The organism is Ramlibacter sp. GCM10027632, from assembly GCF_042675325.1.
In the GTDB taxonomy this organism is placed as follows: Bacteria; Pseudomonadota; Gammaproteobacteria; order Burkholderiales; family Burkholderiaceae_C; genus Ramlibacter.
Genome location: NZ_JBHTGW010000009.1, coordinates 114,031 through 168,803 on the forward strand (window position 1 = coordinate 114,031; position 54,773 = coordinate 168,803).

Below are 54,773 nucleotides of genomic sequence, written 5' to 3' on the forward strand. Positions count from 1 at the left end.
GGGCGGGAACATGCTCCCGATTCTGTCCTACAGCCGCGTCCGGTCGCGCTGCCTAGGATCCACGGGCTCCCTGAAGAATCACCATGTCGACCCGCGCCGCCCGGGGCCTGCGCCCCCTGTTCTGGACCACCGCCACCACCCTCATCGTCGCCGAGGGCCTGGCCTTCTGGGTCCTGTGCAGCCACCAGGTGGACCGCGCCGCGGCGCGGCGGCTCGAGCTGCAGGTGACGCAGGTCGCCTTCAACGACTGCCTGGCCTACGTCCCCAAGTCGACCATCGCCTCCTGCCGGCGGCAGGTGTCGGCCCGGCCCTAGAACTCCGCGCCCTCGACGAGGAAGCGCACCTTCCGCTGCCCCTGCCATTCGTCCGCGTCGAGCCGGAAGGCCAGCTTCACGCGCGGCGGCAGCGGCTCGGTGTGGCTGAACCAGATGCCGTCCACCGGCTGGCCCTGGTGCCGCAGCTTCAGCGCCAGGTGCTTTTCGCCCACCAGCCGCTGCGACAGCACCTCCACTTCCTCGCTGAACACCGGCGGCGCGAAGCCCTGGCCCCACACCTCCTGGTGCAGCGTGTCCACCAGGTCGGTGCGGCGGTACTCGGGCGCGAGCGGGCCGTCGGTCTCCAGCCGGCGCTGCAGCGTGGCGGCATCCAGCCACTCGGCGGCCACCTGGTTCAGGGCCTGCTCGAAGGTGTCGAAATGTTCCTCGGCCACGGTGCAGCCGGCTGCCATCGCATGGCCGCCGAACTTCACCAGCACGCCGGGGTGGCGCTTGGCCACCAGGTCCAGTGCGTCGCGCAGGTGGAAGCCGGGGATGGAGCGGCCCGAGCCCTTGAGCTCGTGCTCCTTGCCCGGCGCCGCGCTGGCGGCGAAGACGAAGGTCGGCCGGTGCATGCGGTCCTTCAGGCGCGAGGCCACGATGCCCACCACGCCCTCGTGGAAGTCGGGGTCGAAGACGCAGATCGCCGGCGGCGGCTCCTCGCCCTCGTCGAACAGGGACATCGCCACCTCCATCGCCTGCTCGCGCATGCCGCCCTCGATCTCGCGGCGCTCGCGGTTGATGCCGTCCAGCGTGCGCGCGAGTTCGTCGGCGCGGGTGGCATCGTCCGTGAGCAGGCACTCGATGCCCAGGGTCATGTCGGCCAGGCGGCCCGCGGCATTGATGCGCGGGCCCAGGGCGAAGCCGAAATCGAAGGTGGTGGCCACCGGCGCCTTGCGGCCCGCCGCATTGAACAGGGCGGCGATGCCGGCGGGCATCTGCCCGGCGCGGATGCGGCGCAGCCCCTGGGCGACGAGGCGGCGGTTGTTGGCGTCCAGCCTGACCACGTCGGCGACCGTGCCCAGCGCCACGATCGGCAGCAGCGCGTCCAGCTTCGGCTGGCTGGCCGCGTCGAACACGCCGCGCGCGCGCAGCTCCGCGCGCAGCGCCAGCAGCACGTAGAACATCACGCCCACGCCGGCCATGGACTTGCTCTCGAAGTCGTCGCCCGGCTGGTTGGGGTTCACGATCACGGCCGCGTCGGGCAGGGTCGGGCCGGGCAGGTGGTGGTCGGTCACCAGCACCTGCAGGCCCAGCGCGTTGGCCGTGGCCACGCCCTCGACGCTGGCGATGCCGTTGTCCACGGTGATCAGGAGGTCGGCGCCGCGCTCGGCCACCCGCCTGGCGATGGGGGGCGTCAGGCCGTAGCCGTCGACCACGCGGTCGGGGACCAGGTACTCGACCTGCTTCGCGCCGAGCAGGCGCAGCCCGCGCACGGCCGTGGCGCAGGCGGTGGCGCCGTCGCAGTCGTAGTCGGCCACCACGCACAGGCGCTTGCCGGCGGCGATCGCGTCGGCCAGCAGGCGGGCGGCCTCCTGCGCGCCCTTGAGGCCCGCGGGCGGCAGCAGACGGGCCAGCCCGTCGTCCAGTTCGTCCTTGTGGGTCACGCCGCGGGCGGCGAACAGGCGGGCCAGCAGCGGGTGCACGCCGGCCTGCTCCAGCGCCCAGGCGGCGCGCGGGGGAATGTCTCTCTCGATGATCTTCATAGCTTGTCGAGCGCCGCCGCCAGGGACGGGGCGCGCAGGCCGGCGGTGGCGCGGTGCCACAGGCGCTGGCCGTGTCGTTGGATCCAGGTGCGCGAGCCGCGTTCGCCGCACAGCGTGAGGGTGACCGGGCGGCCGTGGTCGAGGGCGGCCGCCAGACGGGGCAGTTCGTGCGTGTCGATCTCGCGCCAGACCGCGGTCCAGGCCGTCCAGTCGCCGTCCAGCGCGGCGTCGCGCAGGCGCGTTTCCATCTTCAGGCCGGCCGGCATGTGCGCCGGCGCGTCCTCGGGCAGCGAGCCCGCGCCGCTGACCCAGAACGAGTTCACGGTGGGCAGGCGCGCCGCCTCGCGCGCCTCGTTGGCCGGGTGCGTGTACAGGAACATCTGCATCTCCTGCTGCAGCCGGCGCAGCGGGCGCGCCTCGCGCTGGCGCGGCAGCCAGTCGTCCACCACAGCGCCCACCACGCGCTCCAGGCTGGCGCAGGCCAGCTCGTGGAGCATCTCGCCCTGGGCGAGCCAGCGGTCCGGCGCATCCCAGGTGAGGGCCATGCCGTCCTCCTCGAAGTAGGGCTGCATCGCCTCCATCAGCGTGCGCGACTCCGCCTCGCCCAGTTGCAGGTGCTGCGGCGCGCGCATGGTGATGCGGTCGGCGCCCACCTCCCAGTGGCAGGGGGTCAGCCAGGCCCAGGGCGCGGTGCCGGGGTCCCGGCCCTCGCTGCGAAGCTGCCAGGCGGCCCAGGGGATGCGGCCGTCGGTGGCGGGCAGGCCGATGGCCCGGGCCAGGGCGCGCTCGTGCGGCATGGACAGGTCGCCCAGGGTGCCGAGGTCCTCGCGGTCCACCGCCAGGCGCCCCAGCAGCCGCCGCAACGCGGGCAAGGCCAGGCCCTCCAGGGCCTGCGCGCAGCCCGGCGAGGCGGTCACGGCGAAGGGAATCAGCAGGTGGATGGCGTCCGACATGGCCCTATTGTCCCGGATGCCACAATCCGGCCCAGCGAAAAGAACCTGCGCCGGACTCCCGCCGCATCCCACCACGCGCCACACGCCCCACGCCGCCCCACCGCCGCATGCGAACCCCTTACGAACTCCTCCTCGGCTGGCGCTACACCCGCGCGGGCCGGGCCACCCGGCGCAACGGCTTCATCTCCTTCATCTCCGGCGTCTCCATGCTCGGCATCGCGCTGGGCGTGGCGGCCCTGATCATCGTGCTGTCGGTCATGAACGGCTTCCAGAAGGAGGTGCGTGACCGCATGCTGGGCGTGGTCTCGCACATCGAGGTCTACGGCCCCGGCGGCGGCGTGATCCCCGACCTCGCGCGCACGCAGGCCGAGGCCCGGCGCCATCCCGAGGTGGTGGCCGCCGCGCCCTTCGTGGCGGCCCAGGCGCTGCTGGCGCGCGGCGAGGACATGCGCGGCACGCTGGTGCGCGGCGTCGACCCGGCGCTGGAGCCGCAGATCACCGAGCTGGCCCGCACGCTGCAGGATACCGCCCTGCGCCGGCTGGTGCCGGGCGAGTTCGGCGTGGTGGTGGGCAGCGAGCTGGCGCGCCAGCTCGGGCTGCGCGAGGGCGACGCGGTCACCGTGATCGCCCCGGGCGGCCAGGTCACGCCGGCCGGCGTGGTGCCGCGCCTCAAGCAGATGACGGTGGTGGGTACCTTCGACTCCGGCCACTACGAGTACGACAGCGGCCTGGTGCTGATGCACCTCGACGACGCCCAGCGCCTGTTCCGCCTGGAGGGCCCGACCGGCCTGCGCCTGCGCCTGCGGGACCTGCACCAGGCCCGCGAGGTCGCCGCGCAGCTGGCCGCGGGCTTCACCGACCCGGTGGTGGTGCGGGACTGGACCCGCCAGAACCGCACCTGGTTCGCCGCGGTGCAGCTGGAGAAACGCATGATGTTCATCATCCTCACGCTGATCGTCGCGGTGGCCGCCTTCAACCTCGTGAGCACGCTGGTGATGACCGTCACCGACAAGCGCGCCGACATCGCCATCCTGCGCACGCTGGGCGCGAGCCCGGCCAGCATCATGGGCATCTTCGTGGTGCAGGGCGCCACGGTGGGCGTGGTGGGCACGCTCGCCGGCCTGCTCCTGGGGCTGGGCGTGGCGCTGAACATCGACGTGCTGGTGCCCGCGCTGGAGCGCGCCCTGGGCGCCAGCTTCCTGCCGCGTGACGTGTACCTGATCTCCCGCATGCCCAGCGACCCGCAGTCCGCCGACATCGTCCCGATCGCGGTGATCTCCTTGGTCCTGGCCTTCGCGGCCACGCTGTACCCGAGCTGGCGCGCCAGCCGCGTCAACCCCGCGGAGGCGCTGCGCTATGAGTGACTTCATCCCCGACGGCGCGGTGCTGCAGGCGCGCGGCCTGTCCAAGCGTTTCACCGAGGGCGGGCTCGATGTCGAGGTCCTGCGCGGGGTCGACCTGTCGGTGCAGGCCGGCGAGACGGTGGCCATCGTCGGCGCCTCCGGCTCGGGCAAGAGCACGCTGCTGCACCTGCTCGGGGGGCTGGATGCGCCCACCGCGGGCGAGGTGCACCTCCTGGGCCGGCCGCTGCGGGGGCTGGGCCCCGCGCAGCAGGGGCGGCTTCGCAACCGGCACCTGGGTTTCGTCTACCAGTTCCACCACCTGCTGCCGGAATTCAGCGCGCTGGACAACGTGGCCATGCCGCTTCGCATCCGCCGCGAGCCGGTGGCGGTGTGCCACGCCCGCGCCCGCGAGGCGCTGGAGGCGGTGGGCCTGGGGCAGCGCGTGCGGCACCGGCCGGCCGAACTCTCCGGCGGCGAGCGCCAGCGCGTGGCCATCGCCCGCGCGCTGGTCACGCGCCCGGACTGCGTGCTGGCCGACGAGCCCACCGGCAACCTCGACCGCGCCACCGCCGACGCGGTGTTCGACCTGATGCTGCAGCTCGCCCACGAGCACGGTACCGCCTTCGTGCTGGTCTCGCATGACGAGGCGCTGGCCGCGCGCTGCGGCCGCCAGCTGCGGCTCGCGGCGGGGCGGCTGGCGTAGGGGCGGCGGCTCGGGGCGGCCCGCTGGAAGGGCCGCTGCGGCGAAGGCGGCGGCAGGACTGCGCCTTCAGGTCCCGGCGCGTCAGCAGGGCCCGCCGCTCAGAGGATCCGGTTGAACCACAGCACCGACAGGCCCGCCGACAGCACGGCGAGCAGGGCCGCGGCCAGCGCCAGCAGCGCCGAGACCTCGGTCTCCTTCTTTTCCACCGTGAGGCGGGTGCTGAGGGTCTCGTAGACCTTCTTCAGGTCCTGCGCGGTGCCGGCGTAGTAGTACTCGGCGGCGGTCTTGTTGGCGATGGCCTTGAGCGTCTCCTCGTCGAGCCGCACCCGCATGGACCAGCCCTCGAAGCCGATGGTCTCGCCGTCCACCGTGCCGATGCCGACGGTGTAGACCCGCACGCCGCGCTCGGCGGCGAGCTTGGCCGCGTCCAGCGGGTCGACACCGGTAGTGCGCTGGCCGTCGGTGAGCATGATCACCGCGGCCGAGCCGTAGGAGCCGGGCGGCACCGGGGTGAATTCCTTCTTCTCCTTCTTCTCGGTATCGAGCGACTGCGCGCGCCAGCGGTCGCGGCCGCCCTGCATCGCCTGGATGTCGAGCGCGCCGTCGTCGGGGAAGATCGTCGCCAGCGAGACCACGATCGCGTTGCCGGTGGCGGTGGCGCGCTGCATCTGGAAGCGGTCGATCGCGGTGACCAGGTCCTCCCGGTTCACGGTGGGCAGCTGCGCCACCTGGGCCGAGCCGGCGAAGGCGACGATGCCCACCTTCACGTCCCGCGGCAGCTCGGTGAGGAAGGCCTTGGCGGCGTTCTGCGCCGCCACCAGGCGATTGGGCTGTACGTCGGTGGCGCGCATGCTGCCGGAGACGTCCATGGCCAGGATGATGGTCTGCTGCGTCGAGGGCAGGGTCACCACGGCCACCGGACGCGCCGCGGCCAGCAGCATGGCGGCCAGCGCCAGCAGGAACAGCGCCGGCGGCACGTGCCGGCGCCAGCCCGGGCCGGCGCCCAGGGCTTCCTTCACGATGGCCAGCGAGGCGAAGCGCACGGCCATCTTGCGGCGCCGCCGCAGGAGCCAGGCGTACAGCAGCACCAGCAGCGGCAGCAGCAGCAGGAGCCAGAGGTGGTGGGGCCAGAGGAAGTTCATGGCGGCTCTCTCGGGGCGTTCTGTCGGGTCTAGGCGGCGCGCCGCAGGTGGGTGGGCAGCGAGCCGCCGGACAGGCGCGCGCGCTGCCGGCGCAGCTCGACGAAGCGCACCAGGGCGTCGGCCAGGTCGTCGTCGGTGGACAGCTCCAGGGTGTCCACCCCGGCGGCGGCCAGGCCCGCGCGCAGTTCGGCCTCGCGCTGCGCCGCGATGCGGGCGAAGCGCTTGCGGAAGGCGGGGTCGTGGGTGTCCACCAGCAGCTGCTCGCCAGTCTCGGCGTCGCGCAGCGTGAGCAGGCCCAGGTCGGGGATCTCCAGCTCCAGCGGGTCGAGCACGCGCACGGCCACCACCTCGTGGCGGCGCGCCAGCAGGCCCAGCGCGCGCTCCCAGCCCGGCTCGCTGATGAAGTCGGAGACGACGAACACCGTGGAACGCCGGCGCAGCAGGGCGGCACCCGCCTCCAGCAGCTCGCGCAGGTGGGTGGGGCCGGCTTCATCGTGCGCGGGCGGGCGCGCGTCGAGGCTGTGGAGCAGGTGCAGCACGTGGCGGCGGCCGCTGCCGGTGGGGATCATGGTGTCGACGCCGCGGCCATAGAGCAGGGCGCCGACGCGGTTGCCGTGGCGCGTGAGCAGGCGGGCCAGGACGGCGGTGAAGTCGCGCGCCACGTCGCGCTTGCGCTGCGTGCCGGAGCCGAAGTCGACCGAGGGGCTCAGGTCCAGCAGGAACCAGGCGGCCATCTCGCGGTCCTCGGTGAACACGCGCACATGCGGCACCTGGGTGCGGGCGGTCACGTTCCAGTCGATGTGGCGCACGTCGTCGGCGTGCTGGTACTCGCGCAGGTCGGCCAGGTCCAGGCCGGTGCCTCGCATCAGGGTGCGGTAGTCGCCCTGGAGCAGGCCGTCGAGCCGGCGGATCACCGTCCACTCGAGCCGGCGCAGCAGCTGCTCGGCGCGGGCGGCGGCGCGCGGCGCGGCCGGCGGTTCAGGCGGCGAGCTTGTCGTCATGTTCGAGCGGGCGCGCGGGCACCGGGATCTTGGCCATGACCTGGGCGATCAGCGCGTCGGAGTCCATGCCCTCGGACAGCGCCTCGTACGACAGCACGATGCGGTGGCGCAGGGTGTCGGGCACCAGGTCCACCATGTCCTCGGGCAGGGCGTACGAGCGGCCCCGCAGCAGGGCCAGGGCGCGCGCGCCCTCGGTGAGGTTGATGGTGGCGCGCGGGCTGGCGCCGAAGGTGATGAAGCGGGCCAGGTCCTTGAGCCCGTGCCGGCCTGGGTCGCGGGTGGCCGAGACCAGCTTCACCGCGTACTGGATCAGGGAGGGATCGACATAGACCTTGCGGCACTCGGCCTGCAGCGCGGCGAGCTGCTCGGTGGTGGCCACCGGCGAGACATGCACCGCCGGCCCGGTGACGCGCTCGACGATCACGTACTCCTCCTCGTCGCTCGGGTAGTCCACCAGCACCTTCATCATGAAGCGGTCCACCTGCGCCTCGGGCAGCGGGTAGGTGCCCTCGGTCTCGATGGGGTTCTGCGTGGCCATCACCAGGAAGGGCGAGGGCACGCGGTGGGTGTCGCCGGCGATGGTGACCTGCCGCTCCTGCATGACTTCCAGCAGCGCGCTCTGCACCTTGGCCGGGGCGCGGTTGATCTCGTCGGCCAGCAGCAGGTTGGTGAAGACCGGGCCCAGTGCGGTGCTGAACTCGCCGGTTCGCTGGTTGTAGATGCGCGTGCCCACCAGGTCCGAAGGCACCAGGTCGGGCGTGAACTGGATGCGCCGGAAATGGCCGCGGATGGTGCTGGCCAGGGTCTTCACCGTCAGCGTCTTGGCCAGGCCCGGCACGCCCTCGACCAGCAGGTGCCCCTGCGCCAGGATGGCGACCATCACCCGCTCGAGGAAGCGGTCCTGGCCGACGACGACGCGCTTGACCTCATAGAGGATCTGTTCCATCAGCTTGGCGGTGGCCTCGTTGGCGGGGGCGTGGTGCATGGGGTCTCCTGGAGGGGCGGGGGACGGGATCTAGAAGGGCGGCAGGCCGACGGCGCTGGCGGCGTTCTCGATCGGCACCGCGAAGCCGATGCCGATGAAGGTGCGCGCCGGGGTGGGGTTGAGGATGGCGGTGACGATGCCCACGACCTCGCCGTCCATGGTGACCAGGGGGCCGCCCGAATTGCCCGGATTGGCCGCGGCGTCGAACTGGATCAGGTTGCGCATGTCGTGCTGCCCCTCGGGCGAGCGGAACACGCGCTGCAGGCCCGAGACGACGCCGGCCGACGCGGAGGGGCCGATGCCGAAGGGAAAGCCCACCGCCATCACCTTGTCGCCGGGCTGCAGGTCGGCGGTGGAGCGCAGGGTGGCGGCGAAGAGGTCGTCGGGCAGCTTGTTGGCCTGCAGCACGGCGAGATCGTTCTCGGGCTGCACATTGCGAACGTAGGCGCTGGCCTGCAGGCCGTCGGCGAAGGTGACCTCGATGCGGTCGGCGCCGGAGACCACATGCAGGTTGGTGAGGATCAGGCCCTTGTCGACGATGACCACGCCGGTGCCGACGCCGAACTCGACCTCGTCGCCGGCGGCGGCCGACGCCGCGCTGGCCACGGCCTGGGGCGGCTTGAGCTTGCCCGACTTGACCGCGGGGTGGTCCGGCTTGAGCCGGTCGCGGCGGATGTAGCCCACCACCCGGACCACCGAGGGCCGGATCGCCTCGTACGCCTTGGCGTACTCGGAGGGCAGGGGCTGGCTGGAGAGGGTCTTGAGGACGGCGGCGTCGATGTCCTGCTGCGTGAGGCGCCGCTGCGGCACGGCGGGCCCGAGCGTGAAGGCCCACACCAGCAGGGTGGTGAGGACCAGCACCAGCAGCCAGAGCCATTCGAGGGAGGTGGGGCGCCTCAGGCGCACGCGCCAGCGGGGCGGCGGCGGGGCGACGGGCGCCCCGGCCTCGGGCGTCATGGCGGCGGCTGCCGCGGCGGCCGCCGTGGGGTCGGCGGGCGGTGCGGCCTCGGCCCGTGCCGGACGGCCTGGGCGGCTGGAGCTGTAGAGGGCTGGCCTTCGCATCCTTCACCTCGTCGACAACCTGCGAAGCGGGGGGAACCGGGTGGCACGGTATCACGGAACGCCAGGGCCTGCACCCGTTTGCGGCATCATCCGCCGATGCCGGCCTGGATCGACACCCACTGCCACCTCGACGCGCCGGAGTTCGCGCCGGACGCCGCGCTCGTGCGGGCCCGCGCCGCCCGCGCCGGCGTGGTGCACTGCGTGCTGCCGGCGGTGGCGGCGGCGCATTTCGATGCGGTGCGCGCGCTGGCCAGTCGCACCGGCGACAGCTACGCGCTGGGGATCCACCCCCTGTTCACGCCCCAGGCCGGCGAGGCCGACCTCGAGGCCCTGGACCGCGCCCTCGCCGAGCACCGGGACGACCCGCGCCTGGTGGCCGTGGGCGAGATCGGCCTGGACCATTTCGTCCCTGGCCTGGACCCGGCGCGCCAGCAGTTCTTCTACCGCGAGCAGCTGCGGCTGGCGCGCCGCCACGGGCTGCCGGTGATCCTGCACGTGCGCCGGTCGGCCGACGCCCTGCTGCGCGAGTTGCGGCGCGAGGGCGTGACGGGCATCGCCCATGCCTTCAACGGCAGCGGGCAGCAGGCCCGCGCCTTCGTGGACCTGGGGTTCCGCCTGGGATTCGGCGGCACGCTGACCTACGAGCGCGCGCTGCAGGTGCGGCGGCTGGCGACCGCGCTGCCGCTGTCGGCCCTGGTGCTGGAGACCGACGCGCCCGACATCCCGCCGCACTGGCTTTACCGCACCGCGCAGGAGCGCGCCGCCGGCCAGCCCCAGGGCCGCAACGAGCCGGGCGAGCTGCCCGCTATCGGCGCGGTGCTGGCGGGCCTGCGCGGGATGGCGGTCGACGAACTGGCCGCCGCCACCACGGCCAACGCGCTGCAGGCCTTGCCGCGCCTGCAGGCCCTCCTGGGGCCGGCCGGCGGCGCCGCGATAATCCCGGCACCTTGAAACCCGCCAAACGCAAGCCCGCCGCCTCGCTGCCCGAGGTGAGCTTCTCCGACATCGGCGACATCCGCTACCTGCACCTGGGCGCCACCGACTGGGTGCAGGGCTCGATGCGGCTGGACGCGCCGTTCGACATCGACCTCGAGTACGTGCAGCGCATGATGGCCTGGCTGCTGTTCGTCGAGCCGGCCTCGGCCGCGAAGCGCCATGCCATGCAGCTCGGGCTGGGCGCCGCCTCGCTGACCAAGTTCTGCCGCAAGAAGGTGCGCATGGCCACCACCGCCATCGAGCTCAATCCGCAGGTGGTCGCGGCCTGCCGGCTGTGGTTCAAGCTGCCGGCCGACGATGCCCGGCTCTCGGTGGTCCTGGGCGACGCCGCCGAGGTCGCGGCCTCGGACCACTGGGCCGGCCGGGTCGACGCCCTCCAGGTGGACCTGTACGACCACGAGGCCGCCGCACCGGTGCTCGACGACGAAAGTTTCTATGCCGACTGCCGCCACCTCCTGACCGAGGACGGCTGCATGACCGTGAACCTGTTCGGGCGCGCCTCGAGCTACGAGCGCAGCCTGGCGCGCATCTGCGCGGCGTTCGGCGAGGAGGCGGTCTGGGCCTTCAAGCCCACCCGCGAGGGCAACACCGTGGTGCTGGCGCAGCGCACCCCTGCCCGCCCCACGCGCGCGCAGATCGTCGAGCGCGCCGATGCGATCCAGTCACGTTGGGGACTGCCCGCGCCCAAGTGGCTGCGGGTCTTCAAGCCCCTGGTGCGCTGACCCCGGCAGGCTCCTGCGGGTTTCCCCGGGTGGGGCGGTAGGTGGAACCCACAACGGTAGCGGATGGGATTGCCACCAGAATCCCCCGGTTGCATTCCGCATCGAGGAGTTGTTTCGTGAAAATCAAGAGCCAGAAGGATTTCTTCTCCGGCCTCATGTTCATGGTGGTCGGAGGGGCGTTCGCTTGGGGCGCCACCAAGTACACCATCGGCGAAGGCGCCCGCATGGGCCCCGGCTACTTCCCCCTGCTGCTGGGGATCGTGCTGGGCCTGCTGGGTGCGTTCATCCTGTTCGAGTCCCTGGTGGTCGACACCGAGGACGGCGAGAAGATCGGTTCGATCGCCTGGAAGCCCCTGGGCTTCATCATCGGCGCGAACCTGGCGTTCGGCGTGCTGCTCGGCGGCCTGCCCTCGCTGGGCGTGCCGGCCATGGGCCTGATCGTCGCGATCTTTGCGCTGGTGTTCATCGCCAGCCTGGCCGGTGACCACTTCCGCCCGAAGGAAATCACCATCCTCGCCACCATCCTGGCGATCCTGAGCTACCTGGCCTTCATCAAGCTGCTGAAGCTGCAATTCCAGGTGTGGCCTTCCTTCATCGCCGGCTGAAAGCATCACTGACATGGAACTGTTTACCAACCTCGCGATCGGGTTCGGCGCGGCGTTCACGCTGCAGAACCTGGCCTATGCCTTCGTGGGCTGCCTGCTGGGCACCCTGATCGGCGTGCTGCCCGGCGTCGGCCCCGTGGCCACCATCGCCATGCTGCTGCCCGCCACCTACGCGCTGCCCCCGCTGGCCGCGCTGATCATGCTGGCCGGCATCTACTACGGCGCCCAGTACGGCGGCTCCACCACCGCCATCCTGGTGAACCTGCCCGGTGAGTCGTCCTCGGTGGTGACCACACTGGACGGCTACCAGATGGCCCGGCAGGGCCGCGCGGGTCCCGCGCTGGCTGCCGCCGGCCTGGGCTCCTTCTTCGCCGGCTGCGTCGGCACCCTGATCCTGGCCGCGTTCGCCGCGCCCCTGACCGAGGTCGCCTTCAAGTTCGGCCCCGCCGAGTACTTCTCGCTGATGATCCTGGGCCTGATCGGCGCCGTGGTGCTGGCTTCCGGCTCCCTGATCAAGGCCATCGCCATGATCGTGCTGGGCCTGCTGATGGGCCTGGTCGGCACCGACGTGAACTCCGGCGTCGCCCGCTTCTCGTTCGACGTCCCCGAACTCACCGACGGCATCGGCTTCATCACCATCGCCATGGGCGTGTTCGGCTACGGCGAGATCATCATGAACCTGTCCAAGTCGGAGGAAGACCGCGAAGTCTTCACCGCCAAGGTGCAGGGCCTGTTCCCCACCGGCCATGACTTCAAGATGATGCTGCCCGCCGTGCTGCGCGGCACCACCCTGGGCTCCGTCCTGGGCATCCTGCCGGGCGGCGGCGCGCTGCTGGCGGCCTTCGCGGCCTACACGATCGAGAAGAAGATCAAGCTCAAGGAAGGCGAAGTCGTCCTGGGCAAGGGCAACATCCGCGGCGTGGCCGGCCCCGAGTCCGCCAACAACGCGGGCGCCCAGACCTCCTTCATCCCGCTGCTGACGCTGGGCATCCCGCCCAACGCCGTGATGGCGCTGATGGTGGGCGCGATGACCATCCACAACATCCAGCCGGGCCCGCAGGTGATGACCAGCAACCCGCAGCTGTTCTGGGGCCTGATCGCCTCCATGTGGATCGGCAACCTGATGCTGATCATCCTGAACCTGCCCCTGATCGGCATGTGGATCAAGCTGCTGACGATCCCGTATCGCTGGCTGTTCCCCGCCATCGTGCTGTTCTGCGCGATCGGCGTGTACTCCACGAACAACAACACCTTCGACATCTGGATGGTGGCTGCGTTCGGCGTGATCGGCTACACCTTCCTCAAGCTCGGTTGCGAACCCGCGCCGCTGCTCCTGGGCTTCATCCTGGGCCCGATGATGGAGGAGAACCTGCGCCGCGCCATGCTGCTGTCCCGCGGTGACTGGAGCGTGTTCGTGACCCGTCCCCTGTCGGCCTCGCTGCTGGCGGTGGCTGCCATCCTGATCATCATCGTGCTGCTGCCCTCCGTGAAGAGCAAGCGCGAGAACGTCTTCGTCGAAGAAGACTGATCGCTCCCCCGGGCCCTCGCGGCCCGTGCGTGAAACGGCACCCTCGGGTGCCGTTTCGCTTTGTGGCTGTCACAATCGCCGCAGTGACTACGACGACTGCCTCGCCCCGGCTGCCCGCGCCGCATCCCCAGCGGGTCGCCCTCCACAACGAGATCCATGCCCGCCCGCCCGAGGCGATGGCGGCGCCGCTGGCCATGAGCCACGTGGTCATGCACTGCGACGCCGCGCAGCGCGAGGCGAGCCGGGCCCATGTCGCGGCCCTGCTGCGTGACCACCACCTGCCGCCGCCCGACGAGGGCTGCAGCCACCTGCGGGTGGACGTGGCCGGCCTGCGCCTGCGCTGGGAGATGCACACCGAGTTCGTGACCTGGACCTTCTCGCGCGCCGGCTTCGATGCGCAGGACTTCGGCGACCGCGAGCCCGAGGCCGCCATCGGCGCCGTGCCCCAGGCCTGGCTCTCGCAGCTGCCCGGGCGCTGGCTGGCCGGCCTGCACCTGTGGGTGCTGCCGGCCGATGCCCTCGACCACCGGCCCCTGACCCGCCATGTGCTGAACGAGGAGACCCTGGTGGGCTCCACCGTCGCCGATGGCCACGGCGAGGTCTACACCGACTTCGCCCTGCATGCCGACGGCTTCTCGCGCATGGTGCTGCTGGCCGGCGGCCTCTCGCCGCGCCGCCTGGGCCGCCTGGTGCAGCAGCTGGTGGAGATCGACAGCTACCGCATGATGGCCCTGCTGGCGCTGCCGGTGGCGCGCCAGGCCTTCGCCGCGCTGGGCCGCGCGGAGACCGAGCTGGCCGACCTGGCCGGCGCCATCCGCGTCGCCCGCCGCAACGAGGAGCCGCAGCTGCTCGATCGCCTGACCACGCTGGCCGGCGAGGTGGAGGGCCAGTACGCCGCCACCCACTCGCGCTTTTCCGCCAGCACCGCCTACTTCGAGCTGGTGGACCGGCGCATCGCCGACCTGGGCGAGTCCCGCCTGCCGGGCCTGCAGACCCTGGGCGAGTTCGTGCAGCGGCGCCTGTCGCCCGCGCGCAGCACCTGCGAGTGGGCCGCGCGCCGGCAGGACGCGCTGTCGCAGCGCGTCTCCCGCATCAGCAACCTGCTGCGCACCCGCGTGGAGATCGAGCAGCAGGAAAGCAGCCAGGCCCTGCTGGTCGCGATGAACCGGCGCCAGGCGCTGCAGCTGAAGCTTCAGTCGACGGTGGAGGGCCTGTCGGTCGCCGCCATCACCTACTACATCGTCGGCCTCGTGAGCTACCTGGCCAAGGGCGGCAAGGGCCTGGGCTGGCCCTGGTCGGCCGAGACCACGGCGGCGGTGGCCATCCCGGTCGTGGCGCTGTCGGTGTGGGCCTCGCTGCGGCGCCTGCACGCGCGGCTGCATGGGGAGTGAGCCGGTGACGCAAGCCCCCTCCCGGCCGGGCGTCGGCCTGGCCCTCGCGGCGCTCGGCGCCGTGGCCTTCAGCGGCAAGGCCATCATCATCAAGCTGGCCTACCGGCATGGCACCGACCCGACCACGCTGATCATGCTGCGCATGCTGTTCGCGCTGCCCCTGTTCGCTGCCATGGCCTGGTGGGCGAGCCGCGGCAAGCAGGCGCTCTCCCTGCGGGACTGGGCGGGCGTGGCCTACCTGGGGATCACGGGCTACTACCTGTCCAGCTACCTCGATTTCCTCGGGCTCCAGTACGTCACTGCCTCGCTCGAACGCCTGATCCTGTACCTCAACCCGACCCTGGTCGTGGCCATGGGCTGGTTCATGACCCGCAAGCCGCTGCGGCGCACGCAGCTCCTGGGCATGGCCACCAGCTATGGCGGCGTGCTGCTGGTCTTCGGCCACGAGGTGGGCCTGCAGGGCGCCGAGGCCGCCAAGGGCTCGGCCCTGGTGCTGGCCAGCGCGGTGATGTATGCGCTCTACATGGTCTACAGCGGCCAGATGGTGAAGCGCGTGGGCTCGCTGCGCCTGGTGGGCCTGGCGACCTCGGTGGCCTGCCTGTGCGTGCTGGCCCACTTTGCGGCCACGCGCCCGATCGCCGCGGCGCTGGACACGCCGATGCCGGTGGTGTGGCTGTCACTGCTCAATGCCACCGTCTGCACCGCGATCCCGGTGCTGCTGGTCATGATGGCCATCGAGCGCGTGGGCCCGGGCGTGACGGCGCAGACCGGCATGGTCGGCCCGCTGTCCACGATCTTCATGGGGGTGGCGCTGCTCGGCGAGCCCTTCACCGCCTGGGTCGCGGCCGGCACGGTGCTGGTGATTGCGGGCATCTACCTGTTCACCCGCGCGCCGGGCGCGCCTGCGCCACAATCGCGCGGCTGAAAAACATACTCCGAGGAGCAGACATGGATTACGGAATCAAGGGCCGCTGGGCCCTGGTGTGCGGCGCGAGCAAGGGCCTGGGCCTGGGCTGCGCCCGGGCGCTGGCGCAGAACGGTGCGCACGTGGTGATGGTGGCGCGCGGCGCCCCGGCGCTGGAGGCCGCGGCCGCCGAACTGCGGGCCGACCCGCAGCTGCCGGCCGGCACCCAGGTGGTGGCGGTGGCCGCCGACATCACCACGCCCGAGGGCCGCGCCGCGGCCCTCGCCGCCCACGCCGGCTACGACATCGTGGTCACCAACGCCGGCGGCCCGCCCCCCGGCGACTTCCGCGACTGGGGCCGGGACGAATGGATCAAGGCGCTGGACGCCAACATGCTCACCCCCATCGAATTGATCAAGGCGGTGGCCGACGGCATGGCCGAGCGCGGCTTCGGCCGCATCGTCAACATCACCTCGGGCGCGGTGAAGGCGCCGATCGATGTGCTGGGCCTGTCCAACGGCGCGCGCAGCGGCCTCACCGGCTTCATCGCCGGCCTGGCGCGCAACCCGCAGCTGGCGGCCCGCAACGTCACCATCAACAACCTGCTGCCCGGTGCGTTCTACACCGACCGCCTCAAGTCCAACTTCGCCGGCGCCGCCAGCAAGACGGGCAAGAGCCTCGACGAGATCGCTGACGGCCGCCGCAAGACCATCCCGGCGCAGCGCTTCGGCGAGCCCGAGGAGTTCGGCGCCACCTGCGCCTTCTTGTGCAGCGCGCAGGCGGGCTACATCACCGGCCAGAACCTGCTGATCGACGGCGGCGCGTACCCCGGCACCTTCTGAGCCGGGTCCCGCCCGGCAGGCCCCTGTGGCCGCAGCGGCCTGCCGCACGGGGCCTGCACGAGGGGACCGCCGCGGGCGGCCCCCGGCGGCTTCAGCGCCGCGCCGCCACCACGATGCCCCCGGCGATCAGCGCGAACGCCAGCGCGTGGTACGCATGCGGCAGCTCGCCCAGGAGCGCGCCGGACAGCAGTGCCGCGAACAGCGGCGTGAGGTTGTTGAACACGGCGGCCATGTTGGGCCCCATGCGCTGGATGCCCAGGCCCCAGCAGCGGTAGGCCACCACCGAGGCGCCCAGGGACACGTAGGCGAGGGCGGCCGCCACCGGCCAGCCCCAGGTGATCGACTGCGGCGCCAGCGCCCACTCGCCGGCCGTGAACAGCGCCGACCAGAGCACGCCAGGGGCGACCTGCGCCAGCAGGTACGCGGCCCAGTCGTTGCGGATGTTCTCCGGCTCGGTGGTCTTCGCCAGGCCCCAGCTGTAGAAGGCCCACACCACCACCGCCGACAGCATGTACAGGTCGCCCGGCACCAGCTGCAGGCGGGACAGGGCGGCCAGGTCGCCGCGCGTGAGCACCAGCAGCACGCCGGTGGCCGAGAGCAGCGAGCCGCCGACCTGCCGCGCCGAGACCCGCTGGCCATGGAAGGCCACGCCCACGACCATCATGAACACCGGCATGCTCGCGCCCACCAGGGTGACGTTCATGGGGGTGGAGGTGTGCAGGGCCAGGTACTGCAGCGAGTTGAAGCAGCCCATGCCGAGCAGGCCGAGCCAGGCGAAGCGGCGCCAGTGGGCCGCGAAGCCGCTGCCGGGGCGCAGCACCCAGCCGGCCAGGGGAAGCAGCGCGAGGGCCGCGAAGACCCACCGCAGCAGGTTCAGCGTCATCGGCGGCACCAGGCCGCTGACCAGCCGGCCCACCACCGCATTGCCGGCCCACAGCAGGGGCGGCAGGGTGAGCAGCAGGAGGGCGCGCAGGTCGAATCGCGGGGTCATGGGAGGCCGAGACTGTATCCGACCGCGGACGGGGGGCCGGGGATTCATGGCACGATGCGCGCCACGACAAGAGGAGACCCCGCACCATGACCCGAGCCATCCGCATCCACGCCGCCGGCGGCCCCGAACAGCTCCGCCTCGAGGAGGTCGAGGTCGGCCAGCCCGGCCCCGGCGAGATCCGCATCCGCCACCACGCCATCGGCCTGAACTACATCGACGTCTATTACCGCACCGGCGCCTACCCCCTGCAGTACCCGGCCGCCCTGGGCATGGAGGGCGCGGGCATCGTCGAGGCCGTGGGCGAGGGCGTCACCCACCTGAAGGTGGGCGACCGCGCCGCCTACGCCAGCCAGCCGCCCGGCGCGTACTGCGAAGTCCGCGTCATGCCCGCCAAGTGCGTGTGCAGGCTGCCCGACGCGATCAGCTTCGAGACCGGCGCCGCGATGATGCTCAAGGGCCTGACCGCGCAGTACCTCCTGAAGAAGACGCTGCCGGTCGGCGGCCTGCAGGCGGGCGACTTCGTCCTGTTCCACGCGGCGGCCGGCGGCGTCGGCCTGATCGCCTGCCAGTGGGCCCGCGCGCTGGGCCTGCAGCTGATTGGCACCGCCGGCTCCGAGGCCAAGTGCGCCCTGGCCCGCGAGCACGGCGCGGCCCACGCCATCAACTACGCCACCGAGGACTTCGCGGCCCGCGTCAAGGAGATCACCGGCGGCAAGGGCGTGAAGGTGGTCTACGACTCGGTGGGCAAGGACACCTGGGACAAGTCGCTCGACTGCCTGGCGCCCTTCGGCCTGATGGCCAGCTTCGGCGCCTCCTCCGGCCCGGTGCCGGCGTTCGCGCCCGCGGTGCTGGCCGGCAAGGGCTCGCTGTACGTCACCCGCCAGACGCTGTTCACGCACATCGCCACGCGCGAGTCGACCCAGGCGATGGCCGACGACCTGTTCGAGGTGGTGGCCAGCGGCAAGGTGAAGATCCGCATCGACCAGCGCTACCCGATGTCCGAGGTGGCCCAGGCGCACCGCGACCTGGAGGCTCGCAAGACCACGGGCTGCACCATCCTGCTGCCCTGAGCGCCGGGCAGGCCGCGCGCCGCGTCAGCGGCCGCGGCGCACGCGCAGGAGCTCGTCGAGGATCATGCCCACCGCGCCCGCGGTGATGCCCATGTCGGCGATGTTGAAGGCGGGGAAGGACCAGCCGGCGTAGTGCAGGTGGATGAAGTCCACCACGTAGCCGTGCAGCGCGCGGTCCACCACGTTGCCCACGGCGCCGCCGAGCAGGCAGGCCATCGAGAACGCGAACAGCTTCTGCCCGGCGTGCTGGCGCAGCATCCACACGATGAACACCGCCGCGCCGGTGCCCAGCGCGATGAAGAACCACCGCTGCCAGCCCGAGGCCGAGGCCAGGAAGGAGAAGGCCGCGCCGGTGTTGTGCGCGCGCACGATCTCCAGGAACGAGGTGACGTAGGTCGCGTCACCCAGACGGTAGTAGCCCAGGATCAGGGTCTTGGTGAACTGGTCGGCGATGAAGACGACCAGCGCCAGGCCCAGCCAGGGCATCATCCCGCCCGCCTTGGCGCCTTTGGCCATCAGGCGCAGGCGCGGCTCTCGCCGGCGCCGAACAGGTTGCTGGTGCAGCGGCCGCACAGCGTGGGATGGGCGGCGTCGTGGCCGACGTCGTCACGCCAGTGCCAGCAGCGCTCGCACTTCTGCGCGGCGGAGGGCGAGGCCTTCACCGCCAGCTCGGCGCCTTCGGCCAGGCCGAGGGACGACGTCATGAAGACGAACTTCAGGTCGTCGCCCAGGCTGGCGAGCAGGGCGTGGTCGGCGGCCGGGGCGGTGATCGCCAGGTCGGCCTGCAGCGAGGAGCCCACGCCGCCCTTTTCGCGCAGGGCTTCGACTTCCTTGTTCGCCACGTCGCGGATCGCGCGGATGCGGCTCCACTTCGCCAGGAGGGCCTCGTCGGGGCCGCCGATCTCCGCATAGGTCTCGAAGAAGATCGAGTCGGTGCCGCCGAAGACCTTCCAGGCCTCCTCGGCGGTGAAGCTGAGGAAGGGGGCCATCCAGCGCAGCATCGCGTGCGTGATGTTCCACAGCGCGGTCTGCGCGCTGCGGCGGGCATGGGACTTCGGGCTGGTGGTGTAGAGGCGGTCCTTGAGGATGTCCAGGTAGAACGCGCCCAGGTCCTCGGAGCAGTACACCTGCAGCTTGGCCACCACCGGGTGGAATTCGTAGACCTCGTAGTGCGCCAGGATCTCGGCCTGGAACTGCGCCGCGCGGCTCATGGCGTAGCGGTCGATCTCCAGCATCTCGGCCAGGGGCACGGCGTCCTTGGCCGGGTCGAAGTCACTCACGTTCGCCAGCAGGAAGCGCAGGGTGTTGCGGATGCGGCGGTAGGCGTCGACCACGCGGGCCAGGATCTTGTCGTCGCCGGCGATGTCGCCGGAGTAGTCGGAGGCCGCCACCCACAGGCGGATGATTTCCGCGCCCAGCTTCTCGCTGGTCTTCTGCGGGTCCACGCCGTTGCCCAGGGACTTGGACATCTTGCGGCCCTGGCTGTCCACGGTGAACCCGTGCGTCAGCAGGCCGCGGTAAGGCGCGCGCCCGTACATGGCGCAGGCGGTGAGCAGCGAGCTGTGGAACCAGCCGCGGTGCTGGTCGTGGCCTTCCAGGTACAGGTCGGCCTCGGGGCCGCTGTCATGGCCGGCGCCGGCGTGCGAGCCTTTGAGCACCGTGGTGTGGGTGGTGCCGGAGTCGAACCACACCTCCAGGATGTCCTGGCTCTTGGTGTAGCGCGGCGCGTCGGCGGCGCAGCCCACCTTCGCCAGGATCTCCTCGGTGCTGGCCTTGGACCAGGCCTCGATGCCGCCGGCCTCGACCATCGCCGCGGCGATGTCCAGGATCTCGGGGGTCTTGGGGTGCAGCTCGCCCGAGTCGACGTCCAGGAAGAAGGGCAGGGGCACGCCCCAGGAGCGCTGGCGAGAGATGCACCAGTCCGGGCGGCCGGCGATCATGTCGCGCAGGCGGGCCTTGCCGTTCTCGGGATAGAACTGGGTCTCCTCGATCGCGGCCAGCGCGAGCTGGCGCAGGGTGGCGGGTGCCTTGTCGGTGGTGAACACGCCCTCGCCCTCGTCCATGCGGATGAACCACTGCGCCGCGGCGCGGTAGATCACCGGGGACTTGTGGCGCCAGCAGTGCGGGTAGCTGTGGGCGATGTTTTCGGTGGCGAACAGGCGGCCGGCGTCGCGCAGCGCCTCGATGATCACCGGCGCGGCCTTCCAGATGTTCTGGCCGCCGAACAGGGCCAGCTCCGGCGCGTAGCTGCCGTGGCCCTGCACCGGGTTGAGGATCTGGTCGTACTTCATGCCGTGCGAGACGCAGCTGTTGAAGTCGTCCACGCCATAGGCCGGGGCGGAGTGCACGATGCCGGTGCCGTCCTCGGCGGTGGCGTAGTCGGCCAGGTAGATGGGCGACAGGCGCGCGTAGGCCGGGTCCACATGGTGGAAGGGGTGGCGGAAGTTCAGGCCGCCCAGCTTCTCGCCGGGGGTGGTGGCGACCACCTGGCCTTCGAGATGGAAGCGCGCCAGGCACTTCTCCACCAGCGACTCGGCCACGATCACGTAGCCGCGCGGCGTGTCCACCAGCGCGTAGACGATCTCGGGGTTCAGGTTCAGCGCCTGGTTGGCGGGGATGGTCCAGGCGGTGGTGGTCCAGATCACCGCGTAGGCCGGCTTGTCCAGGCCGGCCAGGCCGAAGGCGGCGGCCAGCTTCGCCGGCTCGTCGGCCTCGAAGCCCACGTCCAGGGTCTGCGACTTCTTGTCGGCGTACTCGATCTCGAACTCGGCCAGCGACGAGGCGCAGTCGAAGCACCAGTACACCGGCTTCAGGCCGCGGTAGACGAAGCCGCGCTCCATCACGCGCTTGAAGGCGCGGATCTCGTCGGCCTCGTTGCGCGGCTCCATGGTCTTGTAGGGGTGGTCCCAGTCGCCCAGCACGCCCAGGCGCTTGAAGTCGGCCATCTGCAGGGCGATCTGCTCGGTGGCGAAGGCGCGGCTCCTGGCCTGCATCTCGTCACGCGCCAGGTTGCGGCCATGCTTCTTCTCGATGGCGTTCTCGATCGGCAGGCCGTGGCAGTCCCAGCCGGGGATGTAGGCCGCGTCCAGGCCCTTGAGCTGGCGCGACTTGACGATCATGTCCTTGAGGATCTTGTTGACCGCGTGGCCCATGTGGATCTGGCCGTTGGCGTAGGGCGGGCCGTCGTGCAGCACGAACTTCTCGTGGCCGCAGCGGGCCTCGCGCAGGCGCTTGTACAGGCCCTGGTCCTCCCACTCCTTGACCCAGCCCGGCTCGCGTTTGGGCAGGTCGCCCCGCATGGGGAAGGGCGTGTCGGGCAGGTTCAGCGTGGCGCGGTAGTCGGTCTTGTTGTCGTCGGACATGGCAGTGCGGGATAGGCGTCGACAAGCTCAGCCCGCAGGCGGCGGGTGGCGGCGGTTGGCGGGGACATGCGGACCGCCCTGAGCCTGTCGAAGGCGGCGGTCCGGGCGGGCCCCGTCGTTAAATTCGGTCGCGCGTGGTCTGGCGGCGGGTGGACGCGAAGAACGCGCGGGCGTCGGCGCAATCCCGCGCGATGCCGGCGGTGAGGGCGTCGAGGCTGTCGTACTTCAGCTCGTCGTGCAGTTTGTGCAGGAGGTCCACCTGGATGATTTTACCGTACCCCCCCTCCCCGCCGAGGTGGGCCGGCCAGTCCAGGCAGTGGGTCTCCAGCAGGACGCGGCCGCCGTTGACGTCGTCCGGGTCCAGCGAGGGGCGGATGCCCAGGTTGGCCACGCCCTCCAGGGGCCCGCCCGCCAGCCCGTGCACATGGACCGCGAAGATGCCGCTGGCGGCCGGCTTCCAGTGCGAGAAGCGCAGGTTCAGGGTGCGGAAGCCCGTCGGGTTGACGTGGCTGCGCCCGAGTTCGCGGCCCAGCTTGCGCCCGTGCACCACGTGGCCGCTGATGCTGTAGGGGCGCCCCAGCAGGGCCTGCACGCCCGCCATGTCGCCGCGGCCCAGGGCCAGCCGCACCTCGGAGCTGGACACCCGCAGGCCGTGCACCTGGTAGCTGTTCATGCGGGCGACATCGAAGCCGCGGATGGCGCCGGCCGCGTCGAGCATGGCGTAGTCGCCGGCGCGGCGGGCGCCGAAGCGGAAGTCGTCGCCCACCAGCACGTACTTCGCGCCGAGGCCGTCGACCAGCACCTGGTCGATGAAGGCCTCGGGCGGCAGGCTGGACAGGGTGGCGTCGAACGGCAGGACCACGCACTGGTCCACGCCGCAGGCGGCCAGCTCGCCGAGCTTGTCACGCAGGGTGGCGATGCGCGCGGGTGCCAGTTCGGGCCTGCGCTGCACGCCGGCGAAGTAGTCTCGGGGATGCGGCTCGAACGTGAGCACGCAGCTGGGAATCCCGCGATGGCGCGCTTCGCTGTTCAACAGCGCCAGCATGGCCTGGTGGCCCCGGTGGACGCCATCGAAATTCCCGATGGTCAGTGCGCAGGCCCGGGCCACGCCCGGATGGTGGAATCCGCGGAAGATCTGCATCGCGCGCTTGATATGGTTTTGATAGCAACCGGTGCCCGCCCTCTGTGCCCCCGGTCGGTGAAATGCCTTTGAAAAGGGTTATATTGTCATCGCGATTGCTTTCGATGGTCTCGATCTTGGATGGAGGCGTTTCTTGAAGGTGTTGAAGCTGTCGGCCCAGGGCCTTCCGCAGTCCTGGATTTCGCTGGAACAGGCGGTGCTGCATTACGCGGCCGACCAGGTGCGCTGGGAGGTCGGCGCGCAGGTGGCCCTGTTCCGGGGCGGGCACAACGCCCTCACCGGGGAGCAGTCGTCCATCGCGGTCTGCAGCATCATCGGCACCAAGGGCGTGCCGAACATCAATCCCTTCGACCTCAAACCGGGCCTGACCAACAGCAAGCTGTTCGCCCGTGACCGCAATGTCTGCGCCTACTGCGGCGAGCACTGCCTCGAGGGCGAACTCACCCGAGAACACATCATTCCCTTCGCCCAGAACGGCAAGGACCACTGGATGAACGTGGTCACCGCCTGCCGCGCCTGCAACCACCGCAAGGGCAGCCGCACCCCGGAGCAGGCACGCATGCCCCTGCTGTACGCGCCCTACGTTCCCAGCCTCTGGGAGGACTTCATCCTCCGCAACCGCCGCATCCTGGCGGACCAGATGGAGTTCCTGATGGCGCACCTGCCCAAGACCTCGCGGCTGCACGCCTGAGGCCGCGTCAGGCTTGCGTGAACAGCTCGCCGATCACGCCCCGAAGCCAGCGGTTCCCCGGGTCGTCGTGGCCCCGCTGGTGCCAGAACTGCTTGATCTCGAAGCGCGGCACCTCGAACGGCAGCTGCAGCATCTTCAACCCGGGCCGGGGCGCAGTGTGGTGGATCACGTAACTCGGGATCGTGGCGATCAGGTCGGTCGACTGCACGATCTCGGGGACCACCATGAAATGCGGCACCCGCAGCGCGACGCGGCGCGTCAGACCCTGTTCGACGAGGAACTGCTCGATCAGGGTGGTGGTCGAGGTCTGGTGCGTCATCGTGCGGTAGCGTGACCCGCCGGGCTCGATCAGGACGTGGGATTCCGCGACGAACTGCGCCAGGGTCAGCCGGCTCTTGATGCGGGGGTGGTCCTTGCGGACCACGCACACGTAAGAGTCCGAGAACAACCGCTGCTGGTAGAAGCCGGCCCGCAGGCCCGGCAGGAAGCCGATGGCCAGGTCCGCTTCGCCGCTGATGAAGGCATCGTTGTAGGCCTCCCGGGGCAGCTGCAGCGCCCGCACGTTCATGCGGGGGGCCACCTCCTCGAGCCGCCGCATCAGGCGCGGCAGGTAGACCAGCTCCCCGATGTCGCTCATGAGGACCTGGAAGGTGCGCTCGCAGGTCAGCGGGTCGAACCGCATGTCCCCCTCCAGCGCCCCCTCCAGCAGCCGCAGGCCCTCACGCACGGCCGGCGCCATGCGAAGGGCCATCTCGGTGGGCTCCATCCCGGTGGGCACCCGCACGAACAGCGTGTCGCCGGCGAGCTTGCGCAGGCGCGCGAGCGCATGGCTCATGGCGGGCTGGGACAGCCCGAGCCGGAAGCCGGCGCGCGTCAGGTTGCCGTCCTCCATGAGCGCGTCGAACACGCGCATCAGGTTCAGGTCGAATTTGTCTTCATCCATGGGACGAATAGTCTAGATGACCTGCATCGATTGGTTGGAACATCGCCCGCCCGTAGATTGGCGTGCCAGAGCGGCCCGTTGAGCCGCGACCACGATCAAGGAGACAAGGCATGAAAGAGGGGCGCAAGCCGCTGCGTTCGGACATGGGCTGCAGCGACGCCACACGCATCCGCGTGCAGGGGATGGACCTGATGCAGGACATCATGGGCAAGCTGAACCTGGGCGATTTCGCCTTCCTCGAGATCCAGCGCCGCCTGCCGACGCCGTCGGAGTCGGTGGTGTTCAACGCGATGCTGGCCACGCTGGTGGAGCACGGGATGACGCCGATGGTGATCGCCGCCCGCCTGACCTACCTCGGCGCGCCGGAGTCGCTGCAGGGGGCCGTGGCCTCGGGCCTGCTCGGGATGGGAACCACCTTCGCGGGAACGGCCGAGGGCTCGGCCCGCCTGCTGCAGGAGGCCCTGCCCGCCGACGGCGCCGAGGTCCCGGACGCCGAGCTGCCCGGCCTGGCCGAATCGATCGTGCGCCGGCTGCGCGAGTCGCGCCAGCCGATTCCCGGGATCGGGCACAACCTCCACAAGCCGGTGGACCCACGGGCGACGCGCCTGTTCGAACTGGCCGCCCAGCACGGGCTCAGCGGCCGCTACGTCCGCCTCATGCAGGAGATCGCGGCGGCCGCCGAGCGGGCCCTGGGCAAGCCCGGGCAGCTGCCGGTCAACGCCACCGGCGCGCTCGGCGCGCTGTCGTCGGAGATGGGGATCCCGTGGCGCCTGTGCCGCGGCCTGGCCGTGATCGGCCGCTCGATCGGCATCGTCGGCCACATCGCCGAGGAGCTGCGCAACCCGATCGCGCGCGAGGTCTGGGAACGCACCGAGGCGGAGTCGTCCTCGCACGTGCAGTGGTGAAGGAGCCGCGATGCAAGACCTGGGTCTGACCGAGGAACAGCGCCTGATCCGCGACAACGTGCGGGCCCTGGCGCGGGAGCGCTTCGCGCCCGGCGCCGCCCGCGCCGACCGGGAGTACCGGCCGCCGGTGGAGAACGTGCGGGTGCTCGCCGAGCATGGCTACACCGGCCTGTTCATCCCCGAGGCCTACGGCGGCGCCGGCCTGGGGCTGATGGAGAACGTGCTGGTCGCCGAGGCGATCGCGCGCGCCTGCGCCAACACCGCGATCCTGTTCTCGTGCACCGACGGCGCGACGCCGCGCGCCCTCCTGGGCCTGGGCAGCGAGGAACACAAGCGCAAGTACCTGCCCCGCATCGTCAAGGGCGAGGTGCTGACGGCCTGGAGCATGTCCGAGCCCAATGCCGGCTCCGACGTCGGCAATGTGCAGTGCCGCGCCACCCGCGAGGGCGACCAGGTCGTGATCAACGGCAGCAAGCTGTGGTGCACGGGCGCCCAGGTCGCCGACCTGTTCCTGGTGCTGGTGCGAATGAGCCCGGAGCCCGGCATGAAGGGCGTCGGCGCCATCCTCGTGGAGCGGGGGACCCCGGGGTTCTCCATCGGCAACCACCTGGACCTGCTGGGCCTGCGTGGCACCGGCATGGCCGAACTGGTGTTCCAGGACTGCCGCATCCCGGCCGACCAGGTGCTCCTGGAGGCCGGCCGGATGCGCGAGCTGCTGGCGGTGCTCGACGCCGACCGCATCTCCGGCAACCCGACCATCTGCCTGGGCGTCGCCCAGGCCGCCTTCGAGGCCGTCGTGGCCCACGTGAAGGAGCGCGTGCAGTTCGGCCGGCCGCTGGCGGACCAGCAGGGGCTGCAGTGGAAGCTGGCCGACATGGCGATGGACATCGAGGCCGCCCGCGCCCTCCTGTACCGGGCGGCGGCCCGCGTCGATGCGGGCCAGCCCAGCATCGCGGATACCTCGATCACCAAGGCCTACGTCAACCAGATGGCGGTGCGCGTGACCAACGAGGCCATGCAGCTGGCGGGCGCCTACGGCCTGTCGCAGGAGTACCCGTACGAGCGCCATTTCCGCGACGTGCGCGGCATGTCCATCGGCTACGGCACGGTGGAAATCCACAAGAGCTCGATCGCCCGCGAAGTGCTGGCCGGTCGCTACACGGTCTGAGGGCCCCTGAATGACGAACTCCCACCGAGACACGATTTCCAGCGCCGGCGGCGGCAGCTTTTCCGCCTATGTCAGCGAGCCCGCCCGGCCGAACGGCCATGCCGTGATCCTGCTGCAGGAGATCTTCGGCCTGACCGCCCATGTGCGCCGCGTCGCCGACCGCTTCGCCGAGGACGGCTACCTGGCCTACGCCCCGGACCTGTTCTGGCGGATGCAGCCCGGCGTCGAGCTGTCCCACTCGAAGGAGGACATGGAGAAGGCCTTCGGCTTCCTGGGGCGCTACAAGGACGAGGACGGCCTGGCCGACATCGCGGACACCGCCGCCCGCATCCGCCAGCGCCCCGGCTTCAGCGGCCGGGTGGCCGTCGCCGGCCTGTGCCTGGGCGGCAAGCTGGCCTACCTCGCGGCGACCCTGCCGGCCGTGGACGCGGCGGTCGGCTTCTACGGCGTGGGCATCGAGAAGCGCCTGGACGCCGCGGGCGCGCTGCGCTGCCCCCTGATGCTGCATTTCGGCGACCAGGACCGCTACGCGCCCGAGGCCGCCCGCCAGCAGATCGCCGAGGCGGTGCGGGGGCGGGCGGTCGAGATGCACCTGTACCCCGGCGCCGACCACGGCTTCTACACCCGCGGCGCCGAGGCCGACATCGCCCTGGCCCGCGAGCGCACCAATGCCTTCCTGCAGCGCGCGCTGCAGGCCTGAGCCCGCCATGGAACGGCACGACACCTTCGACGCGCTCGCGGTGGGCGCCACCTGGACCAGCACCGGACGCACCCTGACCGAGGGCGACCTGCTCCAGGCCTGCATGTCCAGCGGGGACTGGCACCCGATCCATGCCGACGAGGCCTATGCCCGCGGCACGCCGCTGGGCCGGCGCATCTTCCACGGCTCGTACGGCCTGCACATCGCCACTGGCATGGCCACCCGCTTCCCCGCCTTCGGCGACGACGTGGTCGGCGCCCTCGGGTTTTCCGACTGGCGCTACCTCGCGCCGCTGTTCGTGGGCGACACGGTGCATGTCGAGGTGCGCATCACCGGCAAGCGCCGGACCTCCGACGGGCGACGCGGCGTCATCGAGCGCCAGATCCGCCTGCTGCGCCACGACGGCGAGCTGGTCCAGCAGGGCATGGCCCAGATGATGGTGCGCGTGCGCGCACCCCAGGAGTCCGCATGATCATCGGCGACCTGATCGAGCACAACGCGCGCTGCTTCGGCGACCACCCCGCGGTCTGGTTCGAGGGCCGCACGCTCACGCACCGAACCTTCGCCGAGCGCTGCGCCCGCCTGGTCAATGCCCTCGTGGCGCGCGGCTACCCGCGGCAGGAGCGCATCGCGGTCCTCTCGCGCAACTGCCCCGAGTACCTCGAGGTGTACGGCGCCGCGGGCCTGGGCGGCTACATCGGCCTGGGGCTGAACTACCGGCTCTCCGTCGACGAGCAGGCCGCGATCCTGAAGGACGCCGAGCCGGCGGTCGTCGTCTTCGAGGGGGAATACCTGGACCGGGTGCAGGCGCTGCGCGCGAGCCTGCCCGGCGACACGCTGTTCGTCTGCTTCGACCGCGCCCCCGGGGCCGGGGACGGGTTCATCGGCTACGAGGCGCTGCTGGCAGAGGCCGCGCCGCAGCCGCTGGCGATGCGGGCCCGCCAGGACGACACCTTCCTGTTGATCTACACCAGCGGAACCACCGGCGTGCCCAAGGGCGTGATGCTCGGGAACGAGGCCCAGCTGGAGCAGGCCCGGGCCCAGGCGCTGACGCATGGCGCGTCGCAGGTCGACCGGATGCTGATCGTGATGCCGTTCTATCACATCGGCGGTCCCACCGAGCTGCTCACGTACCTGGTGGCGGGCGCCACCATCGTGCTGCACCGGGTGTTCGAGGCCCACGCCCTCCTGCGAAGCATCGCGCAGCAGCGCGTGACCTCGGCGCACCTCGCGCCGACCATGATCACGATGATGCTGGACGTGCAGGAAGCGAACCCCTACGACGTCTCCAGCCTGCACACGGTGTGCTACGCCTCGGCGCCGATGTCGGTGGCCCTGTCGCTGCGGGCGCGGCGGGTGTTCGGCCCGATCTTCATGCAGATCTACGGCATGACCGAGGCGGGCCTGGGCACGACCCTGCTGAAGCACCAGCATGTGCTGGAGGGCGACGACCGCCAGCGCGCGCGGCTCGCCTCCGCGGGCCAGCCCTACCTGGGGACGGACTTGCGCATCCTCGACGACGCGGGGCGCGAGTGCCCGCAGGGCGTCGTGGGCGAGGTCTGCCTGCGGTCCGTCTCCGTGATGCAGGGGTACTGGCGCAAGCCCGAGGCCACCGCCCAGGCCCTGCGTGACGGCCTGCTGCATACCGGCGACATGGGCTATCTCGACGAGGACGGCTTCCTGTTCATCGTCGACCGCAAGAAGGACATGATCATCTCCGGCGGCGAGAACATCTACTCGCGCGAGGTGGAGGAGGCGCTGCTGATGCACCCCGCGGTCGCCGAGGCCGCGGTGATCGGCATCCCCGACGCGAAATGGGGCGAGTCGGTGCTGGCTGCCGTGGTGCTGCGGCCGGGGGCCTCGGCCGACGACGCGGCGCTGGACGCGCATTGCCGCGAGCGCATCGCCGGTTACAAGCGCCCGCGCGCCTACCGGTTCCTGCCCGCGCTGCCGCGAGTGGCGAGCACCAACAAGGTCGACAAGCGCGCGCTGCGCGCGCCGTACTGGCAGGGGCAGGACCGCCAGGTGTCATGAGGCAAGAGGGCCGGGCCGGCCCGATCCGGCCCACAAAAGAACCAGGAGACAAGGACATGAAGCATTCCAGGAAGGCCCTCTTGAGGGCGGCATGGGCCGGGGCGCTGGCGGGCGTGATGGCCCTGGGCTGGGGCCCGGCGCAGGCGCAGGGCGCGGCGGCCGGCTGGCCGAACAGGGCGGTGAAGATCATCGTGCCGTTTCCGGCCGGCGGCCTGGCCGACAACCTGGCGCGCGGCATCGCCCAGGACCTGGCGCGTGACTGGGGCCAGCCGGTCGTGGTCGAGAACCGGCCGGGTGCCAACACCATCATCGCGGCGCAGGCGACGGCGAAATCGCCCGCCGACGGCTACACGCTGATGATGGCGAACGATCCCACGATGTCCTCCAACCAGTACCTGTACACGCGCCTGCCCTACGACCCGGTCAAGGACCTGGTGCCGGTGATCAACGTGGCCGAGACGCTGGAGGTCCTGGTCGTCGGGCCGGCCTTCAAGGGGCGCACGCTGGCCGACCTGGTCAACGAGGCCAAGGCCCGCCCGGGCGAGGTGAGCTATGGCACCTATGGCCTGGGCAGCAAGGCCCACATCGACGCCGAGGCCTTCGCCAAGGCGACGGGTGTCAAGCTGATGCACGTGCCGTACAAGGGCGTGGCGGATGTCGTGCCGGCGCTGATCGGCAGCCAGGTGCAGATCGCCTTCACCGGTGTGCCGCCGGTGGTGCAGGTGGTCAAGGGCGGGCAGCTGCGGGCGATCGCGGTGGCTGCGCCCAAGCGCTCCGCCGTCCTGCCGGAGGTACCCACCTTCGCCGAGGTCGGCCTGCCGGGCTTCCAGTCCAGCGCCTGGTTCGGCCTGGTGGCGCCGGCCGGCACGCCGCGCGCGGTGATCGACAAGGTGGCGGGTGACGTCTCGCGGATCATCGTCCGGCCGGATTTCCAGGCCCGCTACATCACCGGCGTCGGCCTCGAGCTCCTGAACCAGGGGCCCGACCAGTTCGCCGAGTTCCTGAACCGGGACCGGGCGACCTACGCGAACTACATCAGGGACCTGGGCGTGAAGCTCGACTGAGGAGGCCGCCCCCATGGACCGACTCCCGACCCGGCGCACGGCCCTCGCCGCCGTGCTCGCCGCCTGCGCCCCGGGCGCCCGCGCGCAGCCCGCGGGCTGGCCCTCCAGGCCGGTGCGGCTCGTCGTGGCCTTCGCGCCCGGCGGCACCGTGGACCTGCTGACCCGCTTCCTCGCGGACCGATTGACCCCGCTCCTGGGCCAGCCCGTGGTGGTGGAGAACCGGCCCGGGGCGGGCGGCAACCTCGCCACCGAGCTGGTGCTGCGCGCGCCCGCGGACGGCTACACCTTCGTGGTCGGCGGCAGCCCCACCCACGCGGTCAACCCGCACCTGCTGAAGCTGGCCTATGACCCGATCGCGGACATGAGCGCCATCGCCCTCCTGGGCACGGCGCCGAACCTGCTGGTCGTCAACCCGGCCCTGCCGGTGAACTCGGTGGCCGACCTGGTGGCGCTCGCGCGCAGCCAGCCGGGCAAGCTGAGTTTCTCGTCCGCGGGCAATGGCACCAGCGGCCACCTGGCGGGGGAGTTGTTCCGCAAGCAGGCCGGCGTGGACATCCAGCATGTGCCGTACAAGGGCCAGGCCGACGCCATCACCGGCGTGATCCGCGGTGACGTGGGCTTCGCCTTCGTCACCGTGGCGGGCACGCTGCAGCAGGTGAGGGCGGGGCGGCTCAAGGCCATCGCCATCACCAGCCGGGGCCGCAGCCCGCTCGCGCCCGACATTCCCACCGTGGCGGAATCGGGCTACCCGGATTTCGAGGTGCTGGCCTGGTACGGCCTGACCGGCCCCAAGGGCGTGCCTGCCGAGGCCGCGGCCCGCCTGGCGCAGGCGCTGGAGCGGATCATGAAGGAGCCGGCCTCGGCCGAGCGGTTCCAGGGCTGGGGCGCCGACCCCACGTTCCTGGCCGGCGCGGCCTTCGTCGACTTCATGGTGCGCGACTCCGCCCGCTGGGGCCGCGTGATCCGCGAGGCCGGCATCCAGCCCAATTGAGCGCGCCCGCGATGCGACTGGCCCACAGCACCCTCCACGCCTACCGGCTGCCCTATGAGCGGCCGGTCCGCTGGAGCGACATCGTCGAGGAGGGCGGCACCTTCCTGATGCTGCGCCTGCAGTCGGACGAGGGCCACGAGGGCGTCGCCGAGATGACGGTGAAGCCGACGTGGACCGGCTTCGGCCTGGAGGGGCTTCGCGCCAGCCTGGCCGAGGTGCTGCTGCCGCGGCTGGCGCAGGTCGACCTGTCCGATGCCGGCGCGGTCGCCCGTTGCCTCGAGGGCATTCCCGGGCTGCATGCACCCAAGGCGCTCGTCGACAACGCGGTGTGGGACCTGCGGGCCGCGGCGGCCGGCGCGCCCCTGTGGCAGCAGTGGCAGGGACGCGCCCGCGTGCCGGTCTCGTTCACCGTGACCCGGCAGGCCCCCGGCCTCATGGCGCGCGAGGCCGCCGCCCTGGTGGAGCGCCTGGGCCTGCGCATGCTGAAGGTCAAGGGCGGCCAGGGCGTCGCGGTCGACGCCGAGGCGCTGCGCGCGCTGCGGTCCGCGGTGGGCGACGGCGTCGGCTTCTACGTCGACGCCAATGGCGCCTATGCGCCCGGTGAGGCGCGCGACTACGCGCAGGCCCTGTTCGACGCCGGCGCCTGCGTGGTGGAAGACCCCTGCCCGCTGGCGCCCGGGCGCGGCTTCACCGCGCTGCAGGCGGGCCTGCCCGGGCCGCTGCTGGTGGACTTCGGCTGCTGGTCGGCGCAGGACACGGCCCTGTTCATCGAGGCCGGCGCGCGCGCGTTCAGCCTGAAACCCGGGCGCTTCGGCCTGACCGTGACGCGCGCCATGCAGGCGCTCGCCGAAGCCGCCGGCGCCACGACCGTGGTGGGCATGTTCGGTGAGAGCGCGGTGGGCACCTGGCAGGCGCTGATGCAGGCGGCCAGCCTCGACGCGCGGGCCCTGCCGGCCGAAGTCACCTGGTTCCTCTCGATGCGCGAGCAGGTCCTGCACGAGGTGCCGGCCGTGCGGGACGGATGCATCGAACTGCCGGCCGCCGCCAGCGTGGCCGGCCGGGTCGACTGGGAGCGGGTGGGACGGCTGTCCGTCGCGCCCGCGCAGTCCCTGGCATGTTGAAGACACACAGAAACCCAAGGAGACATCCATGAACGACACCCAGACCCGGCCGCCGTGCCGGCGCCGTCTCTTCCAGGCACTCGGCCTCGCGCTGGCCGCCGCCCTGGCGCCCGCCGTGGCCGGCGCGCAGGCCGCCTACCCGAGCAAGCCGATCCGCTTCATCGTGCCGTACCCGCCCGGGGGCGGCACCGACATCGTGGCCCGGCTGGTGGCCCAGAAGATGGCCGCCTCGATGGGCCAGCAGGTGGTGGTGGACAACAAGCCTGGCGCGAGCACCGTCATCGGCACCGACCTGATGGCCAAGGCGCCGCCCGACGGCCACACCATCGGCCTGGTCACCGACTCCCACACGATCAACCCCACCTTCTTCCCCAAGCTGCCGTACGACTCGGTGAACGACTTCGCCCCGGTCTCGCAGCTCGTCTTCGTGCCCCTGGTGATGGTGGCCCACCCCTCGCTGGGCGTGAAGACCGTGCCCGAGCTGATCGCGCTGGCCAAGCAGCGTCCCGGCAAGATCAACTACGCCTCGATCGGAAACGGCACGCCGCACCAGCTGTCGATGGAGTGGTTCAAGTCGCTCTCCGGCACCTTCATGACCCACATCCCCTACAAGGGCGTGGCGCCGGCGCTGGCCGACCTGGTCGCCGGGCAGGTGGATGTCATGTTCACCGGGACCTCGTCGGCCGCGCCCTACGCCCGCCAGGGGCGGCTGGTGCCGCTGGCCGTCTCCAGCGCCAAGCGCCAGCCCGCGTTCCCGGACACGCCCGCCGTCGCCGAGACGCCCGGGCTGGGCGAATTCGACTTCATGACCTGGTACGGCGTCGTCGCGCCGGCGGGCACGCCACGCGACATCGTGCTGCGCCTGCAGCGCGAGATCGCCGCCGCCCTGGGCCAGCCGGACGTGAAGGAGCGCCTGGCCGCGCTGGGCGTGGTGGGGGCTCCCTCGATGCCCGAGGAGTTTGCCGCCTTCATGCGCAAGGAAGCGGCCTCGCTGGCCCGCCTGGTGCGCCAGACCGGCGTGAAGCCCGATTGATCCGCCGACACGACCCATGACATCCAGAGACAACCAGGTCCTTGCCGGCATCCGCGTGCTGGACTTCGGCAGCTTCATCACCGCCCCCTATGCCGCCATGCTGCTGGGCGAGCTCGGGGCCGACGTGATCAAGGTCGAGCGCCCCGGCTCGGGCGATCCGTTCCGTGCCTTCAACGGCGGCCTCTACAGCTCCCATTTCCAGGCCCACAACCGCAACAAGCGCAGCGTCGCCCTGGAGCACACCGCGCCCGGGGCCGGCGAGGCGCTGGAGGCGCTGGTGCGGCAGGCCGACGTGCTGCTGCTCAATGTGCGCCCCGGCGTGGAGGAGAAGATCGGCCTGGGCTGCGAGCGGCTGCAGGCCCTCAACCCGCGCCTCGTGTACTGCAGCATCACCGGCTACGGCTCGAGCGGGCCCTATGCCGAGCGCGCGGCGTATGACAACGTCGGCCAGTCCCTCTCGGGCTGGCTGTCCATGTTCCACCAGGGGACCGACGCCCGCGTGCCGGGCCCCGCGGTGTCCGATGCGCTCACGGGCATGTATGCCGCCATGGGCATCCTCGCCGCGCTGGCCGAACGTGGCCGCACCGGGCGCGGGCGCAAGGTGGAGGTGAGCATGCTCGAGTCGATGATCGCCTTCGCCACCGAGCCCCTGGGCAAGCTGTTCTCGACGGGGCAGCCGCTGGGGTTCTACGCCCGCGCCGCCGCCTCGCAGTCCTTCATCGTCACCTGCGCGGACGGCCTGCGCATCGGCCTGCACCTGTCCTCGCCGCCCAAGTTCTGGGAGGGCCTGGTGGCCGCCATCGGGGCCCCGCAGCTGCTGCAGAAGTACGCCGACCGCGGGGCGCGGGTGGCGCGCTACGACGAGCTGGCGCAGGACCTGGCGGCCGTCTTCGCGGCGCACCCCCGCTCGCACTGGCTGCCCCTGCTGGAGGCGAACGACGTGCCGTTCGCGCCCGAGCACCGGCTGCAGGACCTCGCCGATGACCCCCAGGTCCGCCACCAGGAGGTGTTCTACACCCTGGACCACCCGACCCAGGGCGCCGTGCGCGCCGCGCACCGTCCGGTGCGCTTCGACGGCGACCACCGCAGCGACTTCCTGCCGCCGCCCACCCTGGGCGAGCACACGCGGCAGGTGCTGCGGGAGGCGGGCCTGTCCGAGGCCTCGATCGACAGGCTGGCGCGGGAAGGAGCGATCGCATGAACTTCGCCTTTCCCCCGGAACTGCTGATGCTGCGCGACTCGGTGCGCCGCTTCGTGCAGGAGGAGCTGATGCCGCTGGAGGCCCGGTACGCCAATGACCCGGACATCCCGGACGACGTCCGCCGCCGGCTCGAGGACCGCGCGCGGGAGCTGGGCTTCTGGGCCTTCGACCTGCCCGAGGCGCACGGCGGCGGCGGCATCGGCTACGTCGGCATGTGCCTGGTCTTCGAGGAGCTGGGCAAGTGCAACGTGCCCTCGTTCCGCGCCCAGACCGTGCTCACGCCCTACCTGGGGCCCGTGCTTTTCCACTGCGGCCCCGAGCAGAAGGAGAAGTACCTGTACCCCGTGGTGCGCGGCGAGAAGCGCACCTGCTTCGCGCTCACCGAGCCGAACGGCGGCTCCGACCCCTCCGGCATGCGCACGCGCGCCGTGCGCGAGGGCGGCACCTATCGCATCAACGGCACCAAGATCTACATCACCAGCGCCGACAAGGCCGACTTCGTGCAGCTGTTCGCCCGCACGATCGAGGACGGCCAGGACCTGGGCGTCTCCTGCTTCCTCGTCGACAAGGGAACGCCCGGCCTGCGCCTGGGGCAGGCCTTCGACCTCATGAGCCCCGACCGTCCCTGGGAGCTGGTGTTCGAGGATGTCGTGGTCCCCGCCTCGCAGCGGGTCGGCGAGCCGGGGCAGGGCTGGGCGCTGGCCCGCGAGTTCCTGGACGTGGGCCGCCTGATCCACGGTCCCAAGTCGATCGGCCGCGCCGAGCGCGCCCTCCAGATGGCGGTGGACCATGCCAACCAGCGCAGCACCTTCGGCCAGCCCCTGGCCAAGCGCCAGGCGATCCAGTGGATGCTGGCGGACTCGGCGACGGAGCTGCATGCGGCCCGCCTCATGACCTACCACGCGGCCTGGAAGGCCGACCAGGGCCTGGACTTCCATGTCGAGGCCTCGCAGGTGAAGCTGCATGCCGACGAGATGTACATGCGCGTCGTGGACCGCGCGATCCAGGTCCACGGCGGCCTGGGCCTGTCGCGGGAGCTGCCGCTGGAGCTGATGTTCCGCGACGCGCGCAGCCGGCTGATCACGGAGGGGTCGTCGGAGATGCAGCGCATCATCATCGCCAGCGACCTGCTGGCCGGCCGCTCGGGGCTGAACCGGCTGGTGCCGGACGCGTGAGCGCCCGGCGGCCGATCAGCGCCGGCTCTGGTAGAGGCCGCGCGGGCGGATGGTGAAGCCGGCCAGGCGCTGCTCCATCACGTGCGCGATCCAGCCCGCGGTGCGGCTGATGCCCCACAGCGCGCATGGCGTCCGCGCAGGCAGTCCCCAGGCGAGGCCCAGGACGACCAGGCCCATCTCGATGTTCGGGTGCATCCCCAGCCGCTCGCGAACCCGCTCGACGAAGCGGTAGGCCAGGTCGGCCCGGTCGCTGCCGGGGGCGGTCCGCTGGGCGATGTCGATGAGGAATGCCGCGCGGGGATCGCCGTCCGGGTAAATCGGCAGGCCGAAGCCGGCGAGCCGCTCGCGCCGCCGCTCGGCCTCCGCGAGGCGGACGTCCAGCGCAGCGAGCGAGCCGATGCGCCCGATGAAGTCCTCCGCGGCGTCGGCGCCGCCCGCCAGCACGATGCCCTGCTGGGTCGCCTGCGCCGCGACGATGCTGGCGTGCAGGGTGGAGCCGGTGGAAGCCGCGATGCGGGCCGAGAAGGTCCCGGAAGAAAGCTCATGGTCTGCGCCGAGGATCAGGGCCGCATTGACCGCATGCTCCGCCTGAGGTGTTGCGGGCCCCCCCAGCGCCCGCAGGATGTGTTGCGCCAGGGGACGCTCACCCTCGGGCATCACGAAGCGGCCCTGCGGGCCGAGCACGCCGCAGGCGCCGGCAAAGCCGAACAGCATCTGGCGGGAGTAGCGCTCGATGGAGCCGCTGCGCAACTCCTCGGCCAGCGTGCCGCCCCCCAGCGCCGTGGCGACGATCGAGAACACGCGCAGCATCCGCGGCCGCTCTCGCCCCTGCTGCAGCATGCCATCCAGCGCCAGCTGAAGGTCCACGTGCGGCGGCTCCACGGGCCAGGCGTGCGGGCTGTCCGTCAGCACGCCGGACCACAGCAGCTCCGCGACGTTCTCGAACACGCCTGGGTGCCGCACCAGGTCGCTGGCCAGGTGCCCGCGGTAACGGGGGCCCTCGTCGCCGATCTCGCTGATGCCGGTGTCCATCACGGGCTGGCCCCAGCGCATCGCAGTGGCCGCCACCGCGCCGTGCCCCTGGCGGGCGCTGCTGCGGATCTTCAGCCCCTCGATATCGCTGCGCTGGTAGCGGTTCTCCTTGCGGTTCGGGTGGCGCACCGGCCGCAGCAGCCCGCGGCTGACATACGTGTAGAGAGTGGCCAGCTTGATGCCCAGCAGGTGGCTGGCCTCCTGCGCGGTGAGCAAGTCGCCGGGGTCGCACAAGGGCGCCGCATTCGCCGTGTGAATGGTGTGCATCGGTAGGGGTTTTCTTTGATCGACTGTCGAATCGAGATTGATCGGGTGTCGACCGGTTTTTAGACTAGCCCCAGCAAATATGGTTCGTCAACTAAGAAAACGCGGAGCCCTCCGCGAATGCCAGACCGAGGAGACACCGCAGTGAGCGAAAAGGACATCCAGGGACCGAGTCGTCGTGTCGTCGCCATCACGGGGGCCGCGCAGGGCCTGGGCCGCGCCTATGCGATGCGCTTCGCGCGCGAAGGCCACCGGGTGGTGGCGCTGGACATACAGGCGCAGGCGGTGGCGCGCGTGGCCGCCGAGATCGAGGCGGCGGGTGGGGAGTGCCTGCCGCTGACGGCGGACGTCGGCGATGTCGCCAGCGTCGACCTCGTCGCCGCGGCCATCGACGAGCGCTACGGGCGCTGCGACGTGCTCGTGAACAACGCGGCCATCTTCTCGACGATCAAGATGCGTCCCTTCGAGCAGATCCCGGTGGAGGAGTGGATGCGGGTGCTCCACGTGAACATCACCGGCAGCTTCCTGATGGCGCGCGCGATGGTGCCCCTGATGCGCCGCCACCGCTGGGGCCGGATCGTCAACGTGTCCTCCGCCGCCTACGTGATGGGGCGCCCCAACTACCTGCACTACACGACCTCCAAGGCCGCCGTGGTGGGGATGACGCGGTCGCTGGCGCGCGAGCTCGGGCCCGACGGCATCACCGTCAACGCGCTGCTGCCCGGCGCCACCGACACCGAGGTGCCGCGCGAGACCGTGACGCCCGAGCAGAAGCGCCAGCAGATCGCCCTGCGGTGCATCCACCGTGAGGAGGGGCCGCGCGACCTCGAGGGCGTGGTCAGCTTCCTCGCCTCGGACGACAGCGCCTTCGTCACCGGCCAGTCGCTGGTGGTGGACGGCGGCTACAGCTTCCTCTGAACTTCACCGCAAGCGCAAGGGACGGCGACATGTTCCCTCACCATTTCAGGAGACAACCGATGAAACTGTTCAACAAGATCGCACGTGCCACCGCGGCCTGCGCCCTCGCCCTGGGCCTCGCCCAGGCGAGCGCCCAGGAGGTCACCATCAAGGCCGTGAGCGCGTGGCCGGAGGGCAACTTCTTCTCCATCAACTTCGAGAAGTTCATCCAGAAGGTCAACGCCGAGGGCAAGGGCGTCATCCAGATCAACTACCTCGGCGGCGGCGCCAAGGTGATGCCCCCCTTCGAGGTCGGCAACGCGGTCAAGACCGGCGTGGTGGACATGGTCAACGTGACGGGCAACTTCTACACCAACCTGCTGCCCGAATCCGACGCGCTGTCGGTCAGCACGGTGCCCGTGCAGGAATGGCGCAAGAACGGCGCCTACGACTACATCAACAAGCTGTGGGGCGAGAAGCTCAATGCCCACTACCTGGGCCGCGCGATCGACAACATGCCCTACCACCTGTTCCTGAAGAAGCCGGTCACCAAGCCGGACCTCGCCGGCATGCGCCTGCGCGGCATCCCGATCTACCGGGAGTTCTTCCAGAGCATGGGGGCCAACGTGCTGACCATCGCCCCGGGCGAGACCTACACCGCGCTGGAGCGCGGCGTGATCGACGGCTATGGCTGGCCCGTCTCCGGCATCTTCGACCTGAGCCTGCAGGAGCACACCAAGTACCGCGTCGAGCCCGGCTTCTACAACACCGAGGTGGGGGTGCTGGTGAACCTCAACGCGTGGAAGAAGCTCAATGACCGCCAGCGTGCCGTGCTGACGAACGCCGCGATCTGGATGGAGAACCTCAACCTGGAGAACGGCAAGAAGTGGGAGGAGGAGAAGAAGCGCCAGGCTGCTGCCGGCATCCAGCCTATCACCTTCCCGGCCGCCGAGAGCGCCGCCTACGCCAAGCGGGCCACCGACACCATCTGGGAGAGCATCAACAAGCGCAGCCCGGAGCACGGCCCCAAGCTGCGCCAGCTGGTCACTCGCTGACCGGGAGCGCCCATGTCGCAGTCCCCGCGCATGACCTTCCTCGATCGTGCCGATGCGGCCTGGGCCCGCCTGCTCACGGCCCTCGCCCTGCTCGCCTGCGCCCTTGTGGCCCTGATGGTGGCGGTGATCTGCGCCGACGTGCTCGTGCGCAATGCCCGCCTGGGCAACCTGCCCTGGGCCACCGAGGTCGCCGAGTACACGCTGTACCTGTCGACCTTCCTGGCCACGCCGTGGCTGCTGCGCCAGGGGGCCCATGTCCGCATGGACATGGTCCTCAAGGCGCTGCCGCCGGCGACCGCCTGGGCCCTGGAGCTGGTGACCGACGCCATCGCGGTGGCCACCTGCGCCGCGCTGACCCTGGCCAGCGCCAACGCCGCGCTGGCTAGCGCGGCCCAGGGTTCGCTGGTGTTCAAGATCTTCGTCTACCCCGAGTGGTGGCTGATCACGCCGGCCAGCGTGTTGTTCGGGGTGCTGACCATCGAGTGCCTGTGGCGGATGCGCCGCCAATGGACCGGCCCGAAGACCGTCCGGGAAGAAGCCACCTCGGTGGCCTGATCCCGCCTAGAGAAGTTCGACGGAGACCTACTGTGGACTGGATCCTGAGCCTGACTTTCCTGCTGGGGGGCGTGGTGCTGCTGATGATGCTCGGCCTGCCCGTTGCCCTGTCCTTCCTGGTGACCAACGTCGTCGCCGCCTTTTTCTACATGGGCGGCCTGGCCGGGGTCGACCAGCTCGCGCGCAACTCGATCGCCTCGGTGATCACGTTCTCGCTGACCCCGATCCCGCTGTTCATCCTGATGGGGGAGATCCTGTTCCAGACCGGGCTGGCGATCAAGGTGATCGACGGGTTCGACCGCCTGATCCACCGGGTGCCGGCGCGGCTGCCGGTGGTCTCGGTGGTGGCGGGCACGGCCTTCTCGGCGATCTCCGGCTCCACCATCGCCACCACCGCGATGCTGGGCCGGTCGATGACGCCGGTGATGCTGGAGAAGAAGTACCACCCGACCCTGGCAATGGGGCCCATCATCGCCATCGGCGGCGTGGACATGCTGATTCCGCCTTCCGCGCTGATCGTGCTGTTCGGGAGCCTGTCCAACATCTCGATCACGAAGCTCCTGTTCGCCGGCATCGTGCCGGGCGTGCTCCTGGCCGTGACCTTCGTGGCCTACATCGTCGGCAAGGCGGTCCTGGTGCCCGGGAGCGCGCCCGCCAACGACGAGGGAACGATCTACCGGGGCTGGCAGAAGTGGCGGCCACTGGTGCTGTACGTGGTGCCGCTGCTGTCGATCTTCGGCGTGGTGATCGGGGCGATGTCCACCGGGGTCTCCACCCCCACCGAGGCCGCGGCGCTGGGCGCGGCGGCGACCCTGCTGCTGGCGGCCTGCTACCGGGCGCTGACCTGGCAGAACCTCGTGCAGTCCCTCAAGGGCACCGTGCACGTCTCCTGCATCGTGCTGTTCATCATCGTCGGCGCCACCGCGTTCTCGCAGATCCTGGGCTTCTCCGGGGCCACCAACGGCTTCCTTGGCGCCGTGGGCAAGCTGAACCTGAGCCCCGACCTGCTGATCGTCGCGATGGTCGCCATCCTGCTGGTCCTGGGCTGCTTCGTGGACCAGGTCAGCATGATGCTGCTGACGCTGCCCTTCTTCATGCCCCTGGTGACCTCCGCCGGGATCGACCCGATCTGGTTCGGCGTGCTGTTCCTGATCGCCATGCAGCTGGGGCTGATGACCCCGCCGTTCGGCCTGCTGCTGTTCACGATGAAGAGCGTGGTCCCCGGCCACATCGTCATGCGCGAAGTGTTTTCCGCCGCCTACCCGTTCGTGGTGATCAGCCTGTTGATGCTGGTGGCGGTGTTCTTCTTCCGTCCGATCGCCACCTGGCTGCCGGCTCTCATGGGCTGAGGGCGCCGTGATGACGACATCCACCGAGCAGGCCTTCTTCGCGCAGCGGGGCTTCGGCCTCACCATCGGGTTCGGCCGGCGGCCCGCCGTGCTGGTGATCGACATGATCCAGGCCTTCACCGACCCGCAGGCCATGCTGGGGGCGGAGCTGTCGCCGCAGGTCGAGGCCACGCAGGCACTGCTGGCGGCGGCCCGGGTCCAGGGCGTGCCGGTCTTCTTTTCCACCGTCAGCTACGACGATGCGGACTTCGCCGATGCCGGCATCTGGGCGCTGAAGCAGCGGGGCGTGATGACGCTGCGCGCCGGCACGCCGGCCGTGGAGCTCGATCCCCGGCTGCAGCGCCTGCCCGGTGAGGGCTGGCTGGTGAAGAAGTACGCCTCCTGCTTCTTCGGCACCGACCTGGCCTCGCGCCTGATGTCTCGCGGCGTCGACACCCTGCTGCTGGCGGGCTGCACCACCAGCGGCTGCGTGCGCGCCTCCGCCGTCGACGCGCTGCAGTCCGGCCTGCGGCCCATGGTCGTGCGCGAGTGCGTGGGCGACCGTTCCCGCGCCGCCCATGAACAGAGCCTGTTCGACCTGCACGCCAAGTACGCCGACGTGGTGGGGCTCGACGAGGCCTGCCGCTACCTCGAACAACTTCCTCCCGCATGAATCCCGCCGCCTCCGCTTCCCCTGCCGACCTGTCCTCCCGGGTCGCCGCCATCCTCCCTTCCCGCCAGGGCCAGTTCTGGGGCGGCGCCTGGCACGACGACCCCGCAGCCGAGCGCCTCGCGAGCATCAACCCGTCGACCGGCCAGGTGCTGGCGCGGGTGCAGCTGGCCACGCCCGCCGATGTCGACGCCGCCGTGGCGAGCGCCCGCCAGGCCTTCCCCGCCTGGGCCGCGACCCCGCCACTGGAGCGCGCCCGCCGTCTTCGCGAGGCCGCTTCCCGCATCCGCGCGAACGCCGCCGACCTCGCCCTGCTGGATGCGGCCGACTGCGGCAACCCGGTCAAGGCCATGCTGTTCGACGCCGAGATCGCGGCCACCCAGCTGGAGTATTTCGCCGGCCTGGTGCTGGAGATCAAGGGCGAGACCCTCCCCACCGGCAACGGCTCCCTGAACTACACGCGCCGTGAGCCCCTGGGCGTGGTGGCGCGCATCTTCCCGTTCAACCACCCCTTCATGTTTGCGGCGGGCAAGATCGCCGCGCCGCTGGCGGCAGGCAACACCGTCGTGATCAAGCCGCCCGAGCAGGCGCCGCTGTCCACGCTGCGCCTGATGGAGCTGCTGGCGGACCTGTTCCCGCCCGGGGTGCTCAATTGCGTGGTGGGCGGGCGGGACATCGGCGCCGCCCTCGTGAGCCACCCGGCGGTGGCCGCCGTCGGCCTGATCGGCAGCGTGCCGGCGGGCAAGGCGGTGCTGCATGCCGCCGCCGACAGCCTCAAGCGCACCCTGCTCGAGCTGGGCGGCAAGAACGCCATGGTGATCTACCCCGACGCGGACCTCGACCGCGCGGTCGACGGCGCGGTCCGAGGCATGAACTTCACCTGGTGCGGCCAGTCCTGCGGCTCCACCAGCCGGCTGTTCATCCACGAGAGCGTGCATGACCGCTTCGTCGACCGGCTGGTGGCGCTGCTGCGCGAGCGCCACCGCCCGGGCCTGGCCACGCACATGGACACCACCATGGGCGCCCTGATCAACCGCGCCCAGTACGAGCGCAGCCTGGCCTACATCGCCTCGGCGAAGGCCGAGGGGGCCACGCTCGTCGCCGGCGGCGGGCATCCGGCCGACCCGGCGCTGAAGGACGGCTTCTTCATCGAGCCCACGGTGTTCACGGGCGTCACGCCGCAGATGAAGGTGGCGTGCGAGGAGGTCTTCGGGCCGGTGCTGTCCGTCCTGCGCTGGGGTGACGAGGCGGCGATGCTGGAGGCCGTCAACGGCCTGGCGCTGGGTCTCACGGCGTCGATCTGGACGCGCGACCTGGTCACCGCCCACCGCGCCGCCGCGCGGGTGGAGGCCGGCTATGTGTGGGTGAACGACTGCTCCTCGCACTTCATCGGCGCGCCCTTCGGCGGCTACAAGCAGTCGGGCCTGGGCCGCGAGGAGTCGAAGGAGGAGCTGTACGAGTTCACGCAGATCAAGAACGTGAACGTCTCGATGCAGTGATCCGCGTGCTCGCGCACGAACGAAAGCCCGGGCACCGCCCGGGCTTTCCGCTTCTCGCCGGGTTCAGGACGCGGCCAGCTGCGGCAGGACCTCCTCGACGAGCTTCGTGTTGACCTCGCCGCTGGCGAAGCGCGGCTGGTTGACGAGGAAGTGCTGCAGCCGGATCGTGGTGGCCACTCCCGAGACCTTGAACAGCTCGAGCGCTCGGGACATCCGTGAGCGGGCCTCCTCGCGGTCCGTGCCGTAGACGATCAGCTTGCCGATCATCGAGTCGTAGAAGATCGGCACCTTGTAGCCGGCGTGGCAGTGGCTGTCGAGGCGGATGTTGGGGCCCGCGGGCGGGTCCCACTCGGTGATCAGTCCGGGGCTGGGCCGGAAGCCCTGGTCGACCTGCTCGGCGTTGATGCGGCACTCGATCGCATGGCCCCGGAACTGGACGTCGTCCTGGCTGAATCGCAGCACCTCGCCGCGGGCCACGCGCAGCTGCTCCTGCACCAGGTCGATGCCGGTCACCATCTCCGTGACCGGGTGCTCCACCTGGATGCGGGTGTTCATCTCGAGGAAGTAGAACGCCTGCGCGTCCTGGTCCACGATGAATTCCACCGTGCCCGCGTTCTCGTAGCCGAAGCCGCGGGCCAGGGCCACGCCGGCCTCGCGGATCCGCTGGCGCAGCGACTCGGTGATGTTCGGTGCCGGGGCCTCCTCGACCAGCTTCTGGTGGCGGCGCTGCAGCGAGCAATCGCGCTCGCCCAGGTGGATCACGTTCCCGTGCCGGTCCCCCAGCACCTGGACCTCGATGTGGCGGGCGTTGGCGATGTAGCGCTCCAGGTAGAGGGTGCCGTCGCCGAAGGCGGCGCGGGCCTCGTTCGCGGCGGCGGTGAACATCGGCGCCAGGTCGGCCTCGTGCTGCACGATCTTCATGCCGCGGCCGCCGCCCCCGGCTGCCGCCTTGATCATCATCGGCAGCCCCACGCGCCGGGCGATCGCCACCGCCTCCTCGGGCGTTGCGACCTGGGTCGAGCCCGAGAGGGTCGGCAGGCCGAGTTCGGCGGCGAGCACCCGCGCGCGGATCTTGTTGCCCATTTGCGCGATCTGCTCCGGCTTGGGGCCGATGAAGGTGACGCCGTGGTCGGCGCACAGCCGGGACAGTTCCGCCGACTCGGCGAGGAAGCCGTAGCCGGGGTGCAGGGCGTCGCAGCCCGTGGCCAGGGCGGCGTTCACCAGCAGGCGGGCGTCGAGGTAGCTCTGGCTGGCGCTGGGCGGCCCGATGCAGACGGTGCGGCCGGCCAGGCGCGCGCCCAGGCTGTCGAGGTCGGCCTGCGAGGCTGCGAGCACCGTGTCGATGCCCAGGCCCTGGCAGGCGCGGATGATGCGGACGGCGATCTCGCCGCGGTTGGCGACCAGTACGCGGGTGACGGGCATCGGCGATGCTTTCTCAGGGCTGCACGTAGAACAACACCTGGCCGAACTCGACCACCGCCGCATCCTCGACGCAGACCTGCGTCACCGTGCCCGAGACGCCGGCGGGGATGGCGTTGAACAGCTTCATCACCTCGATCAGGCAGACCGTGTCGTCGGCCGCGACCGGGTCGCCCACCTTCACGAACGGCGCTGCGCTGGGGTCGGGGCGGCTGTAGAAGCGGCCCATCGTGGTCGCCGTCACCGGTTGCCAGCTCGCCGGCACGGCGGCCGCCGCAGGGGCGGGCGCAGCGGCTGCCTGCACCGGCGCAGGCGCGGCGGTCGAGAGCGCCTGCGGCGCGGCAGCGGCAGCGGGGGCGGGGGCGGGGGTGAGGGCCGCCACCGGCGCGGTGGCCGGCGCGCCAGGCGCGGGCAGGCTGCCCTTGCCGATGGTCACCTTCAGGGCGCCCACATCGACCTGCAGGTAGTCGAAGTTCGAGCGGTCGAGGGTGTCGACGAGGCTGCTGATCTGGCGGACCTCGTTGTCGGTGAGGAAGTCGAGTGGCTGGCTCATGGTGTCTCCTGGTGTTCTTGGAAGCAGGCCTCAGGCCTGCATGCGCACGGTCTTGTCGCCGCGCTGGATCTGGATGGACTTGACGCCGCGGCTGCGGCCGAGTTTCTCGACCAGCGCCTGCAGGCCCCGGCTGCCCTGGCCGTCCAGGCGGGCCTGGCGGGCACGCCGCATCTGGGCGACCTGCTCGGCGTCCGTGAAGAAGTTCAGCAGCAGGTCGTCGTCGGACACCCCGGGGCCGCCGTATTGCGCGCGCACTTCCTGGAGGGTGGGTTGCTCGAACTTGCGCTGCGCGAGCACCTTGGCGCGCGGCCGGCTGAGGATCTTGTCCCGGACGTTGGGGTCGATGGATTCGCTCTCCTCCTCGCCCCAGCCGCCGGCGGCGTACTGGATGATCTCGTCCGACACCTGCTTGTAGCGCTCTCCCGCGACCACGTTCAGGACGGCCTGCGCGCCCACGAATTGCGAGTAGGGCGTGACCATGATGGGGAAGCCGAAGTCGGTGCGCACGCGGGCGATCTCCTCGAGCACGGCGGGCAGCCGGTCGGCCAGGCCGGCGGCGCCGAGCTGGAAGCGCAGGTTGGAGATCATCCCGCCCGGGACCTGGTGCGTGTAGTGGCTGGCGTCGTAGGCGACCGGCGCCCCGACCGGGAAGCCCTCGCGCAGCGCGATCTCGCGGAAATGCGCCTCGACCGGGCGCAGCAGCGCCTCGTCGATCTGCGGCGCATGGCCCATCACGCGCGCGTTGTGCGCCACGTCGAACAGCGACGGGTTGGACGACGACTCGGCCATCGGCGGGATCGCGGTGTTCACGATGTGGATGCCGGCGCGGATCGCCTCCAGCGTGCACAGCAGGCCCAGGCCGGTGTTGCAGTGGGTGTGGAACTCCACGGGGATGCCGCCCGCGTTGGCGAGCACCACGGGCGCCAGCGTGCGCACCCGCTCCGGGGTGAGGAGCGCGCCCGGGTCCTTGAGGCAGATGCGGTGGGGCTTGAGCTTCGCCGCTTCCCGGGCACGCAGGGCGTAGTAGTTGTCGGAGTGCTTCTCGGAGAGGGAGAAGATCAGGTTGATGACCACGTCGATGCCGACCTTGCGGGCGCGCACCATGTTCTTGCGCCAGCCCGCCGGCGTGTTGGACGAGTCCGAGAGCCGGATCTGCCCGATGCCCATGGCGGCCATGCGCTCGTACCAGAGGTCTTCCACGGCGTCGGGCGTGATCTGGAACGCGGCGAGCTGGCGGCCGCGGATCATGCGAAGCGGCGTCCGGCGCATGCGCTTGCGGACCTCGACGAGCCGCTCCCAGGGGTCTTCCTGGAGGTCCCGGATCATCTTCTTCTCGAAGCTCGTGGCCATGATCTCGACCGCGTCGAAGCCGGCATCGTCCAGCCGCTGCACGATCGGCAGGATCATGTCGGTGCGCATGCCGATGGCCCACAGGCTCTGGGATCCATCGCGGACCGTGGTGTCCACGAAGCGGATGTCGCTCATGTCGTCTCCTTCTTTTGGTGGCGGACTGTAGGTGCGCAGGGCGCGTGAGCACAATCGATGAAGCGTATGCGCATCATCCGCCGCGCGAATGATTCGCCGGGGGTGAAGAGGCGTGAAGGGCCGGGCCGAGGAGCGCCTGTGCCGTCACCGCCCGGGCGGCGGCTGCACCGTCCAGGTGACGAGGCGAACCACCAGCGGACGCACCGCCAGCACACCGAAGAAGGCGACCGGCCACGAGGCCAGGTAGGCGCGCACCACGCGCGCCAGGTAGTCCGGCGGCAGGCCGGTGTTCATCGCGGTGATGGCGAGGCTCATCATCGCGGACACCATCCCCGACATGAAGAAGGCGAAGGCCACGGGCGCCATGCGCGCGGGCAGTTTCCAGGAAGGGCGTGCGTTCATCAGGGATATCCCGGATCGAAGATACTTAGGCATCAAAGTATATTTCGCCCGTCGGCAGCCTGCTGCCCTGTCATCCCCGAGGTTTCCCCATGATCACCCGCGAAGAAAACGAACTCCTGTGCCGCGTCGAGAACGACGCCCCCATGGGCCGGCTGATGCGCCAGCACTGGGTCCCCATCTGCCTGAGTGAGGAGGTGGCCGAGCCTGATTGCGACCCGGTGGCCGCCCGCATCCTGGGCGAAAACCTGGTCGTGTTCCGCGACACCGACGGCAACGTCGGCGTGATGGACGAGGCCTGCCCCCACCGCGGCCCCTCCCTGGTCTACGGCCGCAACGAGGAAGGCGGCCTGCGCTGCCTGTACCACGGCTGGAAGATGGACGTGCACGGCAACGTCACCGAGATGGTCTCCGAGCCCGCCGCCAGCGGCTTCATGGACAAGGTCAAGCACAAGGCCTACCCGGTCAAGGAATGGGGCGGCCTGGTCTGGGCCTGGATGGGGGCCAAGGAGGCGATGCCCGAGTTCGTGCCGCCGCGCTGGGCGCCCACGGCCGACACCCGCGTCTCCATCGCGAAGGTGGTGCTGCCGGTGAACTGGGCCCAGGTGCTGGAGGGCGCGATCGACTCCGCCCACAGCTCCAGCCTGCACAGCTCCGACATGGTGCCGGCCCGGGTGCAGGGCGCCGAGGCCACCGGCAGCGCCTGGCTGCGTCCCTCCACCGACAAGGCGCCGCGCCTGCAGGTGGAGCGCGGCGGCTACGGCTTCCGCTACGCCGCGATCCGCCGCCCGATCTTCAACGCCCAGACCCACGAGTACGTGCGCACCACGGTCTTCGTCGCCCCCTGGACCGTGCTGATCCCGCCGAACAACCTGTACAACGTGGCCAACGTCAACGTGCCGGCCGACGACACCACGACGAACTTCTACTTCATCGCCTGGGGCCACGCCGCGCAGACGCCCGAGACCGAGACCTGGCGCAAGTACCTGCGCCAGACCGTGGGCGTGGACCTGGACGAGCGCTATCGCCCGCTCCGCAACCACGAGAACCGCTTCTGGCAGAACCGCCAGGCCATGAAGGCCGGCAACTTCACCGGCATCACCGGCTTCCCGAACCAGGATGTGGCGATGTGGGTCACCATGGGCCCGATCGCCGACCGCACCAAGGACCGCCTGGGCGCCAGCGACCTGGCGGTGGTGGAATTCCGCAAGCAGATGGTGGAGGCCGTGCGCGCCTTCGACCAGGGCGCCCCCGCCATCGGCACCGGCGACCAGTCGATCCCGCTGTCGGTCTGCGCCTTCCAGAGCGTGATCCCCAAGACCACCGACTGGCGCCAGCACGGCGTCTCCTACGTCTGGCAGGGCACCGAGGCCCAGGCCGGCACCGACAACAACTACGCCGTGAAGGCCTGACACCGTGGGCAAGCTCCAACTCTCCGTCGCCATGGGCGACTACGACCGCAACCGCGCCCTGTTCGACGGCCGCGTGCAGATCGACGGCTGCGACCCGACCTACATGCTGCTGAACCCGGAGGAGATGTTCTTCCGCGCCATGCGCAGCCGGGACTTCGACATCACCGAGCTGTCGTTCTCCAGCTACCTGGTGAAGCACTCGCGCGGCGACTGCCCCTACATCGCGGTGCCGGTGTTCCTGTCGCGGGCCTTCCGCCACACCTCGATCTACGTGCGCAAGGACCGCATCAAGTCCCCGCAGGACCTCAAGGGCAAGCGCATCGGCATCCCCGAGTACCAGCTCACCGCCATCGTCTGGGCCCGCTCCATCCTGCAGGACGACTACGGCATCGCGCCGGAGGACGTGACCTGGGTGCGCGGCGGCATCGACACCCCCGGCCGCCCCGAGAAGATCAAGCTCGAGCTGCCCCCGGGCGTGAAGATCGAGAGCGCGCCCGAGGACAAGACCATCTCCGACCTGCTGAATGAAGGCGCGATCGACGGCTTCATCGCGCCGCGTCCGCCCAGCGGCGCAGCCGCCCGCAACCCGGACGTGGGCTGGCTGTTCGACGACCCGACCGCGGTGGCCAAGGACTACTACCGCCGCACCGGTATCTTCCCCATCATGCATGTCGTGGGCATCCGCAAGGAGCTGGCGCAGCAGCATCGCTGGCTGCCCGGGGCGGTGTTCAAGGCCTTCAGCGAGTCCAAGGCCCGGGCCCTGGAGCTGCTGGCGGACACCTCGGCCACCAAGGTCACGCTGCCCTTCGTCGAGGAGCAGCTCAAGGCGGCGCGCGAGACGCTGGGCGAGGATTTCTGGGCCTACGGCGTGGGCCCGAGCCGGCGCACGCTGGAGGCCTTCACCCGCCACCACTTCGCGCAGGGCCTGTCGGCGCGCAAGGTGGAGGTCGACGAGCTGTTCGACCCGTCGACCTACGAGTCCTACAGCATCTGAGGCGCCGGGGCGCTCAGGCCGCGGCCTGGTCGTCCCCGGCCTCGTTGCCGGTCTCCTCGGCGGCGAGGTTCTCGATCATCGCCAGCAGCGACTTGCGCAGCGTGGCCACGGTCTTGTCCGGGATCCCGCGCACGCTGATGTGGTTGACCTCCTCGGCCAGCGGCACCAGCCGCTTTTCCAGCGCGCGTCCGGCGGCGGTGAGGAACACGTGCATGTTCTTGCGGTTGCCCGCCAGCTGGCGCCGCTCGATCAGCCCCATCTGCTCCATCGCCTTGACCGCGCTGAAGGTGGTGGGCTCCATCACGCCGGCCAGGTCGCTCAGCTCCTTCTGGGTGAGCCCGTCGCGGATCCACAGGATGCGAAGGAAGGTCCAGTGGCCGAAGGACACGCCGAACGGGGTCAGTCGCTGCTGCAGCGCGCGCATCTGGGCGCGCGCCACGTCGCGGATCAGGTGGGCGAGGCGGTCGTCGGGGACCGATTCGCGCCAGTGTTGCAGCAGTTGCCGGGTGTCCTTGGAGTCGTGTGTCATGCGCCGATCGCGACCTGTTGTCTCAGCTCGATTGTGCGGCGATCCCGCGCCGAGGCGAGGAGGGCCAGGCAAATTTCCATCGTCGCGCGGGACCACTCGCCTCCATGGACCGGCGCGGCGCCTTCGCGCGCCACCGACCACAGCTCGTCGATCACCTCGCTGCGTGGCACCGCGGGCACCGGCACGCGCTCCAGGCGGACGCCCTGGGCGTCATGCACCTCGACGCCATGCGGTGTCAGGCGCAGGTCGGCGCCGTCGCAGCTGACGATCACCGGCCCGAAGTGCTGGAAGGCGGCAGGCGGCTCGCCGGTGTCGGGCACGTAGGCGCTGCCGCCGTAGTTGCGCTCGGCCTTCTGGCGCGCCTCGGCCGCCTCGTCGGCGGCGGCGGCCAGCTTCTGCCGGGTGGCCTGGTGCGCGCCGCGCGCCTTCGGGCGGCCCAGCTCGCCGATTCCGTCCATGAGCGCGTCGCTGTCGTAGTAGCCGTAGCCGTTGTAGGTCAGGTTCGCCACGGCGCCCCCCTCGAAGTCCACCAGCGCGGTGTAGGCGCCCTCGGTGGGCCGCCGCGGGTCCCAGCGTCCGGTGCGCGCATGCACCGCGGTGGCCAGGCCGCCGGCGAGCAGCCGCACGATGTCCACCTGGTGCGCCGCCTGGCTGAACACCACGCCGCCGCCCTGGGCGGTGTCGAGCTCCTCGGGCCGGCGCGGGCGGTACAGGAAGTCGGTGAAGTTCATCGCGTGCACCATGCGCACCGCGCCATGGCGTCCGCTGTCGATCAGGCGCCGCGCCAGCAGCACCGGCGCGTTGAAGCTGTGGCTGTGGCCGATCACCAGGCGGGTGCCGGCGCGCGCGCAGGCGTCGATCATCCGGGTGCAGTCGTCCAGGCCCAGGGCCATGGGCTTTTCCACCAGCACGTGCTTGCCGTGCGCGGCGGCCAGCGCCACGTGCTGCGCGTGCAGCTGGTGGGGCGTGGCCACGTAGACCCACTCCACCTGCGGGTCGGCGCACAGCGCCTCGGGCGAGGCGTGCGGCGTGCCGCCGAAGTCGCGGGCGAAGGCCGCGGTGGCCTGGGCGCGCGGGTCGAAGGCGGCCACCATCCGCACCCGCGGATCGCGCGAGAGCGTGGGCAGCATCAGCGTGAAGGCGCGGCCCAGGCCGAGGACGCCCAGGCGGATGGGGTTGGCGGGCGCGTTCACAGGTCCAGCACCAGGCAGCCGCCGCCCTTGCAGCGCGAGACGCACACCATCACGTGGTCGGCCTTTTCTTCGGGCATCAGCACGAGGTCGCGGTGGTCGGCCTCGCCCCCGAGCAGGCCCACCTTGCACGAGCCGCAGGTGCCGCTCTCGCAGGAGCTGGGCACGTGCACGCCTTCCACGCGCAGCGCCTCGAGGATGCTCTGGCGCGCGCCCACCGGCACCCGCCGGCCGCTTCGCTGCAGCACCACCTCGAAGGGCGCGTCGTCGGCATGCGGCTTGGTGTCGCCGCCGAAGCTCTCGAAGTGGATCGCGCTGTCGGGCCAGTGGCCGGTCATGTCCCGAACGCTGTCCATCAGCCCCTTGGGGCCGCAGCAGTAGACATGGGTGCCGCTGGCCACCTTCTCGAAGATCTTCCACAGGTCGAACGACTTCGACGGGTCGCCGTGGTCATGGTGGACCACCACCCGCCCGGCGAGCTCCGGCGACTGCAATTCCTCCAGGAAGGCCGTGCCCTCGGGGTCGCGGGAGAAGTAATACAGCTTGAACGGCCGCAGGCCCTCGGCCTGGAGCTGGCGGACCATCGCCATCATCGGCGTGATGCCGATGCCGCCGGCCACCAGGATGAAGCTGCGGGCCTTGTCATGGAGCGCGAAGAGGTTTTCGGGCGCGCCGGCCTCGATCGTGTCGCCCTCGGCCACGCCGTCGACCAGGCTCATCGAGCCGCCGCGGCCGTTGGCCTCGCGCTTGACGGCCACCTGGTAGTACGCCGTCTCCTGCGGGTCGCTGCACAGGGAGTACTGGCGCATCGCCCCGCTGGGCACGCGCATCGGCAGGTGGGCGCCGGCGGTGAAGGGGGGCAGGGGGGCGCCGCCCGGGTCGCGCAGCTCGAACAGGTGGATGTCGCGGGCGATCGCTTGCTTGCGGCTCACGCGCAAGGGGCGCAGGGGAAGGGTGTCGGACATGCGGATATCAGGTTGGCGGGTTTACGCGATTGACATGGGTCAACCGTCTGGAAAGAATGTATTATCTTAGATCGCTAAGAAAACTTCATCCCCACTTACCCGGAGACACACCATGAAGCGACGCTCGATCGCCCTGCTGGGCCTGGCCCTCGCCGCCGCGCCCCTGGCCGCACTGGCGCAGGCCTTTCCCAGCAAGCCCGTCAAATTCATCGTTCCTTATGCCGCCGGCGGCCTGCCCGACACGGTGGCCCGCATCGTCGCCCAGAAGCTGACCGAGCGCATGGGCCAGTCGGTGGTGGTGGACAACAAGCCGGGCGGCAACGGCGTGGTCGCCTACCAGACCCTGATGGCCGGCCCGAACGACAGCCACAACTTCATCGTCTCCGACGGCTCGATGCTGTCGATCACGCCCCAGTTGAACAAGACGGCCACCTACGCGGTGGGCAAGGACCTGGCCGCCGTGTCGCTGATCGCGCGCTCGCCCCTGTTCCTGGTGGGCCACCCCAAGACCGGCGTGAAGTCGCTGCGCGAGTTCATCGACAAGACGCGGGCGAACCCCGGCGTCTACACCTACGGCTCCTCCGGCATCGGCAGCACCCACCACCTGACCATGGAGGCCCTGAAGGCCGAACTGAAGCTGGACCTGCGCCATGTGCCGTTCCGCGGATCCGGCCAGTCCGTGCCGGCCCTCCTGGGCGGCCAGGTCGATTTCCTGTTCTCCGCGCTGCCGTCCATGGCGGGCTTCGTGAAGAACCAGCAGGTCACCCTGATCGGCAGCAACGACAGCAAGCGCTCGCCGCAGGCGCCCGACGTGCCCGCCATCGCGGAGGTCGTGCCCGGCTTCGACTTCTCGGTGACCATCGGTGCCATCGCCCGCGCCGGCACCTCCGCGGAGGCGATCAAGCGCCTGGCCGACGACATCGCCTGGGCGGTCAAGCAGCCCGACGTGGTCGAGAAGCTCCAGGGCGCCGGCATCGAGCCGGTGGGCCTGGGCCCCGACGGCTACCGCAAGGAGATCGAGCGCGAGAACCAGGCCATGGCCAAGGCGGGCCGCCAGGCCGACCTGAAGGCCGAGTGAGTGCCGGCCGGCTTCGCGGCTGACGCGCCCGCCACGCTGGCGGCGCTGCTGGCCGCCGCCGCGTGCATGTTCGTCGCCGGCGGCGTGGTCAAGGGCACGCTGGGCGTGGGCCTGCCGCTGGTGGTCGTCCCGCTGCTGACCCTGCTGTTCCCGGCCTCGCAGGCCATGGGCCTGCTGGTCATGCCGGTGCTGCTGTCGAACCTGCTGCAGGCCGTCGAGGGCGGCCGCCTGCGCTACGCCCTGCGCCGCTTCGCGCCGCTGATGCTGGCGCAGCTGGTTGCCACGCTGCTGGCGAACCACTGGAGCGCGCAGCTCTCGGCCCGGGGCATGAATGCGGTGATCGCCTTCACCGTGATCAGCGCGGTGGCGGTCATGGTGCTGCAGCCCAAGGGCGAGGTCACGCCGCGCCAGGAGCGCTGGGCCGGCCCGCTGGTGGGAGCGATCGCCGGCGCCTTGGGGGGCGCCTCCTCGCTGACCGGCCCGATCCTGATCACCTACCTGATGGCGCTGCGCCTGCCGCGCGACGAGTTCATCGGCAGCATCAGCATCATCTACCTGCTCGGGGCGATCCCGATGTACGCCGCCATGCTGGCCTGGGGCCGCTTCGGCTGGGAACCGGTGGCCTGGTCCTGCCTGGCGCTGGTGCCGATGTACCTGGGCCTGCGCGTGGGCGGGGCGATCCGCAGCCGCCTGAGTGAAACGCTGTTCCGGCGGGCGCTGTTCGCCTTCCTCACGCTGCTGGCGCTCCTGTTGCTGGTCAAATAGCGCCTTCGCGACACCATGACGACCGATTTCGCTCCCATTCCCGCCTCGCCGCCCGAGGACCCGATCCGCTGGCACGACGGCCTGCTCCTGGGCTATGCGCCCATGGACGCGGTGCACGAGGAGTTCGTGCATTGCGTGCAGGCGCTGCAGGCGGCGCCCGATGCCGGCCTGCCCGCCCTGCTGGGGCAGCTGGCCGGGCACCTGGAGCGCCACTTCGGCGACGAGGACCGCTGGATGGAGGAAACGCAGTTTCCCGCCCGCGAGTGCCATATCAACGAGCATGCGGCGGTGATGAAGTCGGTGCGCGAGGTGCAGGACCTCCTGGCGCAGGGCAACACCGCGGTGTGCCGGCGCCTCGCCCGCGAGCTGGCGAACTGGTTCCCCGGCCACGCCGACTACCTGGACTCCGCGCTGGCACACTGGATGTGCAAGCAGCGCCTGGGCGGCAAGCCGGTGGTGATCCGTCGCGACCTGGGCGCGCGGCGGGTGCCGGGCGCCGCAGACTGAATCCACAACCTTTTCCTTCCCTCATGCAAGACACGCTTTCCCCCGCCCAAGTCGAAGCCGACGTGCGCCGCGCCCTCGAGGAGGACGTCGGCAGCGGCGACCTCACCGCCTCCCTGGTGCCGGCCGAGCGCCAGGTCACGGCCACCATCATCTGCCGCGAGGCCGCCGTGGTCTGCGGCCAGCCCTGGGTCGACGAGGTGCTGCGCCAGGTGGCGCCGGGCGCCCGCGCGAACTGGCTGGTGCGCGATGGCGGGCGCACCACGCCCGGCGCCAAGGTGGTCGAGATCACCGGCAGCGCCCGCGAGCTGCTCACCGCCGAGCGCGTCTGCCTGAACTTCCTGCAGACCCTCAGCGCCGTGGCCACCAAGACCGCCGCGTATGTCGACGTGG

General features: G+C 70.9%; 55 protein-coding genes (2 of these 55 only partly in view). 35 read left to right on the plus strand and 20 right to left on the minus strand.

Going from position 1 to position 54,773, the window contains the following annotated elements:
• A protein-coding gene (locus tag ACFQZY_RS14445; RefSeq protein WP_377416966.1) for a delta(1)-pyrroline-2-carboxylate reductase family protein crosses the window boundary here: on the minus strand, nt 1-12 show its beginning. It extends 927 nt beyond the left edge of the window; the window shows 12 of its 939 coding nt (coding positions 1-12); it begins with the start codon at nt 10-12; its stop codon lies beyond the left edge, outside the window.
• A gap of 71 nt (nt 13-83) precedes the next feature.
• On the opposite strand from ACFQZY_RS14445, the gene ACFQZY_RS14450 reads away from it, so the two are divergent.
• On the plus strand, nt 84-314 hold the full coding sequence (locus ACFQZY_RS14450) for a hypothetical protein (protein WP_377416968.1): 231 nt from the start codon (nt 84-86) through the stop codon (nt 312-314).
• Here the strand turns inward: ACFQZY_RS14450 and recJ are convergent.
• Together recJ and ACFQZY_RS14460 are read right to left on the minus strand one after the other, a co-directional pair.
• The gene (gene recJ, locus ACFQZY_RS14455; protein WP_377416970.1) at nt 311-2,020 is read right to left on the minus strand and encodes a single-stranded-DNA-specific exonuclease RecJ; all 1,710 of its coding nucleotides are present in this window, start codon (nt 2,018-2,020) and stop codon (nt 311-313) included. The genes ACFQZY_RS14450 and recJ overlap by 4 nt on opposite strands.
• Nucleotides 2,017-2,973 carry a phosphoglycerate mutase gene (locus tag ACFQZY_RS14460; protein ID WP_377416972.1) on the minus strand — a complete coding sequence of 319 codons (957 nt, stop codon included), beginning with the start codon at nt 2,971-2,973 and terminating at the stop codon, nt 2,017-2,019. Before ACFQZY_RS14460 ends, recJ begins: the two co-directional genes overlap by 4 nt.
• Nucleotides 2,974-3,080: 107 nt before the next feature.
• Here ACFQZY_RS14460 and ACFQZY_RS14465 point away from each other — a divergent pair, with 107 nt between their 5' ends.
• Together ACFQZY_RS14465 and lolD are read left to right on the plus strand one after the other, a co-directional pair.
• Complete coding sequence (locus ACFQZY_RS14465; protein ID WP_377416974.1) at nt 3,081-4,337, plus strand: lipoprotein-releasing ABC transporter permease subunit; 1,257 nt, start codon at nt 3,081-3,083, stop codon at nt 4,335-4,337.
• Nucleotides 4,330-5,019, plus strand: coding sequence for a lipoprotein-releasing ABC transporter ATP-binding protein LolD (gene lolD, locus ACFQZY_RS14470; protein ID WP_377416976.1), 690 nt, complete (start codon nt 4,330-4,332; stop codon nt 5,017-5,019). Before ACFQZY_RS14465 ends, lolD begins: the two co-directional genes overlap by 8 nt.
• Before the next feature lie 98 nt (nt 5,020-5,117).
• Here lolD and ACFQZY_RS14475 read toward each other — a convergent pair whose 3' ends face one another.
• The 4 genes from ACFQZY_RS14475 to ACFQZY_RS14490 are packed head-to-tail and all read right to left on the minus strand — an operon-like array spanning nt 5,118 to nt 9,209.
• A complete protein-coding gene (locus tag ACFQZY_RS14475; RefSeq protein WP_377416978.1) occupies nt 5,118-6,161 on the minus strand; it encodes a VWA domain-containing protein in 1,044 nt (347 codons plus the stop codon).
• A gap of 29 nt (nt 6,162-6,190) precedes the next feature.
• Complete coding sequence (locus ACFQZY_RS14480) at nt 6,191-7,162, minus strand: DUF58 domain-containing protein (protein ID WP_377416980.1); 972 nt, start codon at nt 7,160-7,162, stop codon at nt 6,191-6,193.
• A complete protein-coding gene (locus ACFQZY_RS14485; RefSeq protein WP_377416982.1) occupies nt 7,140-8,147 on the minus strand; it encodes an AAA family ATPase in 1,008 nt (335 codons plus the stop codon). The genes ACFQZY_RS14480 and ACFQZY_RS14485 overlap by 23 nt, the downstream gene beginning before the upstream one ends.
• Nucleotides 8,148-8,177: 30 nt before the next feature.
• Nucleotides 8,178-9,209, minus strand: coding sequence for a S1C family serine protease (locus ACFQZY_RS14490; RefSeq protein ID WP_377416984.1), 1,032 nt, complete (start codon nt 9,207-9,209; stop codon nt 8,178-8,180).
• Between the two features lie 96 nt (nt 9,210-9,305).
• Between ACFQZY_RS14490 and ACFQZY_RS14495 the strand changes: the two genes are divergently transcribed.
• From ACFQZY_RS14495 to ACFQZY_RS14525, 7 genes are all read left to right on the plus strand, one after another.
• On the plus strand, nt 9,306-10,160 hold the full coding sequence (locus ACFQZY_RS14495; protein WP_377416986.1) for a TatD family hydrolase: 855 nt from the start codon (nt 9,306-9,308) through the stop codon (nt 10,158-10,160).
• Nucleotides 10,157-10,927: a spermidine synthase gene (locus ACFQZY_RS14500; RefSeq protein WP_377416988.1), complete on the plus strand. Its 771-nt coding sequence runs from the start codon at nt 10,157-10,159 to the stop codon at nt 10,925-10,927. Before ACFQZY_RS14495 ends, ACFQZY_RS14500 begins: the two co-directional genes overlap by 4 nt.
• A gap of 116 nt (nt 10,928-11,043) precedes the next feature.
• The gene (locus ACFQZY_RS14505; RefSeq protein ID WP_377416991.1) at nt 11,044-11,532 is read left to right on the plus strand and encodes a tripartite tricarboxylate transporter TctB family protein; all 489 of its coding nucleotides are present in this window, start codon (nt 11,044-11,046) and stop codon (nt 11,530-11,532) included.
• 13 nt (nt 11,533-11,545) lie between these two features.
• Nucleotides 11,546-13,060, plus strand: coding sequence for a tripartite tricarboxylate transporter permease (locus tag ACFQZY_RS14510; RefSeq protein ID WP_377416993.1), 1,515 nt, complete (start codon nt 11,546-11,548; stop codon nt 13,058-13,060).
• An 83-nt stretch (nt 13,061-13,143) separates the two neighbouring features.
• Complete coding sequence (locus ACFQZY_RS14515; protein WP_377416995.1) at nt 13,144-14,451, plus strand: DUF3422 family protein; 1,308 nt, start codon at nt 13,144-13,146, stop codon at nt 14,449-14,451.
• Entirely contained in the window at nt 14,441-15,376 is a 936-nt protein-coding gene (locus tag ACFQZY_RS14520) for a DMT family transporter (protein ID WP_377416997.1), read from the plus strand. Before ACFQZY_RS14515 ends, ACFQZY_RS14520 begins: the two co-directional genes overlap by 11 nt.
• Nucleotides 15,377-15,399: 23 nt before the next feature.
• A complete protein-coding gene (locus ACFQZY_RS14525; RefSeq protein ID WP_377417000.1) occupies nt 15,400-16,197 on the plus strand; it encodes an SDR family oxidoreductase in 798 nt (265 codons plus the stop codon).
• Between the two features lie 91 nt (nt 16,198-16,288).
• Here ACFQZY_RS14525 and ACFQZY_RS14530 read toward each other — a convergent pair whose 3' ends face one another.
• On the minus strand, nt 16,289-17,188 hold the full coding sequence (locus tag ACFQZY_RS14530) for a DMT family transporter (RefSeq protein ID WP_377417002.1): 900 nt from the start codon (nt 17,186-17,188) through the stop codon (nt 16,289-16,291).
• 86 nt (nt 17,189-17,274) lie between these two features.
• Here ACFQZY_RS14530 and ACFQZY_RS14535 point away from each other — a divergent pair, with 86 nt between their 5' ends.
• Nucleotides 17,275-18,258 (plus strand): quinone oxidoreductase family protein, encoded by a 984-nt coding sequence (locus tag ACFQZY_RS14535; protein ID WP_377417005.1) that lies wholly within the window; start codon nt 17,275-17,277, stop codon nt 18,256-18,258.
• Between the two features lie 24 nt (nt 18,259-18,282).
• Here the strand turns inward: ACFQZY_RS14535 and lspA are convergent, their stop codons facing one another.
• The 3 genes from lspA to ACFQZY_RS14550 all read right to left on the minus strand — a co-directional run bounded on the left by lspA (nt 18,283) and on the right by ACFQZY_RS14550 (nt 22,761).
• A complete protein-coding gene (gene lspA, locus ACFQZY_RS14540; RefSeq protein ID WP_377417008.1) occupies nt 18,283-18,774 on the minus strand; it encodes a signal peptidase II in 492 nt (163 codons plus the stop codon).
• Complete coding sequence (gene ileS, locus ACFQZY_RS14545; RefSeq protein WP_377417012.1) at nt 18,774-21,620, minus strand: isoleucine--tRNA ligase; 2,847 nt, start codon at nt 21,618-21,620, stop codon at nt 18,774-18,776. Before ileS ends, lspA begins: the two co-directional genes overlap by 1 nt.
• Nucleotides 21,621-21,738: 118 nt before the next feature.
• Entirely contained in the window at nt 21,739-22,761 is a 1,023-nt protein-coding gene (locus ACFQZY_RS14550) for a bifunctional riboflavin kinase/FAD synthetase (protein ID WP_377417014.1), read from the minus strand.
• Between the two features lie 133 nt (nt 22,762-22,894).
• On the opposite strand from ACFQZY_RS14550, the gene ACFQZY_RS14555 reads away from it, so the two are divergent.
• On the plus strand, nt 22,895-23,452 hold the full coding sequence (locus ACFQZY_RS14555) for an HNH endonuclease (RefSeq protein WP_377417017.1): 558 nt from the start codon (nt 22,895-22,897) through the stop codon (nt 23,450-23,452).
• A 7-nt stretch (nt 23,453-23,459) separates the two neighbouring features.
• Here the strand turns inward: ACFQZY_RS14555 and ACFQZY_RS14560 are convergent, their stop codons facing one another.
• Nucleotides 23,460-24,395 carry a LysR family transcriptional regulator gene (locus tag ACFQZY_RS14560; RefSeq protein WP_377417019.1) on the minus strand — a complete coding sequence of 312 codons (936 nt, stop codon included), beginning with the start codon at nt 24,393-24,395 and terminating at the stop codon, nt 23,460-23,462.
• Nucleotides 24,396-24,505: 110 nt separating this feature from the next.
• On the opposite strand from ACFQZY_RS14560, the gene ACFQZY_RS14565 reads away from it, so the two are divergent.
• From ACFQZY_RS14565 to ACFQZY_RS14615, 11 genes are read left to right on the plus strand one after another with little or no spacing between them, the layout of a single operon-like run.
• On the plus strand, nt 24,506-25,300 hold the full coding sequence (locus tag ACFQZY_RS14565) for a citryl-CoA lyase (protein WP_377417021.1): 795 nt from the start codon (nt 24,506-24,508) through the stop codon (nt 25,298-25,300).
• Nucleotides 25,301-25,310: 10 nt separating this feature from the next.
• Entirely contained in the window at nt 25,311-26,468 is a 1,158-nt protein-coding gene (locus ACFQZY_RS14570; protein WP_377417023.1) for an acyl-CoA dehydrogenase family protein, read from the plus strand.
• Nucleotides 26,469-26,478: 10 nt separating this feature from the next.
• Nucleotides 26,479-27,168 carry a dienelactone hydrolase family protein gene (locus tag ACFQZY_RS14575; RefSeq protein WP_377417026.1) on the plus strand — a complete coding sequence of 230 codons (690 nt, stop codon included), beginning with the start codon at nt 26,479-26,481 and terminating at the stop codon, nt 27,166-27,168.
• A 7-nt stretch (nt 27,169-27,175) separates the two neighbouring features.
• Complete coding sequence (locus tag ACFQZY_RS14580) at nt 27,176-27,640, plus strand: MaoC/PaaZ C-terminal domain-containing protein (RefSeq protein ID WP_377417028.1); 465 nt, start codon at nt 27,176-27,178, stop codon at nt 27,638-27,640.
• Nucleotides 27,637-29,202 carry a long-chain-fatty-acid--CoA ligase gene (locus tag ACFQZY_RS14585; RefSeq protein ID WP_377417030.1) on the plus strand — a complete coding sequence of 522 codons (1,566 nt, stop codon included), beginning with the start codon at nt 27,637-27,639 and terminating at the stop codon, nt 29,200-29,202. Before ACFQZY_RS14580 ends, ACFQZY_RS14585 begins: the two co-directional genes overlap by 4 nt.
• Nucleotides 29,203-29,258: 56 nt before the next feature.
• Nucleotides 29,259-30,266 carry a Bug family tripartite tricarboxylate transporter substrate binding protein gene (locus tag ACFQZY_RS14590; RefSeq protein WP_377417033.1) on the plus strand — a complete coding sequence of 336 codons (1,008 nt, stop codon included), beginning with the start codon at nt 29,259-29,261 and terminating at the stop codon, nt 30,264-30,266.
• 13 nt (nt 30,267-30,279) lie between these two features.
• On the plus strand, nt 30,280-31,257 hold the full coding sequence (locus ACFQZY_RS14595; RefSeq protein ID WP_377417036.1) for a Bug family tripartite tricarboxylate transporter substrate binding protein: 978 nt from the start codon (nt 30,280-30,282) through the stop codon (nt 31,255-31,257).
• Nucleotides 31,258-31,268: 11 nt separating this feature from the next.
• The gene (locus tag ACFQZY_RS14600; RefSeq protein ID WP_377417039.1) at nt 31,269-32,378 is read left to right on the plus strand and encodes a mandelate racemase/muconate lactonizing enzyme family protein; all 1,110 of its coding nucleotides are present in this window, start codon (nt 31,269-31,271) and stop codon (nt 32,376-32,378) included.
• 28 nt (nt 32,379-32,406) lie between these two features.
• A complete protein-coding gene (locus ACFQZY_RS14605; RefSeq protein ID WP_377417041.1) occupies nt 32,407-33,411 on the plus strand; it encodes a tripartite tricarboxylate transporter substrate binding protein in 1,005 nt (334 codons plus the stop codon).
• 16 nt (nt 33,412-33,427) lie between these two features.
• Nucleotides 33,428-34,612: a CaiB/BaiF CoA transferase family protein gene (locus ACFQZY_RS14610; protein ID WP_377417043.1), complete on the plus strand. Its 1,185-nt coding sequence runs from the start codon at nt 33,428-33,430 to the stop codon at nt 34,610-34,612.
• Nucleotides 34,609-35,787, plus strand: coding sequence for an acyl-CoA dehydrogenase family protein (locus ACFQZY_RS14615; protein ID WP_377417045.1), 1,179 nt, complete (start codon nt 34,609-34,611; stop codon nt 35,785-35,787). Before ACFQZY_RS14610 ends, ACFQZY_RS14615 begins: the two co-directional genes overlap by 4 nt.
• A gap of 15 nt (nt 35,788-35,802) precedes the next feature.
• On the opposite strand, the gene ACFQZY_RS14620 is transcribed toward ACFQZY_RS14615, so the two are convergent.
• Nucleotides 35,803-37,086: a citrate synthase gene (locus tag ACFQZY_RS14620; protein ID WP_377417048.1), complete on the minus strand. Its 1,284-nt coding sequence runs from the start codon at nt 37,084-37,086 to the stop codon at nt 35,803-35,805.
• A 141-nt stretch (nt 37,087-37,227) separates the two neighbouring features.
• Between ACFQZY_RS14620 and ACFQZY_RS14625 the strand changes: the two genes are divergently transcribed.
• The 6 genes from ACFQZY_RS14625 to ACFQZY_RS14650 are packed head-to-tail and all read left to right on the plus strand — an operon-like array spanning nt 37,228 to nt 43,087.
• Nucleotides 37,228-38,001, plus strand: a complete 774-nt coding sequence (locus ACFQZY_RS14625; protein ID WP_377417050.1) for an SDR family NAD(P)-dependent oxidoreductase — start codon at nt 37,228-37,230, stop codon at nt 37,999-38,001.
• A gap of 59 nt (nt 38,002-38,060) precedes the next feature.
• Nucleotides 38,061-39,035 carry a TRAP transporter substrate-binding protein DctP gene (gene dctP, locus ACFQZY_RS14630; protein ID WP_377417053.1) on the plus strand — a complete coding sequence of 325 codons (975 nt, stop codon included), beginning with the start codon at nt 38,061-38,063 and terminating at the stop codon, nt 39,033-39,035.
• Nucleotides 39,036-39,047: 12 nt separating this feature from the next.
• Nucleotides 39,048-39,590, plus strand: coding sequence for a TRAP transporter small permease (locus ACFQZY_RS14635; RefSeq protein WP_377417055.1), 543 nt, complete (start codon nt 39,048-39,050; stop codon nt 39,588-39,590).
• Between the two features lie 32 nt (nt 39,591-39,622).
• Nucleotides 39,623-40,939, plus strand: a complete 1,317-nt coding sequence (locus ACFQZY_RS14640) for a TRAP transporter large permease subunit (protein WP_377417058.1) — start codon at nt 39,623-39,625, stop codon at nt 40,937-40,939.
• Between the two features lie 10 nt (nt 40,940-40,949).
• Complete coding sequence (locus ACFQZY_RS14645) at nt 40,950-41,591, plus strand: isochorismatase family protein (protein WP_377417061.1); 642 nt, start codon at nt 40,950-40,952, stop codon at nt 41,589-41,591.
• On the plus strand, nt 41,588-43,087 hold the full coding sequence (locus ACFQZY_RS14650; RefSeq protein ID WP_377417064.1) for an aldehyde dehydrogenase family protein: 1,500 nt from the start codon (nt 41,588-41,590) through the stop codon (nt 43,085-43,087). The genes ACFQZY_RS14645 and ACFQZY_RS14650 overlap by 4 nt, the downstream gene beginning before the upstream one ends.
• Before the next feature lie 63 nt (nt 43,088-43,150).
• Here the strand turns inward: ACFQZY_RS14650 and ACFQZY_RS14655 are convergent, their stop codons facing one another.
• The 4 genes from ACFQZY_RS14655 to ACFQZY_RS14670 form a co-directional block, all read right to left on the minus strand.
• A complete protein-coding gene (locus ACFQZY_RS14655) occupies nt 43,151-44,509 on the minus strand; it encodes an acetyl/propionyl/methylcrotonyl-CoA carboxylase subunit alpha (protein WP_377417066.1) in 1,359 nt (452 codons plus the stop codon).
• A 13-nt stretch (nt 44,510-44,522) separates the two neighbouring features.
• Entirely contained in the window at nt 44,523-45,059 is a 537-nt protein-coding gene (locus ACFQZY_RS14660; RefSeq protein ID WP_377417069.1) for an acetyl-CoA carboxylase biotin carboxyl carrier protein, read from the minus strand.
• A 30-nt stretch (nt 45,060-45,089) separates the two neighbouring features.
• The gene (locus tag ACFQZY_RS14665; RefSeq protein WP_377417072.1) at nt 45,090-46,544 is read right to left on the minus strand and encodes a hypothetical protein; all 1,455 of its coding nucleotides are present in this window, start codon (nt 46,542-46,544) and stop codon (nt 45,090-45,092) included.
• A gap of 144 nt (nt 46,545-46,688) precedes the next feature.
• Nucleotides 46,689-46,946 (minus strand): DUF2798 domain-containing protein, encoded by a 258-nt coding sequence (locus tag ACFQZY_RS14670; protein ID WP_377417074.1) that lies wholly within the window; start codon nt 46,944-46,946, stop codon nt 46,689-46,691.
• A gap of 89 nt (nt 46,947-47,035) precedes the next feature.
• Here ACFQZY_RS14670 and ACFQZY_RS14675 point away from each other — a divergent pair, with 89 nt between their 5' ends.
• Nucleotides 47,036-48,355: a Rieske 2Fe-2S domain-containing protein gene (locus ACFQZY_RS14675; RefSeq protein ID WP_377417077.1), complete on the plus strand. Its 1,320-nt coding sequence runs from the start codon at nt 47,036-47,038 to the stop codon at nt 48,353-48,355.
• Between the two features lie 4 nt (nt 48,356-48,359).
• The gene (locus tag ACFQZY_RS14680; protein ID WP_377417079.1) at nt 48,360-49,349 is read left to right on the plus strand and encodes an ABC transporter substrate-binding protein; all 990 of its coding nucleotides are present in this window, start codon (nt 48,360-48,362) and stop codon (nt 49,347-49,349) included.
• 13 nt (nt 49,350-49,362) lie between these two features.
• On the opposite strand, the gene ACFQZY_RS14685 is transcribed toward ACFQZY_RS14680, so the two are convergent.
• From ACFQZY_RS14685 to ACFQZY_RS14695, 3 genes are read right to left on the minus strand one after another with little or no spacing between them, the layout of a single operon-like run.
• Nucleotides 49,363-49,878 (minus strand): MarR family winged helix-turn-helix transcriptional regulator, encoded by a 516-nt coding sequence (locus ACFQZY_RS14685; protein WP_377417081.1) that lies wholly within the window; start codon nt 49,876-49,878, stop codon nt 49,363-49,365.
• On the minus strand, nt 49,875-51,071 hold the full coding sequence (locus tag ACFQZY_RS14690) for a Gfo/Idh/MocA family protein (protein ID WP_377417083.1): 1,197 nt from the start codon (nt 51,069-51,071) through the stop codon (nt 49,875-49,877). The genes ACFQZY_RS14685 and ACFQZY_RS14690 overlap by 4 nt, the downstream gene beginning before the upstream one ends.
• On the minus strand, nt 51,068-52,033 hold the full coding sequence (locus tag ACFQZY_RS14695) for a PDR/VanB family oxidoreductase (protein ID WP_377417085.1): 966 nt from the start codon (nt 52,031-52,033) through the stop codon (nt 51,068-51,070). The genes ACFQZY_RS14690 and ACFQZY_RS14695 overlap by 4 nt, the downstream gene beginning before the upstream one ends.
• 112 nt (nt 52,034-52,145) lie before the next feature.
• Between ACFQZY_RS14695 and ACFQZY_RS14700 the strand changes: the two genes are divergently transcribed.
• The 4 genes in view from ACFQZY_RS14700 to nadC are tightly spaced (at most 23 nt apart) and all read left to right on the plus strand, a layout consistent with a single transcriptional unit that may run on beyond the window.
• Nucleotides 52,146-53,111, plus strand: a complete 966-nt coding sequence (locus tag ACFQZY_RS14700) for a Bug family tripartite tricarboxylate transporter substrate binding protein (protein ID WP_377417087.1) — start codon at nt 52,146-52,148, stop codon at nt 53,109-53,111.
• The gene (locus tag ACFQZY_RS14705) at nt 53,112-53,876 is read left to right on the plus strand and encodes a sulfite exporter TauE/SafE family protein (RefSeq protein WP_377417090.1); all 765 of its coding nucleotides are present in this window, start codon (nt 53,112-53,114) and stop codon (nt 53,874-53,876) included.
• Nucleotides 53,877-53,891: 15 nt separating this feature from the next.
• Nucleotides 53,892-54,383, plus strand: a complete 492-nt coding sequence (locus tag ACFQZY_RS14710; RefSeq protein ID WP_377417092.1) for a bacteriohemerythrin — start codon at nt 53,892-53,894, stop codon at nt 54,381-54,383.
• A 23-nt stretch (nt 54,384-54,406) separates the two neighbouring features.
• Nucleotides 54,407-54,773: the start of a carboxylating nicotinate-nucleotide diphosphorylase gene (gene nadC / locus ACFQZY_RS14715; protein ID WP_377417095.1), read on the plus strand. 503 nt of this gene lie beyond the right edge of the window; the window shows 367 of its 870 coding nt (coding positions 1-367); the start codon lies at nt 54,407-54,409; its stop codon lies off the right edge, out of view.

Coding starts and splice junctions, on each gene's coding strand:
- ACFQZY_RS14450 (WP_377416968.1), top strand. CDS start 84: ATGTCGACCCGCGCCGCCCGGGGCCTGCGCCCCCTGTTCTGGACCACC.
- recJ (WP_377416970.1), bottom strand. CDS start 2,020: ATGAAGATCATCGAGAGAGACATTCCCCCGCGCGCCGCCTGGGCGCTG.
- ACFQZY_RS14460 (WP_377416972.1), bottom strand. CDS start 2,973: ATGTCGGACGCCATCCACCTGCTGATTCCCTTCGCCGTGACCGCCTCG.
- ACFQZY_RS14465 (WP_377416974.1), top strand. CDS start 3,081: ATGCGAACCCCTTACGAACTCCTCCTCGGCTGGCGCTACACCCGCGCG.
- lolD (WP_377416976.1), top strand. CDS start 4,330: ATGAGTGACTTCATCCCCGACGGCGCGGTGCTGCAGGCGCGCGGCCTG.
- ACFQZY_RS14475 (WP_377416978.1), bottom strand. CDS start 6,161: ATGAACTTCCTCTGGCCCCACCACCTCTGGCTCCTGCTGCTGCTGCCG.
- ACFQZY_RS14480 (WP_377416980.1), bottom strand. CDS start 7,162: ATGACGACAAGCTCGCCGCCTGAACCGCCGGCCGCGCCGCGCGCCGCC.
- ACFQZY_RS14485 (WP_377416982.1), bottom strand. CDS start 8,147: ATGCACCACGCCCCCGCCAACGAGGCCACCGCCAAGCTGATGGAACAG.
- ACFQZY_RS14490 (WP_377416984.1), bottom strand. CDS start 9,209: ATGCGAAGGCCAGCCCTCTACAGCTCCAGCCGCCCAGGCCGTCCGGCA.
- ACFQZY_RS14495 (WP_377416986.1), top strand. CDS start 9,306: ATGCCGGCCTGGATCGACACCCACTGCCACCTCGACGCGCCGGAGTTC.
- ACFQZY_RS14510 (WP_377416993.1), top strand. CDS start 11,546: ATGGAACTGTTTACCAACCTCGCGATCGGGTTCGGCGCGGCGTTCACG.
- ACFQZY_RS14520 (WP_377416997.1), top strand. CDS start 14,441: ATGGGGAGTGAGCCGGTGACGCAAGCCCCCTCCCGGCCGGGCGTCGGC.
- ACFQZY_RS14525 (WP_377417000.1), top strand. CDS start 15,400: ATGGATTACGGAATCAAGGGCCGCTGGGCCCTGGTGTGCGGCGCGAGC.
- ACFQZY_RS14530 (WP_377417002.1), bottom strand. CDS start 17,188: ATGACCCCGCGATTCGACCTGCGCGCCCTCCTGCTGCTCACCCTGCCG.
- ACFQZY_RS14535 (WP_377417005.1), top strand. CDS start 17,275: ATGACCCGAGCCATCCGCATCCACGCCGCCGGCGGCCCCGAACAGCTC.
- lspA (WP_377417008.1), bottom strand. CDS start 18,774: ATGGCCAAAGGCGCCAAGGCGGGCGGGATGATGCCCTGGCTGGGCCTG.
- ileS (WP_377417012.1), bottom strand. CDS start 21,620: ATGTCCGACGACAACAAGACCGACTACCGCGCCACGCTGAACCTGCCC.
- ACFQZY_RS14550 (WP_377417014.1), bottom strand. CDS start 22,761: ATGCAGATCTTCCGCGGATTCCACCATCCGGGCGTGGCCCGGGCCTGC.
- ACFQZY_RS14560 (WP_377417019.1), bottom strand. CDS start 24,395: ATGGATGAAGACAAATTCGACCTGAACCTGATGCGCGTGTTCGACGCG.
- ACFQZY_RS14565 (WP_377417021.1), top strand. CDS start 24,506: ATGAAAGAGGGGCGCAAGCCGCTGCGTTCGGACATGGGCTGCAGCGAC.
- ACFQZY_RS14570 (WP_377417023.1), top strand. CDS start 25,311: ATGCAAGACCTGGGTCTGACCGAGGAACAGCGCCTGATCCGCGACAAC.
- ACFQZY_RS14575 (WP_377417026.1), top strand. CDS start 26,479: ATGACGAACTCCCACCGAGACACGATTTCCAGCGCCGGCGGCGGCAGC.
- ACFQZY_RS14580 (WP_377417028.1), top strand. CDS start 27,176: ATGGAACGGCACGACACCTTCGACGCGCTCGCGGTGGGCGCCACCTGG.
- ACFQZY_RS14585 (WP_377417030.1), top strand. CDS start 27,637: ATGATCATCGGCGACCTGATCGAGCACAACGCGCGCTGCTTCGGCGAC.
- ACFQZY_RS14590 (WP_377417033.1), top strand. CDS start 29,259: ATGAAGCATTCCAGGAAGGCCCTCTTGAGGGCGGCATGGGCCGGGGCG.
- ACFQZY_RS14595 (WP_377417036.1), top strand. CDS start 30,280: ATGGACCGACTCCCGACCCGGCGCACGGCCCTCGCCGCCGTGCTCGCC.
- ACFQZY_RS14600 (WP_377417039.1), top strand. CDS start 31,269: ATGCGACTGGCCCACAGCACCCTCCACGCCTACCGGCTGCCCTATGAG.
- ACFQZY_RS14605 (WP_377417041.1), top strand. CDS start 32,407: ATGAACGACACCCAGACCCGGCCGCCGTGCCGGCGCCGTCTCTTCCAG.
- ACFQZY_RS14610 (WP_377417043.1), top strand. CDS start 33,428: ATGACATCCAGAGACAACCAGGTCCTTGCCGGCATCCGCGTGCTGGAC.
- ACFQZY_RS14615 (WP_377417045.1), top strand. CDS start 34,609: ATGAACTTCGCCTTTCCCCCGGAACTGCTGATGCTGCGCGACTCGGTG.
- ACFQZY_RS14620 (WP_377417048.1), bottom strand. CDS start 37,086: ATGCACACCATTCACACGGCGAATGCGGCGCCCTTGTGCGACCCCGGC.
- dctP (WP_377417053.1), top strand. CDS start 38,061: ATGAAACTGTTCAACAAGATCGCACGTGCCACCGCGGCCTGCGCCCTC.
- ACFQZY_RS14635 (WP_377417055.1), top strand. CDS start 39,048: ATGTCGCAGTCCCCGCGCATGACCTTCCTCGATCGTGCCGATGCGGCC.
- ACFQZY_RS14645 (WP_377417061.1), top strand. CDS start 40,950: ATGACGACATCCACCGAGCAGGCCTTCTTCGCGCAGCGGGGCTTCGGC.
- ACFQZY_RS14650 (WP_377417064.1), top strand. CDS start 41,588: ATGAATCCCGCCGCCTCCGCTTCCCCTGCCGACCTGTCCTCCCGGGTC.
- ACFQZY_RS14655 (WP_377417066.1), bottom strand. CDS start 44,509: ATGCCCGTCACCCGCGTACTGGTCGCCAACCGCGGCGAGATCGCCGTC.
- ACFQZY_RS14660 (WP_377417069.1), bottom strand. CDS start 45,059: ATGAGCCAGCCACTCGACTTCCTCACCGACAACGAGGTCCGCCAGATC.
- ACFQZY_RS14665 (WP_377417072.1), bottom strand. CDS start 46,544: ATGAGCGACATCCGCTTCGTGGACACCACGGTCCGCGATGGATCCCAG.
- ACFQZY_RS14670 (WP_377417074.1), bottom strand. CDS start 46,946: ATGAACGCACGCCCTTCCTGGAAACTGCCCGCGCGCATGGCGCCCGTG.
- ACFQZY_RS14675 (WP_377417077.1), top strand. CDS start 47,036: ATGATCACCCGCGAAGAAAACGAACTCCTGTGCCGCGTCGAGAACGAC.
- ACFQZY_RS14685 (WP_377417081.1), bottom strand. CDS start 49,878: ATGACACACGACTCCAAGGACACCCGGCAACTGCTGCAACACTGGCGC.
- ACFQZY_RS14695 (WP_377417085.1), bottom strand. CDS start 52,033: ATGTCCGACACCCTTCCCCTGCGCCCCTTGCGCGTGAGCCGCAAGCAA.
- ACFQZY_RS14700 (WP_377417087.1), top strand. CDS start 52,146: ATGAAGCGACGCTCGATCGCCCTGCTGGGCCTGGCCCTCGCCGCCGCG.
- ACFQZY_RS14710 (WP_377417092.1), top strand. CDS start 53,892: ATGACGACCGATTTCGCTCCCATTCCCGCCTCGCCGCCCGAGGACCCG.